The organism is Mucilaginibacter terrae (assembly GCF_031951985.1).
Lineage (GTDB): Bacteria > Bacteroidota > Bacteroidia > Sphingobacteriales > Sphingobacteriaceae > Mucilaginibacter > Mucilaginibacter terrae_A.
Map to the genome: position 1 here is coordinate 806,786 of NZ_JAVLVU010000001.1, position 57,671 is coordinate 864,456.

The 57,671-nt window shown below is 41.0% G+C and carries 45 protein-coding genes, 1 tRNA gene and 1 pseudogene (2 of these 47 running past the window's edge); 21 read left to right on the forward strand and 26 right to left on the reverse strand.

Annotated elements, in window-relative coordinates:
• The 7 genes from QE417_RS03385 to katG all read right to left on the reverse strand — a co-directional run.
• On the reverse strand, positions 1-222 hold the 5' portion of the coding sequence (locus tag QE417_RS03385; protein ID WP_311947515.1) for a glycoside hydrolase family 28 protein. The gene continues 1,287 nt to the left of window position 1, outside the view; the window shows 222 of its 1,509 coding nt (coding positions 1-222); it begins with the start codon at positions 220-222; its stop codon lies off the left edge, out of view.
• Between the two features lie 130 nt (positions 223-352).
• Positions 353-2,059, reverse strand: coding sequence for a RagB/SusD family nutrient uptake outer membrane protein (locus tag QE417_RS03390; RefSeq protein ID WP_311947516.1), 1,707 nt, complete (start codon positions 2,057-2,059; stop codon positions 353-355).
• A gap of 27 nt (positions 2,060-2,086) precedes the next feature.
• Positions 2,087-5,392, reverse strand: coding sequence for a TonB-dependent receptor (locus QE417_RS03395; protein WP_311947517.1), 3,306 nt, complete (start codon positions 5,390-5,392; stop codon positions 2,087-2,089).
• A gap of 238 nt (positions 5,393-5,630) precedes the next feature.
• Positions 5,631-6,650, reverse strand: coding sequence for a FecR family protein (locus QE417_RS03400; protein ID WP_311947518.1), 1,020 nt, complete (start codon positions 6,648-6,650; stop codon positions 5,631-5,633).
• Positions 6,651-6,721: 71 nt separating this feature from the next.
• Entirely contained in the window at positions 6,722-7,309 is a 588-nt protein-coding gene (locus tag QE417_RS03405; RefSeq protein WP_311947519.1) for an RNA polymerase sigma-70 factor, read from the reverse strand.
• Between the two features lie 200 nt (positions 7,310-7,509).
• Positions 7,510-7,582 (reverse strand) — tRNA-Gly (locus tag QE417_RS03410).
• Positions 7,583-7,846: 264 nt separating this feature from the next.
• Positions 7,847-10,120: a catalase/peroxidase HPI gene (gene katG, locus QE417_RS03415; RefSeq protein WP_311947520.1), complete on the reverse strand. Its 2,274-nt coding sequence runs from the start codon at positions 10,118-10,120 to the stop codon at positions 7,847-7,849.
• A 232-nt stretch (positions 10,121-10,352) separates the two neighbouring features.
• On the opposite strand from katG, the gene QE417_RS03420 reads away from it, so the two are divergent.
• Together QE417_RS03420 and QE417_RS03425 are read left to right on the forward strand one after the other, a co-directional pair.
• Positions 10,353-12,332: a sensor histidine kinase gene (locus QE417_RS03420; protein WP_311947521.1), complete on the forward strand. Its 1,980-nt coding sequence runs from the start codon at positions 10,353-10,355 to the stop codon at positions 12,330-12,332.
• A gap of 113 nt (positions 12,333-12,445) precedes the next feature.
• A complete protein-coding gene (locus QE417_RS03425; protein WP_311947522.1) occupies positions 12,446-13,018 on the forward strand; it encodes a hypothetical protein in 573 nt (190 codons plus the stop codon).
• A gap of 190 nt (positions 13,019-13,208) precedes the next feature.
• On the opposite strand, the gene QE417_RS03430 is transcribed toward QE417_RS03425, so the two are convergent.
• Positions 13,209-13,571 (reverse strand): DUF2200 domain-containing protein, encoded by a 363-nt coding sequence (locus tag QE417_RS03430; RefSeq protein ID WP_311947523.1) that lies wholly within the window; start codon positions 13,569-13,571, stop codon positions 13,209-13,211.
• Positions 13,572-13,736: 165 nt separating this feature from the next.
• Here QE417_RS03430 and QE417_RS03435 point away from each other — a divergent pair, with 165 nt between their 5' ends.
• On the forward strand, positions 13,737-14,411 hold the full coding sequence (locus tag QE417_RS03435) for a hypothetical protein (protein WP_311947524.1): 675 nt from the start codon (positions 13,737-13,739) through the stop codon (positions 14,409-14,411).
• 60 nt (positions 14,412-14,471) lie between these two features.
• On the opposite strand, the gene msrB is transcribed toward QE417_RS03435, so the two are convergent.
• Positions 14,472-14,993, reverse strand: coding sequence for a peptide-methionine (R)-S-oxide reductase MsrB (gene msrB / locus QE417_RS03440; RefSeq protein WP_311947525.1), 522 nt, complete (start codon positions 14,991-14,993; stop codon positions 14,472-14,474).
• A 196-nt stretch (positions 14,994-15,189) separates the two neighbouring features.
• Between msrB and QE417_RS03445 the strand changes: the two genes are divergently transcribed.
• The gene (locus QE417_RS03445; RefSeq protein WP_311947526.1) at positions 15,190-15,699 is read left to right on the forward strand and encodes a DinB family protein; all 510 of its coding nucleotides are present in this window, start codon (positions 15,190-15,192) and stop codon (positions 15,697-15,699) included.
• 70 nt (positions 15,700-15,769) lie between these two features.
• Here the strand turns inward: QE417_RS03445 and QE417_RS03450 are convergent, their stop codons facing one another.
• Positions 15,770-16,339: a hypothetical protein gene (locus QE417_RS03450; protein ID WP_311947528.1), complete on the reverse strand. Its 570-nt coding sequence runs from the start codon at positions 16,337-16,339 to the stop codon at positions 15,770-15,772.
• 45 nt (positions 16,340-16,384) lie between these two features.
• Entirely contained in the window at positions 16,385-19,729 is a 3,345-nt protein-coding gene (locus QE417_RS03455; protein ID WP_311947529.1) for a TonB-dependent receptor, read from the reverse strand.
• A gap of 368 nt (positions 19,730-20,097) precedes the next feature.
• On the opposite strand from QE417_RS03455, the gene lpdA reads away from it, so the two are divergent.
• The 8 genes from lpdA to smc all read left to right on the forward strand — a co-directional run bounded on the left by lpdA (position 20,098) and on the right by smc (position 29,820).
• A complete protein-coding gene (gene lpdA, locus QE417_RS03460) occupies positions 20,098-21,489 on the forward strand; it encodes a dihydrolipoyl dehydrogenase (RefSeq protein ID WP_311947530.1) in 1,392 nt (463 codons plus the stop codon).
• A gap of 100 nt (positions 21,490-21,589) precedes the next feature.
• Positions 21,590-22,480, forward strand: coding sequence for an MBL fold metallo-hydrolase (locus QE417_RS03465; RefSeq protein WP_311947531.1), 891 nt, complete (start codon positions 21,590-21,592; stop codon positions 22,478-22,480).
• A gap of 172 nt (positions 22,481-22,652) precedes the next feature.
• Positions 22,653-23,513 (forward strand): sigma-70 family RNA polymerase sigma factor, encoded by an 861-nt coding sequence (locus QE417_RS03470; protein WP_090466905.1) that lies wholly within the window; start codon positions 22,653-22,655, stop codon positions 23,511-23,513.
• Between the two features lie 63 nt (positions 23,514-23,576).
• Complete coding sequence (gene nfi, locus QE417_RS03475) at positions 23,577-24,278, forward strand: deoxyribonuclease V (protein ID WP_311947537.1); 702 nt, start codon at positions 23,577-23,579, stop codon at positions 24,276-24,278.
• Positions 24,279-24,362: 84 nt separating this feature from the next.
• Entirely contained in the window at positions 24,363-24,668 is a 306-nt protein-coding gene (locus tag QE417_RS03480) for a hypothetical protein (protein ID WP_311947538.1), read from the forward strand.
• A 1-nt stretch (position 24,669) separates the two neighbouring features.
• The gene (locus QE417_RS03485) at positions 24,670-25,320 is read left to right on the forward strand and encodes an ATP-binding cassette domain-containing protein (protein ID WP_311947539.1); all 651 of its coding nucleotides are present in this window, start codon (positions 24,670-24,672) and stop codon (positions 25,318-25,320) included.
• A gap of 17 nt (positions 25,321-25,337) precedes the next feature.
• Positions 25,338-26,123: a PhzF family phenazine biosynthesis protein gene (locus QE417_RS03490; RefSeq protein WP_311947540.1), complete on the forward strand. Its 786-nt coding sequence runs from the start codon at positions 25,338-25,340 to the stop codon at positions 26,121-26,123.
• A 154-nt stretch (positions 26,124-26,277) separates the two neighbouring features.
• Entirely contained in the window at positions 26,278-29,820 is a 3,543-nt protein-coding gene (smc, locus tag QE417_RS03495; RefSeq protein ID WP_311947543.1) for a chromosome segregation protein SMC, read from the forward strand.
• Between the two features lie 2 nt (positions 29,821-29,822).
• On the opposite strand, the gene QE417_RS03500 is transcribed toward smc, so the two are convergent.
• From QE417_RS03500 to QE417_RS03515, 4 genes are all read right to left on the reverse strand, one after another.
• On the reverse strand, positions 29,823-31,352 hold the full coding sequence (locus QE417_RS03500; protein ID WP_311947544.1) for a S41 family peptidase: 1,530 nt from the start codon (positions 31,350-31,352) through the stop codon (positions 29,823-29,825).
• 61 nt (positions 31,353-31,413) lie between these two features.
• Positions 31,414-32,019: an HAD family hydrolase gene (locus QE417_RS03505; protein WP_311947545.1), complete on the reverse strand. Its 606-nt coding sequence runs from the start codon at positions 32,017-32,019 to the stop codon at positions 31,414-31,416.
• Positions 32,012-32,314 carry a hypothetical protein gene (locus tag QE417_RS03510; RefSeq protein WP_311947547.1) on the reverse strand — a complete coding sequence of 101 codons (303 nt, stop codon included), beginning with the start codon at positions 32,312-32,314 and terminating at the stop codon, positions 32,012-32,014. Before QE417_RS03510 ends, QE417_RS03505 begins: the two co-directional genes overlap by 8 nt.
• A 17-nt stretch (positions 32,315-32,331) precedes the next feature.
• The gene (locus QE417_RS03515) at positions 32,332-32,982 is read right to left on the reverse strand and encodes an ABC transporter ATP-binding protein (protein ID WP_311947548.1); all 651 of its coding nucleotides are present in this window, start codon (positions 32,980-32,982) and stop codon (positions 32,332-32,334) included.
• A 201-nt stretch (positions 32,983-33,183) separates the two neighbouring features.
• On the opposite strand from QE417_RS03515, the gene QE417_RS03520 reads away from it, so the two are divergent.
• The 4 genes and pseudogenes from QE417_RS03520 (at position 33,184) to QE417_RS03535 (ending at position 37,035) form a co-directional block, all read left to right on the forward strand.
• The gene (locus QE417_RS03520; protein WP_311947549.1) at positions 33,184-34,227 is read left to right on the forward strand and encodes an acyltransferase family protein; all 1,044 of its coding nucleotides are present in this window, start codon (positions 33,184-33,186) and stop codon (positions 34,225-34,227) included.
• A gap of 176 nt (positions 34,228-34,403) precedes the next feature.
• Positions 34,404-35,597: pseudogene (sucC, locus tag QE417_RS03525) on the forward strand (ADP-forming succinate--CoA ligase subunit beta); the annotation flags it as partial.
• A gap of 248 nt (positions 35,598-35,845) precedes the next feature.
• Complete coding sequence (locus QE417_RS03530; protein WP_311947550.1) at positions 35,846-36,379, forward strand: YceI family protein; 534 nt, start codon at positions 35,846-35,848, stop codon at positions 36,377-36,379.
• 128 nt (positions 36,380-36,507) lie between these two features.
• Positions 36,508-37,035 (forward strand): DUF892 family protein, encoded by a 528-nt coding sequence (locus QE417_RS03535; RefSeq protein WP_311947551.1) that lies wholly within the window; start codon positions 36,508-36,510, stop codon positions 37,033-37,035.
• A 115-nt stretch (positions 37,036-37,150) separates the two neighbouring features.
• Here QE417_RS03535 and QE417_RS03540 read toward each other — a convergent pair whose 3' ends face one another.
• Both QE417_RS03540 and QE417_RS03545 read right to left on the reverse strand, forming a co-directional pair.
• Complete coding sequence (locus QE417_RS03540) at positions 37,151-37,504, reverse strand: YtxH domain-containing protein (RefSeq protein WP_311947552.1); 354 nt, start codon at positions 37,502-37,504, stop codon at positions 37,151-37,153.
• A 101-nt stretch (positions 37,505-37,605) separates the two neighbouring features.
• The gene (locus QE417_RS03545; RefSeq protein ID WP_311947553.1) at positions 37,606-39,477 is read right to left on the reverse strand and encodes a PAS domain S-box protein; all 1,872 of its coding nucleotides are present in this window, start codon (positions 39,475-39,477) and stop codon (positions 37,606-37,608) included.
• Positions 39,478-39,797: 320 nt separating this feature from the next.
• Here QE417_RS03545 and QE417_RS03550 point away from each other — a divergent pair, with 320 nt between their 5' ends.
• The 5 genes from QE417_RS03550 (at position 39,798) to QE417_RS03570 (ending at position 44,145) form a co-directional block, all read left to right on the forward strand.
• Entirely contained in the window at positions 39,798-42,026 is a 2,229-nt protein-coding gene (locus QE417_RS03550; protein ID WP_311947554.1) for an ATP-binding protein, read from the forward strand.
• A 1-nt stretch (position 42,027) separates the two neighbouring features.
• Positions 42,028-42,444 (forward strand): response regulator, encoded by a 417-nt coding sequence (locus QE417_RS03555; RefSeq protein ID WP_311947556.1) that lies wholly within the window; start codon positions 42,028-42,030, stop codon positions 42,442-42,444.
• A gap of 41 nt (positions 42,445-42,485) precedes the next feature.
• The gene (locus QE417_RS03560; RefSeq protein WP_311947557.1) at positions 42,486-42,914 is read left to right on the forward strand and encodes a hypothetical protein; all 429 of its coding nucleotides are present in this window, start codon (positions 42,486-42,488) and stop codon (positions 42,912-42,914) included.
• Positions 42,915-42,923: 9 nt separating this feature from the next.
• Positions 42,924-43,307: a helix-turn-helix domain-containing protein gene (locus tag QE417_RS03565; protein WP_311947558.1), complete on the forward strand. Its 384-nt coding sequence runs from the start codon at positions 42,924-42,926 to the stop codon at positions 43,305-43,307.
• A gap of 76 nt (positions 43,308-43,383) precedes the next feature.
• On the forward strand, positions 43,384-44,145 hold the full coding sequence (locus QE417_RS03570; protein WP_311947559.1) for an SDR family NAD(P)-dependent oxidoreductase: 762 nt from the start codon (positions 43,384-43,386) through the stop codon (positions 44,143-44,145).
• 598 nt (positions 44,146-44,743) lie between these two features.
• Here QE417_RS03570 and QE417_RS03575 read toward each other — a convergent pair.
• The 9 genes from QE417_RS03575 to QE417_RS03615 form a co-directional block, all read right to left on the reverse strand.
• Positions 44,744-46,117, reverse strand: a complete 1,374-nt coding sequence (locus QE417_RS03575) for a lipopolysaccharide biosynthesis protein (RefSeq protein ID WP_311947560.1) — start codon at positions 46,115-46,117, stop codon at positions 44,744-44,746.
• Between the two features lie 34 nt (positions 46,118-46,151).
• Positions 46,152-46,940 carry a glycosyltransferase family 2 protein gene (locus QE417_RS03580; RefSeq protein WP_311947561.1) on the reverse strand — a complete coding sequence of 263 codons (789 nt, stop codon included), beginning with the start codon at positions 46,938-46,940 and terminating at the stop codon, positions 46,152-46,154.
• A gap of 6 nt (positions 46,941-46,946) precedes the next feature.
• Positions 46,947-47,831 (reverse strand): glycosyltransferase family 8 protein, encoded by an 885-nt coding sequence (locus tag QE417_RS03585; RefSeq protein ID WP_311947562.1) that lies wholly within the window; start codon positions 47,829-47,831, stop codon positions 46,947-46,949.
• A gap of 139 nt (positions 47,832-47,970) precedes the next feature.
• Entirely contained in the window at positions 47,971-48,423 is a 453-nt protein-coding gene (locus tag QE417_RS03590; RefSeq protein ID WP_311947563.1) for a 3-oxoacyl-ACP synthase, read from the reverse strand.
• A 66-nt stretch (positions 48,424-48,489) separates the two neighbouring features.
• On the reverse strand, positions 48,490-50,028 hold the full coding sequence (locus tag QE417_RS03595; protein ID WP_311947564.1) for an alpha-N-arabinofuranosidase: 1,539 nt from the start codon (positions 50,026-50,028) through the stop codon (positions 48,490-48,492).
• Between the two features lie 215 nt (positions 50,029-50,243).
• Positions 50,244-52,613: an ABC transporter permease gene (locus tag QE417_RS03600; protein WP_311947565.1), complete on the reverse strand. Its 2,370-nt coding sequence runs from the start codon at positions 52,611-52,613 to the stop codon at positions 50,244-50,246.
• A gap of 126 nt (positions 52,614-52,739) precedes the next feature.
• Complete coding sequence (locus QE417_RS03605) at positions 52,740-55,163, reverse strand: ABC transporter permease (protein ID WP_311947566.1); 2,424 nt, start codon at positions 55,161-55,163, stop codon at positions 52,740-52,742.
• Positions 55,164-55,266: 103 nt separating this feature from the next.
• On the reverse strand, positions 55,267-57,621 hold the full coding sequence (locus tag QE417_RS03610) for an ABC transporter permease (protein WP_311947567.1): 2,355 nt from the start codon (positions 57,619-57,621) through the stop codon (positions 55,267-55,269).
• A gap of 25 nt (positions 57,622-57,646) precedes the next feature.
• Positions 57,647-57,671, reverse strand: the final stretch of a protein-coding gene (locus QE417_RS03615; RefSeq protein ID WP_311947568.1) for a hypothetical protein. Its footprint extends 542 nt past the window's final position; 25 of the gene's 567 nt are visible here — the last part of the coding sequence; its start codon lies off the right edge, out of view — the gene reads right to left on this strand; the stop codon is at positions 57,647-57,649.

The window sequence follows — 57,671 nt, forward strand, 5'->3', positions numbered from 1 at the left end:
AACGTTACTTTTTAGTACTACAGGACCGGTTACAAAATTTCCGGCTGGCACTACTACCCTACCGCCACCGTTAGCAGCCGCAGCATCAATTGCTTTTTGTATAAATACAGCATTGTTGCTATGCGTTATTGCTGCGCCGTAGGCTGTTATTTGATAGTTTTTTTGAGCCTGCACAGCAAAAATTGTGCATCCAAGCAAAAAAGTTAGTGCGAATTTCTTCATTTAAATAGGTATAGCAATGGTTAATTACAGGGTTTTTAAACCTTTTGCAAGTTTTAAAAAAAGCGTGCCGACGTTGCGGCGGCACGCTCAAAAAATTAATAAAATATAAAGAACGATTGATTTTGCAGGCCTAATAACCCGGGTTTTGTGGAAACGCAGCACCACGGTTAAGGTCAATTTGAGTTTGAGGTATGGGCCTTAACAAATGAATAGCCTGCAATGCACCTGCCGCACGTGCTTCATCGTTGTGTGCCAGGGTGCGGCTTATCAATTTACCGGTACGCTTCAATTCAAACCATCTGAATTCTTCTCCGGCCAGTTCACGGGCGCGCTCATCTAAAATATCATCGAGTGTTAGGCTGGTTACCTGCATTTCGGTGGCGTAAGCTACACCTGTAAGCGGGTTATTGCCTGCTTTGGCGGCACGGGCACGTAACTGGTTATAATACTGTAAGGCTTTGGCCTGGTTGCCGGCCTGTAAAAACGCTTCGGCGGCAAGCAAATAGGTTTCGCCTAAACGGAATACATAGGTATCGCGCGTACCCCCATTGTCGGCAAAGGCCGCATTGGGGTCTCTGAATTTTTTAAATAAAGGGAACGAGCGGGTATTACCGGTAAACGGCGACGTACGGTATTCATCAGGGTTAATAACGTAGTACTTACGATTGGCTTTTTGTGCCGGCGTAAAAGCTACATCAGGATAATAAATTATGGTATCGCCCGCGGCAAAGGTTTTGCCGTTTAAGGTTCCGGCGGTTTGGGCTGTAACCCCTGTCCAAACGGTGCTCAGGTAACGGCTATCGCGTTGCTTATCAAACAAACTAAAAAAGTAAGGATCGGGAACAGATACATGCGAAGCATTGGGTTTATTATACAATATTGCGCGGCCAACAGTAGCCACATTTTGCACATCCCATAAAAAGAACTGCTGTTGCACATTACCTACCACAGCCGTAGTTTGCGCTTTACCCATTAAGTAAACCTGGTTGGTAGCTACATTAGTGCTGTATTGAACCGAAAATATAACCTCGTTATTTACCTGGAAGTTCGCTACAGTTGGATCGAACATGGTTGAGAATTGCGGACGCAAACCATAAGTACCTGAAGTTATCAGCGTTTCGGCCAAAGTTGCCGCCTGGTTAAAATCCCCATTGCCCAAGCCATAGCTTTTATAGCCACGGGTTAAGTAAACTTTAGATAGCAGATGCTGTGCAAAACCACGGGTAATGCGGCCAAAATCGGTAGTGGTGGCAGGTAATCCGGTTACAGACTCGGTGAGGTCTTTAATGATCTGGGTATATACCTCACTTTCGGCAGCGCGGTTAAATGAAGTACTCACCTCAACCGTACGGTTTAAAACCAATGGCACGTTGCCAAACGTTTCTACCAATAGGTAATAGCAATACGCCCTTAACGCTTTTGCTTCGCCAATACGGGCATTAAGCGTAGTAGCATCAATATTTTGAACCTGTGTAGCCCAATACAAGGTATTGTTAGCGCCGCCAATGGTGTAGTATAACTGCTTCCAGTAATTATCCAGGTCCACCAATGATGAGTTTAACGATACGTTGTAATTATTGAGCGGATTAACATCAGTTGTTGCATAAGAGGTATACACATCGGTACCCAAATTATGCAGTGAACTCATGCTTACAATGTATCGTAAGTTAGGATAGTTGGAACGGGCAAGGTCTTCAAAACCTTGCTTGGTTACGTAATAAAGCTGATCGGTAGCGGTACCAAGGTTTGTTTCGTCGATATATTTTTTGCAGCCTGTAGTGCCTGCAAGGGCAGCTACAAATAACAACTGCAGCATTTTGCTTCTTAAAATTTTCATATCAAAGTATCTTTCGATGTTTAAGAATTAAAGAGTAAAGTTTACACCAAAAATGAACGTGCGGGTACGGAAATCCTGTAAACCAAATGAGTTTAGGTCGGCCGTTTCAGGGTCCCAGCCAATAAACTTGGTCCATATGAACGGGTTGTAGGCTGTGGCGTATACGCGCAGGTTGCTCATGCCTATTTTTGAAGCCAACGATTTTGGAGCGGTAAAGCCCAAGGTCATGTTGCTGATTTTGGTATATGATGAGTTTTGGTAAGTAGCAATCAGCCTCCGGGTAGCATCGGTCTCGATGGCGTTGTTAGCCCAGGTGTTGCTTGGGTTGGTGGTTGTCCAGTAGCTACGATCGAAGGTGCCAAATCTTGCACGACCCTGGTCCTGGTTCATGGCTTGCTCCAAAAATGTACTTACCTGTTTGGTGCCCTGGCGGGTGTAAACGGTTACACCAAGATCAAAATTTTTGTAGTTAAATGTACTGGTTAACCCACCAAACCAATCAGGTATATCGCTGCCTTGTATTACACGGTCATCGGCAGTAATTTTATTATCGCCGTTAACATCGCGCAGTTTATACTGCCCTGGCTTTTGGCCATATACAGCTGCTTGTGCAGCTTCGCTGGTTTGCCATACGCCAATAATTTCGTAGTTGTATAGCACACGTGCTTTTTGGCCGATGAAGCGGGCGTTACCAACATCGTTGGCGCCGTTGCCAAACAGGTCAATAATTTTATTATTGTTTTTAGAGAAATTGATGCTGGTTGTCCAGGTGAAGTTTTGCGATTTGATGTTGGTGGTATTCAAACCAAGTTCGATACCGCTGTTGCGAATGGAACCTACATTCGCTGTGATGGTTGAATAGCCATTAGCGGCAGGTATTTGCTGCGGTAACAGTGTGCCTTTAGCGGTTTTGTTATAATAATCGAAGGTGAAGGCAATACGGTTTTTGAAGATGCTTAACTCCATACCGGCATTATACTCGGTGGTTTTTTCCCAGGTAAGGGCGGCTGGCGCTAAATTTACCACTGCCGATCCGTTAGCAGTTGTTCCGTTAAAATCATAGAAACTGGTTGATACGGCCGACTGCGTTACGTACGGATAAAAGTAAGTTCCATTAACCGCTGCGTTTCCCGATTTACCGTAGCTGAACCTGAATTTCAAAAAGTTGATGGCCGAGATATTTTTGATAAAATCCTCTTCACTGGCTACCCAGCCCAAAGCCGCCGATGGGAAAAAGCCCCATTTATTACCTGCCGAAAATATGGAGTTGCCATCGGCCCTGCCGGTTACGGTTAACAAGTACCTGTTTTTAAGGGTGTAGTTGCCTCTGAAAAAGTAAGAGCTGATGGTTTGTTTGCTATACGCGCTGGATACTGTGGTAGCAGGCGCAACGCCATTAACCGTAGTTACGTTACCCACATTGTACCACAACGAGCGGTAAGGTAAGCCCGAAACCGAAATAAGATTATTATCCTGCTGATAATAGTTGAGCGAGTTACCCAGCGTAAACTCCAGCTTGTTATCGTTATTGATGTTCTTATTGTAGATAAGCAAGTTATCTAAAGTGTAGTTAAATGTGTGGTTAGCCCCGTTAGTAGCTGCGTTAGGACGGGTACCTGCACCTATTTTTGAGTAAGTATCGGTATAAGTGCCTGAACGCTGGAAAGTAATATCGGGCGTAAACGATGAGCGGAACTTCAGGTCTTTGAAGAACGAAACTTCGGCAAACAGGTTGGGTAACAAACGTACATACTGCTTGCGGTTAAGGTCGTTATCAAAATCATAAAGCGGGTTGGTTATTTGCGCCTCGGTTTCGTAAGCAAAAAAGCGGTTGCTGCCATCGGCGTTATAAGCACTGCCGGTTGGGCGTAAACGGTAAGCGCTACGGAATACCTCGCCGCTGCCCAGGTTAAAATCGGCAAAGGTACCGTACATTGATGCTCCAATTTTAACAGCATCGCTCAGGGTTTTCTCCAAACCTGTTTTCAGGGTGTACTTCTTGGTATTTTCTACCTTTAGTGCCCCTTCATAATGCTGATAGCCGGCAGAAAGGAAGTACAGTGTTTTTTCGTCGCCACCAGTAATTGACAGGTTATGATTGGTTTGTAAACCATTGCGTTTAATAAGATCGACCCAATTGGTATAGTTGCCGCTGGCTATGTTTGATAACTCGGTTGGCGAAAATATTTGCGCGTCGGTATAAGTTACGTTGGGTGTAACGTTGGTACCTAATGTACGATAATATTCGCGGGCGTAGTCAACAAACTGGGAGCCATTCATTACTTTAGGAATGTTGTAGGCATTTACAAAACCAACATAGCCATCATAATTTACTTTGGTTTTGCCACGTGTACCGCGTTTGGTAGTAACAATAACTACACCATTGGCACCGCGCGAACCAAATATGGCGGTAGAGGATGCATCTTTTAACACGTCCATACGCTCAATATCCGCCGGGTTTATATCGCTAATATTTGCCACCGGAATACCGTCAACCACATATAATGGTTGGGTGTTACCATAAATGGAGTTCACACCACGTATTTCAATATTCATATCGGCGCCGGGTTTGCCCGAGCTGCGCTTAACATCAACACCAGGCATGCGACCCTGTAAGGCTTCCTGGGCACTTGGTGCGCGCGATTTTACAATATCTTCAGAATTTAAAGAGGCAATGCTCCCCGTTAAGTCGCTCTTCTTTTTGGTGCCATAGCCTACTACCACAACTTCATTAAGCGATTTTGAATCGGCCGTTAGCTTAATGGTAAGGGGTAACTGGCCGGTGGCAGGCAACTCAAGGTTGTTGTAGCCCACATATTTAAAAACCAATATATCGTTGGTGCTGCCCACAGCAATTTTAAAATTACCGTTAACATCGGTTATGGTGCCTTTGCTACTGCCTTTAACAGTTACGCTAACACCTACAAGCGGCTGGTTGGTTTCATCCACTACCATACCGGTAATATCAACCGCCTGAACCTGGTTTGAGGCCGGTGTTTGAGGTAAAGTTGGCTGAACATCAATAAGAATGATCTTGCTTTTAAATACCTGGTAATTGATGTGGTATTGGGTAAGCAGGTTGTTTAATACCTGCTTAAGCTCCTGGTTATTAAATTGTACTGATATTTTGTCGCTCGTACGTATAACGTCCTGGTTATAAATAAACTGTACGCGGTGGGTTTTGGCCAATATCTCTAACACATCGGCCAAAGTTTTTTCGCGCACGCTTAAGCTTATCTTCTTATTCAATATCTCTTGTGCCAAGGTTGGTTTTGAATAAGTGATACCAGTCATCAATATAATAAAGAGCAACTGACTGAATGTGATTCTCATGATCTTACGCCAGAAATGCGAATGATGTAAACAAAAATTCATAAATTTGAAATGATTGTATTTTGACAAAAAAATATAATACTACGCCCGTTCACCAATTTTATTGATGTTCACCAAACGGGCTGAAACTTTAGGGGTACAAGGTGCTGCAACACTCTTGTACCTTTTTTGTAAACGGTGGGATTTTACTTTTAAGTAGGTATGTCTTTTCTCATAAATTGTTTAATTAGGTTAATTATCAATTGGTTGTTTTAAGTATGATGAGATCGTCTTCGGCAATCTCGTAATTAATATTCATGGAGGTTTTAAGTACCTCGAGCACTTCGGGCAGGTTAAGGCCTGTAAGGTCAGCCGTCATGGAGGAATTTTTCAGCTTTTCGCCTTCGATTTTTATTTGAACCCCAAATTTTTGGTTAAGTACCAAAGCAATTCCGGTAAGTTTCTCGTTTTTAAATGACAGGTCTATATGCTTCCAAAGATTCATAGTACCCATATCGGCATTTCGGTTTGCAAAAAATGAATTATCGGCTTCGCTATAAACAACTTGTTGCTTAGGATGCAGCACAACCTCACTGGCAAGCAGTTTAGCTCCCGCTAAGTGCGCTTCGCTGCCTGTTTTACTAACAGATACTTTACCGGTTAACACCGTAACCGTTGCTTTTTGCATATTATAATTATCCAACACGCTGAAACTGGTACCCCAAACCTTGGTAATGATGTGCTTACTCTCGATAATGAAAGGACACTGGGGATTTTTAGCAACTTCAAAAAAAGCTTCGCCCTGCATTTTTACATTACGCGATGCTTTGGCAAAAGCTTTAGGATAACTTAACCTTGATCCGGGTTTCAACCAAACGCTGCTTCCGTCAGGCAGATCTTGTTTAATAATGTTTTTTCCGTTGTTGCTGATGTTAGCCCAATTTTCGGAAACGATGGCTGTGGTGTTATGATTTGCGGTTTGCCTGTTCCAAACAAATAGCAATACAAAACCGGTTAATGCTGCAGCCACCCCTACTTTTAACCAAAGCGGAATTATACGTTTGCGGGTTTTGGACTCATTGGTAATTGTTATACGTGATGATATTTTTTTGTACATGCGCAGCTGAATTTGTTCACGCTCTGCAGCCGACAAGGTGTTCAACATATCGGGCTTGTTTTGATAGCTGGCGTACCATTGATTTAAAATAGCCGCTTCTTCAGGTGTACAGGTACCCTTACGGTATTTCTCCATCAATTCGGCAAGTTGCTCGTTTGTCATACAAAAAAGGATGGTTATAATTTGGTTTATAAAAGTATAGTCGTGCAAGTAAGGGTGTTACCCTTGCCCAGTCAGATACTTTTTTTTAAAAAAATTAAAACGGCCAGCGGAAGGTAGTCGGCCATGCCAAAACGCAGGGCTTGAAGTGCTTTGGTTAAATGACCTTCAACTGTTTTTTCGGAGATGTTGAGTATAGCGGCTATCTCTTTATTAGTTTTATGCTCGGCACGGCTCAACTGGTATACAGAGCGGCATTTATCGGGCAGCTGGCCTATCAAAGTTTCGAGATAGCGTTTTAAATCGTTAAGAATTACATTATCTTCGGTAGAAGTATCAGCAAGAGGTGAGGCCAGCTGCACACTTATAAAGGCGTCTTGTGTAAGGCGTTTGCGATAATAATCAATAACGCTGTATTTAACGGCCGTGTGCAGGTAATTAGAAAGCCCGGTGCTGATACTGAGCAATTCGCGTTTTTCCCAAAGTTTTACAAATATGTCTTGAACAACTTCTTCGCAAAGTTCAAAATCGGCCAAACGCTTGTGTGCCGAGTTAAATAACTTATCCCAGTATCGCCGGTAAATTTCCTCAAACGCAGCATTGCTTCCCTGACGTAGCATTACGGCAAGTTCATTATCGTTTATTGCAGCGCAAACGTTCATCTTCTCCCCTAAATATTATATATCAGCAACAACGGGTACTTTGGTCAATTGGTTAATTGGAGGTGAAAGGCAGTACAAATAAAATGATTTTTTTGTTGACAGCTTAACAAGCTTCGAAAAAAGTTTATTAAATAAACTAATATGGCATATATTAAAAATAAAAATCCCTCACCAAAATATGATGAGGGATTTTTGAAGAGAGCGAAAGACGAGATTCGAACTCGCGACCCCGACCTTGGCAAGGTCGTGCTCTACCAACTGAGCTACTTTCGCATTTAGATAATAAAAGCCTCTCATATATTTGAGAAGCTTGTGGCTACAAAGATACAACTTTAGCGTATATGTAAAGAGCCTTTTACTGGTTTAGTAAGTTTTTAGCTATAAAATATTGATTTTAAGGCGGAAAAATTTAACAAACCTATAATAATCTAAAGGGTAAGAACCTGTATAAGCAAGTCACACACACATAAAAGCCGCCCCAATTATGACGAATTGAGGCGGCTTGCATTTATAGGTTACGAAATAATTCAGTTATAATTACTTCAGGTCAAACCTGTCGAGATTCATGATTTTGGTCCAGACCGCAACAAAATCATTTATAAATTTCTTTTGGGCATCTGCACCTGCATAAACCTCAGCTATGGCGCGGAGTTCGGAATTTGAACCATATACCAAATCGGCGCGGGTTGCGGTCCATTTTACCTCGCCGGTTTTGCGGTCGGCACCTTCATACAGCTCTTTATCAGGCGATGTGGCCTTCCACTCTGTACTCATATTAAGCAGGTTCACAAAAAAGTCGTTGCTTAATTGCCCAGGGCGCGTAGTTAACACACCTGCTTTCGAGCCATCAAAGTTGATATTAATTACTTTTAAACCACCCATTAATACAGTAAGTTCGGGTGCAGTTAGGGTTAATAACTGGGCTTTGTCAACCAGCAATTCTTCGGTTGATGCCCTTAGTTGGCTTTTGCGGTAGTTACGGAAACCATCAGCTAATGGCTCAAGGTAACCAAACGATTCTACATCGGTTTGCTCCTGTGAGGCATCCATACGGCCGGGGGTGAAAGGCACAACAAACTGGTGACCGGCATCGACTATGGCTTTTTCAATGGCAGTGTTGCCTGCCAGTACAATCAAATCGGCCAATGATATTTTTTTACCGCCTTGCTGGCTACCGTTAAAATCATTCTGAATGCCTTCTAATACATTCAGCACATTTTGCAATTGGGTTGGATTGTTAACTCTCCAGTAACGCTGCGGAGCCAGGCGTATGCGGGCACCATTTGCGCCACCGCGTTTATCAGAGCCGCGGAAAGTTGAAGCCGAAGCCCATGCTGTTGAAACCAGTTCAGATACACTCAGGCCTGATGCTAAAATTTTGCTTTTCAAATCGGCCACATCGGCATCATTAACCAACTCATGGTTAACTGCCGGAATAATGTCCTGCCACAACAATTCTTCCTGCGGGGTTTCTGTTCCAAGGTATAATGCCCGTGGCCCCATATCGCGGTGGGTTAATTTAAACCAAGCGCGGGCAAATGCATCTGCAAAAGCATCAAAATCCTCCAAAAAATGGCGTGATATTTTTTCATATGCCGGATCGAACCTTAAAGCAAGGTCGGTAGTTAACATAGTTGGACGATGTTTTTTGGCACCATCATAAGCATCAGGTATGATTTCCTGATCGGTTTTAGCTACCCACTGGTGAGCACCGCCCGGGCTTTTGGTCAACTCCCATTCAAAGCCAAACAGGTTTTCAAAAAAGTTATTGCTCCACTGTGTTGGTGTTTTGGTCCAGGTTACCTCCAAGCCGCTGGTAATGGTATCGGCACCTTTGCCTGAGCCAAAACTATTTTTCCAGCCAAAGCCTTGTAATTCTAATCCTGCGGCTTCGGGCTCTTTATCTACATGATCTGAAGTTGACGCACCGTGAGTTTTACCAAAACTATGTCCCCCGGCTATCAGCGCAACAGTTTCTTCATCATTCATGGCCATGCGGCCAAAAGTATCTCTTATATCTTTAGCAGCTAAAACAGGGTCAGGGTTACCGTCCGGGCCTTCGGGGTTTACATAAATTAATCCCATTTGCACTGCAGCAAGCGGTTTTTCCAGGTTGCGTTCATGAACCTGGCCATCGGCATCATCATCAGATACCAGTACACCACGTCCGTCAACCCCTTCTGAACCGTGTGCATAACGAACATCTCCACCTAACCATGTATGCTCTGAACCCCAGTAAACCGACTCATCGGCTTCCCAAACATCGGCACGGCCACCGGCAAAGCCAAAGGTTTTAAAACCCATCGACTCGAGTGCCACATTACCTGTAAGTATCATTAAATCGGCCCATGATATTTTGCGGCCATATTTTTGTTTGATAGGCCAAAGCAATCGGCGGGCTTTATCAAGGCTCACATTATCGGGCCAACTGTTTAAGGGTGCAAAACGCTGCATTCCTGCTCCAGCCCCACCACGGCCATCTGTTACGCGGTAAGTACCGGCGCTGTGCCATGCCATACGTACAAATAAACCACCGTAATGGCCAAAATCGGCAGGCCACCAGTCTTGCGAATCGGTCATGAGAGCATGCAAATCCTGTTTTACCGCTTGTAAATCCAAACTTTTAAATTCTTCAGCATAATTAAAATCCTTATCCATTGGATTGGTTAAATCAGAATGCTGGCGAAGTATATTTAATTTTAACTGCTTAGGCCACCAGTCGCGGTTACGGGTACCGCCCCCGGCCGTGCTATTATTTAATGTACCGTTGTGAAATGGACATTTGCTAATGTCGTTCGAATCTTTCTCCATGATAGTTTATAATTTGTTAAATGGTAACTTGCTAATACATGATAAAGGTATGATTACAGAAAGTAAACTAAAAATCGATTGTTTGAATAGCTGATAGACAAAACTTATAAGCAATATATCACAAAAAAAATTTAATACTAAAACCACAAAGCTTGTTATGTGTTAGTACTAATTAAGTATTTGCACAAAATCATATACAAGAAATTTTTATCGCTTTAAACATCTACGCTCCATGATCAACAATTTTAACCGATATCTCAAATTGGGATACGGTTTTTCTTTGTTAATACTTATTGCAGTAAGCTCGGTATCATACGTAACATTAACTCAGCTGATACATAGTAATGAGTTGGTTTCGCATAGTGGCGAGGTTATGCAAAAGCTCGGAAAACTGCTCTCAGTTGTTAAAGATGCCGAAACCGGACAGCGTGGTTATCTGCTTACAGGTAAAACCCAATTTTTAGAACCTTATAACGGTGCATACCAAAAAGCAGCCGATTTTACTGCCGAACTTAAAAACCTTACTGCCGATAATAAAGCACAACAAGCCAATATTGAGACCATACATACAATACTAAAGAAACGGCTCAACATTTTACAAGAAATCACGGTCAAAAAACTAAAAGATGAAATTATTTCAGCATCAGATCTTGATGCAGGCAAGGCCGCTATGGATGCCCTTAGAGAAGCAGTTGCCAAGGCTGAGGCTGATGAAAACATATTATTAAAAGAGCGCACAAGTAAGGTTAATTTTTATTCGGATTTAACGCCTTGGTTTATTGTTGGCGCAGGTATATTGGCATTTGTTGTGGTGGTTTACTCTTACAAGAAAGTCACTAACGATATTAGTATAAAAGATGCACTCCGTAGTGAAATAGAAAAAAGCGAGCGGGAAACCACTGCTTTAAATGAAGAGCTGACCGCTGCTAACGAAGAACTAACTGCGATGAATGAAGAACTTGCAGCTGCAAGAGAAGAGTTAGTTACCGCTAATGAACAACTAGAGCAACGGGTTGAAGAACGCACAAAAGAACTGCAAAACAGCCACGAAGAAACTCAGGCCCTCAATGAAGAACTCTCGGCCATGAACGAGGAACTTTCGGCTACAAACGAAGATTTAAATAATAGTGAGCATCGTCTTCAGCAAATGGTTGATGAAATTAGCAAGGCTTATGAACATAGCGCCAAACTGGTAGCCATTGTTGAATCATCAGATGATGCTATTATTGGAAAAGACCTGAATGGTATTGTTACCAGCTGGAACCGGGGTGCCGAAAATATATTTGGTTATGCCGAAGACGAGATTGTAGGTAAACCTATATTAACACTCATTCCACAAGACCGCCAGCATGAAGAACCTACCATACTTTCACGCTTAAGAAATGGCGAAAAAATTGACCATTATGAAACCATACGCCAAACCAAAGACGGAAAGCTGATTGACGTATCATTAACCATATCGCCTATAAAAGATAAAGAAGGCCGTGTTACCGGCGTTTCTAAAATAGCACGCAACATTACCGAGCAAAAACAAAACGAGCAACGCAAAAACGACTTTATTGGCATGGCAAGCCATGAGTTAAAAACTCCGCTTACCTCGCTTAATGCTTTAATACAGGTACTACAACACAGAGAAGCAAAATCGCCCGACACATTTGCTTTTACCGCCTTAAATAAGGCTGCTCAACAATCGCGTAAAATGACGGCATTAATTAATGGCTTCTTAAATGTATCGAGGTTAGAGTCGGGCAAGTTAAATATTGATAAGCACCAATTTGATTTGCAGGAATTGATTAGCGAAAGTATTAACGATATGCGCCTAACCGTTACCAGTCATCAATTTATATTTGAACATGGCAATCCTATAAAGATCATTGCCGACCGCGATAAAATTGGTTCAGTAATTTCAAACCTCCTATCCAACGCTGTCAAATATTCGCCACGAGGTGAAAGTGTTGTTGTTGAAACACAGATAAATGATGATGAGGTATGGGTAAGTGTAAAAGATGAAGGTATGGGTATTAAACCCCAGGATAAGGAAAAGCTATTTGAACGTTATTACAGGGTAAATTCCGACCATACTAAATACATATCGGGTTTTGGCGTAGGCTTGTATTTAAGTGCCGAAATTATAAAACAACACCAGGGCCGTATTTGGGTTGATAGCGAAAAAGGAATTGGTTCTACATTTTGGTTTACATTACCTTTATAAACAGTATAACACCCTATTAAAGGGATATTTTATAGAGATGCCTATCTCAATTTAGGCTTTATACCACATGGTCTTAATGTTGTTCCTGAAAAACATTAATAAAAAACATCTACATGAAAAAACTTATCATGTGCCTGCTGGCCTTAAGCTTTACAGCCGCTGTTGCACAAGACGCCCCGATTATTCAGAAAGATTTTCAAACTATTATTGGCTATACCCGCAAACTCGAAATTGATAAAATACTGGATATGACCTATCCGCCGATGTTTAAACTGATGCCAAAAGAACAAATGAGTGCTATGGCAAAAGGAGTATTAACCGGTATGGGCATTAAAACTATTTATGAGGAAGTGCCAGTTGGTTTAAAGCTTAGTCCTTTAAAAAAGTTAAGCAATGCCACCATTTGTTTAGGTAAGTATAACCAAAGCATGATACTGGAATCAACCCAACCTTCATTGGTTGATATGATAGCCAAGGCCAAAATGAAAGATAATACCATTGAAAAACTGGCTCCTGGTAAAGTTCGCATTAAAGGCACTAACTACCTGTTGGCCATTAAGGATGCCAACACCAACGGCACCTGGAAATATTTAAGATATGATGACGAGGATGTTGAGACCAACGCTAAAATTCTACCTAAAGAAATATCCACTAATGTAGCATTGATGAAAGCAGCATTAAAGTAATATTTAAAAACCAAACGCCACTTAGCAAACCTATTATTGGTTAATTAAGTGGCGTTTTTATTAAATCATATTAGTACGTCACGCTATCTGTCCTTTTATTTTTATCACCATTAAGGTTAATAAGCAAAGCAGTAGCCAAGCCTCTACCCTGATTCTCGTCACAGGTTTTGAATTTGCTTAAATACTTGATTCACTTATCTCTCAATATCTTTTCCATCTTTCTACCTTTAGCCAGTTCATCAACCAGTTTATCTAAATACCTTACCTGTTTCGTTAAGGGGTTTTCAATATCCTCAATGCGGTAACCGCAGATAGTGCCGGTAATGAGGTGGGCATTGGGATTAAGCGTGGCCTTCTCAAAAAACGTTTTAAAAGTTACCTTCTCATTAATTAGCTGCTGCAATTTAGCATCATCAAAACCGGTTAGCCAAGTTATTACCTGGTGCAATTCTTCTTTGGTTCTGCCTTTCTTTTCAACCTTGGTAACGTACATGGGGTAAACCGAGGCAAAAGTCATATTAGCTATGCGCTCATTGTGGGTATCGGTGGTCATAATATAAGCTTATAACCACTAAATAAAGCAATTTTCACTATTGGATAGATGCTCATTTCTTATATTTTAAATAAAATGATAAATTGTAGTTAGAGTTAATTTCAAATTACTAATTTAGAATTGTCGACCTGACAGTATAAACCAATTATCTTACTCTAAAAATTTATGAATAACTACCAGCGTTTTGCAGTTATATCTGTTGGCTGCTTATTGATGTTTGATATATCTAAAGCTCAAATTCAATCAATACCAACACCAACACAGCTAATGTCGATTGAGGTTGACGGTGTACGAACCCGGAAGTATGGTAATGTTGATGTTGACGGCTCACCTTTTTTAACCGATGGCTGGGCTAATGGTATTGCTACAACTGATAAGGGCGAGAATTTTGAGGGCAGTTTGAGGTATGACATCGTGACCGACCAACTTGTTTTTGCCGGAAAAGATAGTGTTATGATGCTGTTTAACGCTCCAATTGTACGGTTTACTTTAAGTGATGATACTTATCAAAACGGGTTTCCTGCTGTAGAAGACTGGAAAGACAAAACCTATTATAAAACCCTTGGAGCGGGTAAAAGCAAAATATTAAAGCACTTTTATAAAAAGAAGATTGAAGTGCGTGATATTGGAGGAATTTCCAACTATAAATATGAGGATAACGTGGCTTGCTACTTATTTAAAGACGCTAAAATGGTTAAACTAAAGCCTAATAAAAGCGCTATTATAGCAGCATTAGCCGATAAAAAATCAGAAGTTGAAGCTTTTGTAAAAAACAATAAGATTGACTTTAAGCAAGATACCGATGTGGCTAAACTCATGAATTATTACAATAGTCTTTAATTCAACCCCGTTAAAAATAAATGACCTTTTGTATTTACAAAAGGTCATTTATTTTTTTTATTACTTCACACCTGCCAACGGTTCAAACTCCAACGATACCGAATTCATACAAAAACGTTTATAAGTTGGTGCCGGGCCATCGTCAAATATATGGCCTAAGTGTGAGCCGCAACGCGCACAAATTACCTCGGTACGTTCCATACCAAAAGATTTATCGCTTTTGTATATAACGGCGTCCTTACGCACGGGTTCAAAAAAACTGGGCCAGCCGCATTCGCTGGAAAACTTGGCATCGCTTAAAAACAGCTTATTGCCACAAACCGCACAATAATAAGTGCCTTTGGCATTGGCATTCCAGTATTTGCCGGTAAAGGCACGCTCGGTGGCTTGTTCGCGGGCTACGGCATATAACTCGGGCGATAAAACCTTCTTCCACTCCGCATTGCTTACGTTCAGTTTACGGGTGTCAGAATTAGAGTAATACGGATTTTTGCTATGACCGTTTTGCGATTTAATTTGCTGCGCAATTGCGCCGGTAAAAAACATCACTAAAGCAGCCGATAATATGATGATCCTCTTCATTTAAATGGGGGGTTACAATAAGTACATAAACGTATAAGTTACGAAAAATTATAGTTAGCAGATGTTAATCAATTCTAAATGACACGGTGCTGATTTTTTAAAAATTCGATATAAAATTTCAATTCGGTTTTACTGCTGACATACTGTTGTCACTCCCCTGCGGTTTCTTTGTATCAAATCAAAAACAACAATCATCATGGAAACTGCACAATTAACCGAAAGCACCCAACCCGTATTAAGCCCCGACCAGCTTTTTGCCCACTGGCAAGGCCACCGCAACCTAACCCGTAAAACAATTGAGGCTTTTCCGGAGGCTGAATTGTTTAATCACTCAATTGGCGGCATGCGCACCTTTGCCGAACTGGTAATGGAGATCATAGACCTTACCGGCCCGGGTATTGAAGGTATAGTTACCGGCAAATGGAAAACCATGGATGAGCTTTCGCACACCACATGCAATTATCCTAAAACCAAAGAAGGTATACTGGCTGTTTGGGATGAAACCACCCAACTGTTAAATGAATTAGCCCCACAGGTTACTACAACCCGCTTAAATCAAACCGAAGCGGCCTTTGGCATGTACGAAGATAAATTGTACTCTACCCTGTTATACTTTATTGATAACGAAATTCACCACCGTGCACAAGGTTTTGTTTACCTGCGCTCATTAGGTATAGCACCGCCGCCGTTTTGGGAAAGATTCTAAATATCAACATCCTTTTAAATCAAAAAGCCCCGGTTATTTCATAACCGGGGCTTTAGTAGTATAATAAAACTTATATAGTTTTAAAGAACGACAGCTGATTATAAACCGATGTTTTTGTACCATCGGCCGAATATGCTGTTGCCCTAACTGAATAGGTTTTGTTAGCACTTAAACCTAACAAAGCTAATTTAACCTGGATGCTACCACCATATACCTGGGTATTTTCGTAGGTGGTTGGTTGCAATGTATAAGTTATGCTATGATTAATTAACGGGGTAGGTTTTCTATCCGGTAAAGAGGTATCATCAGCACCTTTCCAGTTGTTAAAATTAACCGTTTTTACTACTACAGAAGTAGCTGATATTGAAGTTCCTTCAATAAACTCTAAGGTAAAACGGCCTGGCGCGGTATTAGTAGTAGTTGCACCAAAATATAATTGCAATACAGTTGCAATAGTTTGAGGCACTACACCCGATGCGCTGGTAACCAATGTAAAAGGACCTGTTTGGGTATAACCTAAGCTACTTAATTGTATAGCGGGTAATTTAGCTTCGGTAGCTGCAACATCAGCTTCCTTTTTGCATGAAAACATAACCAATGTTAACAGTGCAGTTAAAGCAACGCTAATATATTTTTTCATTTGTATAATTTTTATGTATTTAACAATTACTTGTATACTTCAATATTAGAATGAGTATCTGGCACCTAACAACATGCTCCAGGTAGTACCGGTGGTATATAACTTCTGGAATGGAGTGTTTACTAACTGACCGTTGATTTGACGTACGGTATAAGTAGGTACACCGTTTGCATCGATGCTTGAGTACTGAAGCGGGCTTGTAGTTGTGAATTGCTTTTGAACACCCCAAACACTGTTAAGTAAGTTAGGTAAGTTAATTACAGTGGCACTAATTTGTAAAGTGTGTTTTTGACCACCAGACATGATGTAAAACTCTTGTTTCAAGTCGGCATCAACACGGGTGTACCATGGTAAGAAAGCTGCGTTTCTTTCGGCATATTTGCCTCTGCGGCTGCTTAAGTATGATGAGTTGTTGATAAACTGATCAAGAGCAGCAGCTTGTTGCTGTGGAGTATAAGTGTAAGTTACACCGTTAACTGTTGTAGTGTATTGTGAAAAGTTTAACTCGCTTGCTCTTTTTGGTACATACATTAAATCAGATGATGCATTACCGTCGCCGTTTAAATCACCGTTAACAATAAAGCTTGATGCTGTACCTTGTGCCTGACCCTGGAAGAATAAACCAATAGAAGTAGCACCATGCTTAAAGTAGTTAAACTTGTAAGATGCTGAAGCAACTATACGGTGAGGAACAAAATTTTGAGAGTTAGCTAACTCAACATCGTTAGTAGTACCTACGTTAGCAGTAGTTGCCCAAACGCTGGCAGCAGTTGAACCTGCAGTTGAGAAAGCTTCTTTAGATACAGTGTAAGTATAAGCTACCGAAGCGTTAAAGCCATTGGTAAATGTTTTGTTTAACAAAGCGGTAAATGCAGCCGAATAACCTTTGTTAGTGTTCTCTAAAGCAACTACTGATAATGCAGGAGAGTTTGGATAGATGTTACGGTCTTGTGCGGTAACAGCATTGTTAGCACCAGTACCTATGTAACGAGGACGGGTATAATCACCTTCAACAATTACACCGTTAGGGGTTTTTAAGTTAAGGTTACGCATACGTGTAGCGTTAATATCCTTAGTATAAATAGCCTCTATTGTACCAGTAAAGCCGTTACCTAAGTTTTTATCAGCTGCTAAGTTAGCTCTGAAAACCTGAGGAAATTTAAAGTTACGGTCAATTACAACACTTGACGATTGGTAAGTAGTACCTGCTGATTGCGGGAACAAGTTAGCATATACGCTTGGATCAGAAACTAATTTTATGTTTTGCAATTGTGCCGCAGTAGCTACGCCACCAAAGTTATACATACCACTGTTACTTGGATTGTTAGTTAGGAACACATAAGGTATACGACCTGTGAAAATACCTAAACCACCACGTAATACCAATGAATTGTTTTCAAGCATGCTGGCACGGAAACCAACTCTTGGTGAGAATAACCATGATGATTTTGGCCATAAACCTGAGTTATAGGTTTTCATGCCACCGGTGGTTGAGTTTGGATCAGGGAACTGCAATGCAGATAACTGAGGGTTCTCAATTGGGTTTTCAAGATATATTGGCTTGTCGGCACGTAAACCGTAAGTCAACTTAAAGTTGCTGTTTACGTTAAACTCGTCTTGTGCGTATAAGCTAATAGTTCCTACTTTCAGGTTAGCCGAAAATACTTTATCCTGACCTGGGACTAATGAGTAATTGTAAGTGAATTGTACCGGAGGTTTGTCGTCAAGAAAATCTTGTAACGAATTGTAAATGTACGAACCTGCAGCACCCGGCATAAATGCATTACCTACACGTTGGTACTCATAGCTAATACCACCTGTTAAAGTGTGCTTACCTGCATAGTAGGTAAAGTTATCATACAATGTAGTGGTATTGTCAATCACATCATTGTATTTAGTATAAGGGTCAGAACCTGCTGTAATGTAATTTACACCTGCACCGTTGAAAATATCAATAGTTGGGAATATCTCACCTTTAGAAGTACGTGGACTACCATTCTTTTTAAATGTGAATAACAACTGGTTAGACATTTTTGAATTAATAGTACTGTTTAACTCTACAGTACCTGTATGTACTTTATTAATGAAACCGTAGTTAGAGTTTTCAAACGCAATAGATTGATTACTGTAACGTGCGTTAGGTAAACCACCTGTATTACGGGTTGACGGCGAACCGTTAGCACCAGTTACTGTAAATGCAGCATTGTTTGGTGTACTTGTACCGTTTACCTGGTTATCGCTGGTAGCGTTTAGGTAACTGTATTTAACGGTAAGTTTATTCTTATCGTTAATGTTGTAATCAAACTTAATTAATGCTTTAGTATTTTTAGGCTTAAAAGCAGCAAAGTTATCATAACCACCGGTTTCATAACCAAATCTTGTTCTTAATGAGTTAGATACTGCTTGCAGATCGGCAACAGGTGTGCTCGCAATAATACCTAAACCTGATGCACCTGCACCGGTTGGAGAGAAGTTGATCCCTGGCTGTGATTGCTCTTCTTTTTCGAAGTTGGCAAAGAAGAACAATTTGTTTTTAATAATTGGACCACCTACAGTTACACCATACGTTTTTTGAGTTGATTTAGCATTATTTGCGCTAAAATCAACATCACCTATGTTAGTACCATTGAATGATTGGTTTCTGTAAAAACCATAAACCGATCCATGGAAAGTATTAGTACCGCTTTTAGTAGTGGCGTAAACACCTGCACCGGTAAAGCCTGATTGACGAACGTCAAACGGAGCAATATTTACCGACACCTCATCATAAGCCTCAATTGAAATAGGCTGAGCATTACCACCACCTGGTAACAAAGCATCTGATGTACCAAAGGTATTGTTCAGGTTGGCACCATCCACAGTTACACTGTTTAAACGGTTTTCACGACCTGCAAAGCTGGTACCGGTTGACTGTGGTGTTAAACGGGTAAAATCGGTTATGCTACGTGAAAATGTAGGTAAAGTAGCTAACTGAGTACGGTTAATGTTGGTACTTGCACCTTGTTTTGCAGTAGCAATACGTTTGGTACCGGTTACAGTAACTGCACCTAATTCAACGCCACCCTGAGTTAAACTTGAGTTTAACACGTAAGGCTGGCCTAATTGTAAAGTAATATCGGTATAGGTTGCTTTGTTGAAACCAATATAGGTAATATCAACAGTGTAAGGACCACCAACACGCATACCTGGCAAGTTGAATAAACCATTGGCATTGGTAGAGGTAGCATAAGTAGTACCTGAAGGTAAGTGCGTTGCCTTGATAGTAACCCCGGCAAGCGCTTCTCCTTTGGTATCCTTAATGGTACCCGTCATGTTACTCGATGTTACCTGTGCAAAGGTAGCAACGGCAGTAAACAGGAAAAATAACGCGAGAAGTAAAATTTTCTTCATGCTTTTTGTTTTTGTTTAATGAAACGTTTAAATAGTTTTTAAAATTCAGCACAAAGATAATTACTCACTTCCATTCCTATGTTAAGTCAATGTTAATAAATATTGGATTTTTTTAACATTCGGTCATTATTTTGTTGATTTATTAAAGATTTTGTTGTCAATTATCGTGTTTGTTTAAAATTCCTTCAAATAACTATCGGTTTGTTACCATATTTTATTCTGTTATTAATAAATTTTCCAAATTAATGTTAAGTTAGTGTAAACCACTCACTTATTTTCAGAATAAATGCGCAGTATGATACCGTTTTATACTGTCATCCTTTTTATTTAGATTTGGCCTCAGAACTGAAAAAGAAAAACATAACATAATGAACTACGACTTAATTGTTATCGGATCTGGTCCGGGTGGTTATGTAGCTGCAATCCGCGCTTCACAACTGGGTTTAAAAACCGCCATCATCGAAAAAGAATCGTTGGGTGGTATTTGTCTTAACTGGGGTTGTATTCCAACTAAGGCGTTATTAAAAAGCGCCCAGGTATTTGAATATATTAATCATGCTGCCGATTACGGTATAACTGTTGACGTTAAAGGCGAGCCCGACTTTGGTGCCGTTGTAAAACGTAGCCGCGGTGTAGCCGATGGCATGAGCAAAGGTGTTCAGTTCCTGATGAAGAAGAACAAAATTGATGTAATTATGGGCTTTGGTAAGCTAAAAGGCAAAGGTACTGTTGAAGTTACCGCTGCCGATGGTAAAAAAGCCGAACACACTGCCAAACATATTATATTAGCTACCGGTGGCCGCTCACGCGAATTACCTAACTTAAAGCAAGACGGTAAAAAAATTATTGGTTACCGCCAGGCTATGGTATTGCCTCAAAAACCTAAATCAATGGTAGTTGTGGGTTCGGGCGCTATTGGTATCGAGTTTGCTTACTTCTATAATGCTATGGGTACTAAAGTAACTGTAGTTGAGTTTTTAGATAATATTGTTCCGTTAGAAGACGAAGAAGTATCAAAAGCTTTAAACCGTACCTTAAAGAAACAAGGTATCAATATCATGACCAGTTCAACTGTTGAATCGGTTGATACCAGCGGCGAGCTTTGCAAAGTAAGCGTTAAAACTGCTAAAGGTGTTGAAACCTTAGAAGCAGAGATCGTGCTTTCGGCTGTAGGTGTTACTACTAATCTTGAAGGCATTGGCCTTGAAGAAGTTGGTGTAAAAACCGACAAAGGCAAAGTGTTGGTTGACGATTACTACAAAACCAACATCGAAGGCGTTTACGCAATCGGCGATATTGTTAAAGGACAAGCATTAGCTCACGTAGCATCGGCCGAAGGCATTATTTGCGTTGAGAAAATTGCCGGTCAGCATGTTGAGCCGTTAAACTACAACAACATTCCGGGATGTACTTACTGCTCACCTGAAATTGCATCAGTAGGTTATACCGAAAAAGCAGCTAAAGAAGCAGGTTACGAAGTTAAAATTGGCCGTTTCCCATTCTCTGCATCAGGCAAAGCCAGTGCGGCAGGTGCTAAAGATGGCTTTGTTAAAGTTATTTTTGATGCCAAATATGGTGAATTCTTGGGCGCACACATGATTGGTGCTAACGTTACTGAAATGATTGCCGAGGTGGTAACTGCCCGCAAACTGGAAACCACCGGTCATGAGATCATCAAATCGGTTCACCCTCACCCAACCATGAGCGAAGCCGTTATGGAAGCTGCTGCTGAAGCGTACGGAGAAGTAATTCACTTATAAGTACGCTAAAAGTGATAGTTCTAAAAATATCAAATCTTAAATAAAAAAATAAATAGCCCTTCTGCTGTAAAAGTGAGGAGGGCTTTTATATTTGTAAACAATGTCTATCAACCTGTCAAATCCTGCTACTCTTCAAGAGAATTCAGGGGCTGAACTTTTCACAATTAATACCGGCCTTTTTAAGCTTGATGGCGGCGCTATGTTTGGCGTGGTGCCCAAAACTATATGGAGCAAAACCAATCCGGCCGACGAGAATAATCTGTGCACCTTAGCCATGCGCTGTTTGCTGGTTAAAGATAATGACAGATTAATATTGATAGACACCGGTATAGGCACTAAGCTAAGTGATAAAGTAAAACCATTTTACCACTTACACGGTGATGATACACTTGAAAAATCATTAGCCTCATATGGTTTTACACCTGATGATATTACCGATGTGCTCCTCACCCATCTGCACCTGGACCATGTAGGCGGCGCTGTAATTAAATACGGAGAACAACTACTCCCGGCATTTAAAAATGCTACGTATTGGACTAATGAGGAGCATTGGCAATGGGCTACCGAAAACCCAAACGATCGCGAAAAGGCGTCATTTCTGAAAGAAAACCTTGAACCGCTGCAACAAAGCGGTCGGTTAAAGTTTGTTAAGATAAAAGACGGCATTCAATTCAGTCCTAATATTAAGCTACATTTTGTCTCGGGCCATACCCATGCTATGATGCTACCGCTAATTAATTACAAAGGCCGCCAGATATTTTTTATAGCTGATTTAGTACCCACTACCGGCCACTTACCCATTGCCTATGTGGCTTCATATGACATACATCCTTTACAGGCCATGGCAGAAAAAAAGACATTTTTGCAGCAAGCTTTAGACAATAAATATGTGCTTTTTTTTGAACATGATGCCATAAACGAGTGCTGCACCTTACAACAAACCGAAAAAGGTATACGTATTAAAGATCTCATTAAATTGACACACATTTGATTTCAAAATTATAGTTTAGTACAACTTGTGAGATATAACAATAAATATTGAATGAACTGTAAACATTGTAATAGTAATAATATTGTAATTATCAAATTACAGTAGTAAATTTCAGTAACAATTAGTACCTTTGCACGTTCAATTCTAAAACAAGAATCGAGGTAATACATTAATGAGACAACTCAAAATAACCCAATCCATTACCAATCGTGAATCGCAGTCGTTAGACAAGTATTTACACGAAATTGGTAAGGTTGACCTGATAACTGCCGAAGAAGAAGTAATATTAGCCCAAAAAATACGCGAAGGCGACCAGGCAGCTTTAGAGCGCCTAACCAAAACCAACTTGCGTTTTGTGGTATCGGTAGCTAAGCAATACCAAAATCAAGGTCTTACGCTGGGCGATTTAATTAACGAAGGTAACTTAGGTTTGATTAAAGCAGCTAAGCGTTTTGACGAAACTAAAGGTTTCAAATTCATTTCTTACGCCGTTTGGTGGATTCGTCAATCAATTTTACAGGCCATTGCCGAGCAATCACGTATTGTACGTTTGCCTTTGAACCAGGTAGGTTCGTTAAGCAAGATCAGTAAGGCTTTCTCTAAATTAGAGCAGGAATACGAGCGCGAGCCGTCACCTGAAGAGTTAGCTGACATTTTGGAAACCACTGTTGATAAAATTTCTGACACGCTAAGTAACTCGGGTCGTCACGTATCTATGGATGCACCATTCGTTCAGGGCGAAGAAAACACGCTGTTAGACGTACTGGAAAATCAGGAGCCTAATACCGATTCTATACTGATCAACGAGTCGCTTTCAGAAGAGATAAAACGTTCACTTTCTACTTTAACCGAGCGCGAGCGCGAAATTATCGTTTTATTCTTCGGCTTGGGTACCAATCACCCACTGTCGTTAGAAGAAATCGGCGAGAAGTTTAACCTTACCCGCGAACGTGTACGTCAAATTAAAGACAAAGCATTACAACGTTTACGCCATACATCGCGTAGCAAAATTTTAAAATCATATTTAGGTTAAGCCCTAATCAAATAATACAGAGCCTCCGATGAACAATTGGAGGCTTTTTTGTTTATAATCATTATGCTTCCCGCCGATTATGAACACCTCACCCCTGCCCAGGCCATTGCCGTTCATGAGCAAATGCGCAACAACGTAATGATCGAAACACTTGATAAACCAATAAACATTATTGGCGGAGCCGATATTTCGTTCAACAAATATGAGGAAACCGTTTACGCCGGCATCGTTCTATTTACCTATCCTGAATTGAAAGTTATAGGCCAGGCATCGGCAATTGGCCGCACTTCATTCCCTTATATTCCCGGCTTACTGGCTTTCAGAGAAGTGCCTGCCTTGCTGGATGCCTGGAATAAACTCGAAACTAAACCTGATGTGATGGTGCTTGACGGGCAAGGCATAGCACACGAGCACCGCATGGGCCTTGCTACGCATTTTGGTTTATTAACCGATGCACCTTCCATCGGCAGCGCTAAAAACCGTCTGAGCGGCAGATACACTGAACCTACCAACGAGCCGTTTGCCCAAAGCCTTTTGTACGACCGAGATGAGGTTATAGGCATAGCTCTACGGAGCAAAAAGAATTGCAAACCTATATTCGTATCACCCGGACACAAGGTAAGCATGGCTCAAAGTATTGATATTATTAAAACCTGCATACGCGGCTACCGTATACCCGAACCCACCCGGCAAGCCCATAACTTTGTAAACCAGGTACGAATCTCCCATGGAGATAAAGGCAATGAACAATTGAGTATGTTTTAAAGGTTAATATATTATTCCTCCATCTGTATACTAAAGTCCTCCTGCATCTGTTTATGTTATTTAACCTTTATCGCTCACTAACTGATGTTAAACCTCCCCCAGTTGCTTTTGCAATTTAATCGACCTTTTTGGTTGTATCATTTAGCATTTACTGCTTTAAGTTTATACATCATCATAGGAGGTGGCTTAGCGGCTCTGATACTTGCTATTCCTCTTAAACTTGTAGGATATGCCGGTGCAGTGTCTTACCAAACTTATTTCGCTCCACAAGTTTATTTTTATTATCGCAATACGGGCACCGCTGTACGCAAATTATACTTAATAAGTTTTGCGCTTGATATTTTGATCTTTTTTGTACTCGTTGTTATATATGTAAAGTTTATTGCCTGATATGCTTAAAGTAGATAGTGTGCTTTTAGAATTTGATAACCGTAAAATTTTGCAGGATATATATATTGACTGCCAGGCCGGACAAGTAACAGGCTTGCTTGGTCGTAACGGTTGCGGTAAATCGAGCCTCTTACGTATAATTTTCGGCACATTAAAACCTGCATACAAGTACATCAGCATTGATGATATTTATATTACCAACGGTTACAAAAGTGGCAAAATTGCATACTTACCCCAGCACAACTATTTGCCAAAGCATACCAGCATAAATGATTTAGCGCGTATGCTGGTTGATGAACAGGCATGGGAGGAATTTACAACTTACGAGATTTTTAATAAGCATGGTAATAATAAAGCCGATCAGCTATCGGGCGGTGAACTCCGCAAACTGGAAACGCTGTTGATACTTTACAGCAAAGCCGATTATATTTTGCTGGATGAGCCATTTACACACGTATCGCCCGTACAGGCCGAAGAAATAAAAGAGATTATACGCAAGCGTTCTGCATATAAAGGTTTTATTATAACCGATCATCAGTACTACAATATATTGGAAGTAAGCAATAAAATTGTATTATTGAGTAATGGCACCACCAAATTAATTACCAACCATGATGATTTGGTAACTTATGGCTATTTGAGTTCCCTTTAATTAACATTGCATTTGTTATGAAAATATCTATTTACCAGGCCGATGCCTTTACCAGTGAGCTATTTGGCGGCAACCCTGCAGCAGTTTGTCCGCTAAAGGAGTGGCTACCCGAAGCCACCATGCAAAAAATAGCAGCCGAAAATAACCTGGCCGAAACTGCTTTTTTTGTACCTACCGACAAAGGCTTTCACCTGCGCTGGTTTACCCCCGAATTGGAAATTGACCTTTGCGGACACACTACTTTAGCAACTGCCCACATTATATATACCGAATTAGGGTACACCGAAAGCATTATACAATTTGAAACCCAAACCGCAGGTATACTCACCGTAAGTAAAAACGGTGACCGCTACACGCTCGATTTCCCATCGCGCCCGCCCTACCCGGCCGAAATGCCTAATGGCCTGCTGGAAGGCTTGAACAATCATATGCCCGCCGAGGTATTACGCTCGCGCGATTACTTTTTAGTTTACGAAAACGAGCAGGACATTACTGACCTGCAACCCAACCATTTTGCCATTGCCAAGGTAGATGCCGTTGGCATTATAGTAACGGCGCCAGGTAAGGATGTTGACTTTGTGTCGCGCTTTTTTGCTCCTGCGGCAGGTATACCCGAAGACCCGGTAACCGGATCGGCACACTGTAACCTCATACCCTACTGGGCCGAACGTTTGGGCAAAACCGAGCTGCATGCCTACCAGCTATCTGCCCGTAAAGGCGAGCTTTGGTGCGAGTTAAAAGGCGACCGGGTGTTGATGAGCGGCAATGCAGTTACTTATTTGAGGGGGGAGATTTATATCTAACTATCGCACACAATATTAGTCGATAAATTCAATTACCTCCAATCGGTGTAACTTTCAATACAGAATCAGCGTAATCCCCAAAACAATCATGTAATCTTCAATAATTTTCGTTAATTTGATATTTATTACGATTGAAAAGTACGCTGGCTGGTAAATGCAGTTAACTAAGTTAGAGGTCAAAGGATTTAAGAGCTTTGGCGATAAAATAAGCATTAATTTTAACGAGGGGGTTACGGCTATTGTTGGGCCAAATGGTTGCGGCAAATCAAACGTGGTCGATTCGATACGTTGGGTTTTGGGCGAGCAGAGTACCCGTGCCCTGCGGTCGGAAAAGATGGAGAACATCATCTTTAATGGTACCAAAAGCCGTAAACCGGCCAACCTGGCCGAGGTGTCGTTAACCTTTGATAATACTAAAAACGTACTGCCCACCGAGTTTTCGCAGGTAACGCTTACCCGTAAGCTGTACCGTACCGGCGAGAGTGAATACCGGTTGAACGATGTACAATGTCGTTTAAAAGATATTACCGACCTTTTTTTAGATACCGGTATAGGCTCCGACTCCTACTCTATCATCGAACTCAAGATGATAGACGAGATCATTACTAACAAGGAAGGTTCACGTCGGAATTTGTTTGAAGAAGCATCTGGTATTTCTAAATATAAACTCCGTAAAAAACAAACTTTCAATAAGTTAAAAGATACTGAGGCTGATTTGGAGCGTGTGCAGGACCTGCTTTTCGAGATAGAGAAGAACCTGAAAACGCTGGAAAACCAGGCCAAGAAAACCGAGCGTTATTATCGTTTAAAGGAGCAATACAAAACGTTGAGCATTATGCTGGCGTCGTTCCGTATCGTTTCGTTCAGCGAGTCGTTGCAGCGTATCGATGAGCAGGATCAAAAGCATCGCGAGGAACGTTCGGGTATTACCACCAAAATTGATACGCTGGAGGCTATGCTTCAGCAGCAAAAGCTGGATAATCTTACTAAAGAGAAAAACCTCTCCATACAGCAAAAAGCCACCAATGAATATGTGGGTAAAATACGTGCTTATGAGAGTGAAAAAAAGATAAAGAACGAGCAGCTCAAGTTTCAGCGCGATAAGGAAGCCCGTTTGAAGGAAGAGCTGGAACGCGATAAGAACCAGCTTAACCACGTACTGTATAATATTAAACGCCTGAGCGAAGAAAAACTGCAGGAAGATGAAAACCTGGAGACCGTGCGCAACAAGGTAGCCGATTTAAAACAAGCTGTTGACGAACTGCGCCAGGAACAAACCGCTGCACGTGCCGAATTAAATGAGCTGACCAGCATTAACAACCGGCTGCAAAACCAGATATACCAAACCGAAAAAGACCTCGACATATTGCGCATACAGCAGCAGGCCTTAGAGCAGGAAAGCCAGCGCAATATGGAAGATACGGCCAGCCGCGAGGTGGAGTTATCGCACTTTAACCATCTGGTGGCCGAACTACAGAACCGCACCGAAACTGCCGAAGCAGAACAACGAGCTGCTATAGAGTTTGAGGCCCAATTACAAGATCAGATCAAAGATACTGAAGCGGGTATTAACGATACCAAAGACCGTGTATCTCGCCAGGGCAGACAGCTGGATGCCAAACAAAACGAGTACAACCTTACCAAGAGTATGGTTGACAATCTGGAAGGTTTCCCTGAGTCTATCCGTTTTTTGAAAAAAAACACTGACTGGGCTAAAAATATCAACCTGTTCAGTGATATTCTTTTTTGTCGCGAAGAGTTTCGTATAGCCATTGAAAACTACCTCGAACCACTCATGAATTACTTTGTGGTTGAGGATTATGATAATGCCATTAAGGCCATTAACTTATTGCGCAATGCATCGCGCGGCAGGGCCCAGTTTTTTATACTCAATCACTACGCTGCATTAGCTACAGCCGAAACCGTGGACTATAATGCGGGTTGGGTACCAGCCCTTAGTGTAATTGAGGTTGAGTCGCGTTATCGACCGTTGTGTAACTACCTGTTACGCAATGTATATCTGGTTGATGATACATCTGATGCCGCGTTGAATAGCTCAGTTGTTCCGAAGGATGTGGTGCTGCTGGGTAAAAGCGGTAAGTTCAGTAAATCGGTATTGAGCATGGCCGGTGGTTCGGTAGGGTTATTTGAGGGTAAGCGTATTGGCCGGGCCAAAAACCTGGAAAACTTAGCCAAAGAGATCAAACAAAGCGAACAGGAAATAGCTACTCTTAAAGCCCATCAGGAAACGCTGCAAAGCAAACTGACCGCTTTAAAAGCATCTGGTAAGGCGGCCGAAATTCAGCAGAAGCAACTGGAGCTTAACCGCCTGAATACCGAACTGGTAACCGTAACCACGCGCCGCGAGCAATACCAGACCTTTATTACCAACAGCCGTAACCGTAAAGACGATATTGCAATCAAAATTGCCACCATACAAGAGGATGAGCAAAAGCTCATACCGCAAGTGGCCGAGCTTAAAACCCAAAAAGAGATACAGAGCGATTTGCTGCTGGATAAGCAACAAGCCTTTAATGAGCTGAACGAGTACACCACCGTTCAAAGTAATGCTTATAACCAGGAGAACATCCGCTTTCACCAGCAGCAAAATAAAGTTTCGGGGCTGGTAAAAGATCTGGAATACCGCGAAACACAACAGGATAGCTTAGAAACCCGCATTAACAACAATAACGCAGAAATGGATAAGGTGCAGGCTGCTTTGTTAGAAACCCTGCAACACACCGACTTTTCGGATGATGAACTGCTGGAAATGTACAGCCAACGTGAAGAATTGGAAAAAGCTACCAAAGCTGCCGAGCAGGAGTACTATGAGATGCGCGGCCAGATTAACGAAACTGAGAATGCTGTAACGCAATTACGCCGCCAAAAAGACCAGGCTGATGTTATTGAAAACGAACTGAAAGATAAACGCAACAACCTTAAATTGGAGCTTAACGCCCTAAAGGAGCGCCTTTCGGTAGAGTTTAATCTCGACATAAACGATCTTTTAGAAACCGAAGTCCCGGACGGGGAAAATGAAGAAGACCTGCGTGAAAGAACCGAAAAATTAAAGAAACAGCTCGATGAATTTGGTGCCATTAACCCTATGGCTTTGGACGCCTTTAAGGAAATGAACGAGCGTTACGAGTTTATTCAAACGCAAAAGAAAGACTTGATAGAGGCCAAGGCTTCACTCCTGTCTACCATTCAGGAAATTGACGATACAGCCAAAGAAAAATTTATGGCTTCGTTTACCATGGTGCGCGAAAACTTTATCAAAGTATTCCGCTCGTTGTTTAACGAGGAAGACTCGTGCGACCTGGTACTCACCGACCCTGACCATCCGCTTGAATCGGACATTGATATTATTGCCAAGCCTAAGGGCAAGCGCCCGCTATCCATAAACCAACTATCGGGTGGCGAAAAAACACTGACGGCTACAGCCATTCTATTCTCGCTTTACCTGTTAAAGCCTGCGCCCTTCTGTATTTTTGATGAGGTTGATGCGCCTTTGGATGATACGAACATTGATAAGTTTAACAACATTATCCGCAAGTTCTCTTCCGACTCGCAGTTCATCATCGTATCACATAATAAAAGAACCATAGCCAGCACCGATGTAGTTTACGGTGTGACTATGGTTGAACAGGGAATATCTCGCGTAGTGCCGGTGGATTTACGTCAACTGGCCGATTAATACTATTTATTTAAACGCTTAAGGTTACCACTGTGTACCGCACCGCTAAACTGTTGCTTAAGATCAATGAGTTGATTGGCTTGGCGCAGCATTTGGTTTTCCTGAGTTTTCTCGGAGAAAGTACTGGCTAAACCGGTAACAGTATAGGTGCCTTTATCAATAAAATTGAGGGCACGTACTAACATGGCTTCGTTTGGGTCGCCAAAGTCTTTGGTTACATCGTCGTCAACCACTGCACCGGGGTAATTAGCACTGGCCGGTACCATGCCTTGATAAAAATCGGCTTTACCTGCGCCGTTGCGGCTTTCAAACTCAGATATATATAAGTCATACTGTGATGCATTACCCACCGGAATACCAAAAAAACCTACTGGTTTGCCGTATGTGGTTTTACCAATTAACTGAACTCCTTGAGGTAAAGTTGGTTGCAGATTATTAATGAGCAACTCGCTGGCCGAGGCTGTATTACCAGTAACCAGAAAAAATACGCGGTTTAAATTAAGACTACCTTTTTTAGAAAATTTATAAGTATTGGTCGCTGTACTAAAATCACCTTTATCAATGCGATATTTTCTTGCCAATAACGGATATACATCACGTTGCAATTTATCATTAAAATACTCAGTAAACATAGTCGTTCCGTTCTTTGAAGCGGGCACCATGTAATTGGCCAAATATTGTGAAGTTTCAACCGCACCGCCACCATTATAACGTAGATCTACCACCAACTCGGTAATATTATCGGTAGCAAATTTGGCAAAGGCTTCATCAATTTTTGCCTGGGCATTGCTAAGAGTTGTAAATCGACTGAATGCAAAATAACCTACTTTTTTACCAGTTGAGGAAGTAATGGTACTGTACTTAATTACCGGGTTTATAGTGTAAGTGGTTTTACTTACCGTTGTAGTGAAAGTAGTACCATCCGGACGTAAAAGGGTAAGCTTAATGCTGTTTTCTCCTAACGCATTTGATATGCGAATATAAGCGGGATCGTTATTACCACCTGTGGTTAAAGCAACCGAGGCATCATTAATAGCAGTTACCTTGTATCCGCGCGCTATATTTTGCGTAGCGGCCGACGAACCCGGGTATACATATCGTATGCGCAGATCACTTGAGGTTATATAAGTTAAAGCAAAGCCAAAATCGCCTCCGGTGCCACCAATGGAGGTGGCAGCCTGGCCTTCATCAATGTACGAATATTTAGCCGTACCCGGGTAGCTGGCATCATACTCATAAGGCTGATTGGTAGATGGATTGATCTTTAATTGTGAGAAAGCATCAATTTCGGCCTGAAAGGCATTGATGAATGAGCTGCCTGTATATTGAGTAGGATTAAACACAGCGGCAGATGGCAAGGCATCATACCATAGGTACAATTCTTGCGCATACAAATAGATCGAATCCTTTACAAGCCTTAAAGCCTCGGCTTTTTCTTCTGGTGTTGGCTCCTGATCGTTGGTCTTACTTCCTTTTTTACATGATGCAAAGGCAATACAAAGTAAAAGCAAAAAATATAAAGTTCTTTTCATTCAGTTAATAAATTTTCTCTAACCTCTAATATAAGAACTTAATTAGAGATAATAAAAAAATTTAATTTGCAACTGATAAATAATCTACCCCGCACGCCTGTGCGCACAACTCATCTGTTTGGGTTGCCCCTATCATTAATATCTCGATACGCTGCAGTTCGTGTTTTTTAATCAGCATATCGATAATATCAGGCTCTGGTTTGGCTGCTACTTCTTCGCCAAAGTAGCAGGTGAGGTATTTTTCGAGGCCTTGCCAGTCGGTATGTTTTATTTTGTTGAGTTGCTGCTGCGGGTTGCCGTTGGTAACAATGAATATCTGCTTGCGGTCTACTACTATATCCTGCAATAAAGTCAGCATTTGGGGGTATAGCAGCAACTTTAGCGGTACTTGTGCATTAATTTTCAGATGCTCAAAATTGGTGCGGTACTTTTCATCTAATTTAAAACGATCCTGCACCACGTCGAATACAGCTTTAGGGCCTTGCTCCTCGTGGGTTTGTACCATGAGTTTTACCAGTACCTGTGCGTCCAGCAGTTCGGTATATTCCATAAAACCGGCAAACAAATAGTACACCTGGTACAAATAATCCTTTTCAGGATAGAGCACATTATCCAGTTCGAAAATAAACGCATTTATACGCGGGTCAATATTGGCGTACTTAATCATGGGGAGCATTTAGGGTGATACCATATTCATCAAACAACAGCGTGGCCGGGGCAAGCGCGTTCATCTCTTCGGCATGCAACAGGTAAACGGTGTCGATACCATGATCGAGGCACAAGGCCAGCATTTGGTGCGGATAGGTTTCGCTTGAGGGCGGTGGCAATTTGATCATGGTACCAGCCTTGAGCATTACTTGGGGCAAGTCTTCAAAATCGCCAAGCAATACGTTGGGCAGCGCTAATTGATTTTTAAGCTGATAAGCCCTTGCCGAGCTGGCAGCAGTTATAAGGGTATACACTATTGTTGTAATATATTTTAAACTATCAGGCCATCCTTCATAGTTACCTTACGGTCGCTAAGGGCAGCAAGGTCTTCATTGTGGGTTACAATAATAAAGGTTTGGTTAAACTCGTTACGCAGGTTAATGAACAGTTCATGTAAATCGCGTGCATTGGCCGAATCGAGGTTGCCCGAAGGCTCATCGGCCAAAATCAATGCAGGCTCGTTTATAAGTGCTCGGGCTACAGCCACGCGCTGCTGCTCACCGCCCGAAAGTTGGTTGGGCTTATGGTAAACGCGGCTACTCAGGCCGAGCATATCTAATAAGGTTGCAGCACGTTTTTCGGCCTGGGCTTTGGGCTTACCGGCTATAAACGCCGGGATACACACGTTTTCGAGCGCATTAAACTCGGCCAACAGGTGGTGAAACTGAAAGATGAACCCAATTTGCGTATTACGGAAATGGCTCAACTGCTTGCTGTTGAACTTACTGATCTCGGTATCATTCAAAAACAACTGACCCGAATCGGCTTTATCAAGCGTACCTATAATATTAAGTAACGAGCTTTTGCCAGCACCCGATGCACCTACAATGGTTACAATTTCGCCTTTATTTACTTCGAGGTTCACCCCTTTTAAAATAGAGAGTTCACCGTAATTCTTTTTAATATCAAGCGCTTTAAGCATACGCAAATGTAGTTGAATTAGTTGATTAGTTATTGGCTGGTTTGTATAGCTATATATTTATAAAACATAATGATTAATTAAGTTTTGGGCCACATATTTATTTAAGTGATACTTGTAGTTTTACTTTGTATAGTTAATTAAAAATCCATAAACCAAATTGTATATTTTTGTACAATTGAGTAAACCTTTAAGCAAACACTAATGAGTATAAATCGAATTTATTGGATCGATTACGCAAAATTTATCGGAATATTTTTAGTTGTATTTGGACATACAAGTATTGAAGATTGTGTCGTCGATTCGATATATTCTTTTCATATGCCTTTGTTTTTTTTTATATCGGGCTATCTGTTTTCATTTGAAAAATACGCTAACTATAAAACCTTTGCAATTCACCGCTTTAAACAATTAATAATACCGTATCTGGCATTTAATGTTATCACTTATATTTTTTGGTTGCTTATTGGCCGAAAATATGGAGCTGATGCATTAATTGAAATTAGTTTATTCAAGCCACTAATAGGAATTATTTACGGTAACGGAAATGACCATTTTTTAATTCACAATGTTGTATTGTGGTTTTTACCTTGTCTATTTGTTGTTGAAAGCTTATTTTTATTATTATTTAAAAACAAAAACCTACATCAAGCAAGCATCATCCTATTAGGTTTAATTGTAAGTGGCTATATATACACCAATTATGTTAAAATTAATTTGCCTTGGGGAATAGAAACTGCAATTGTTGCATTAGTGTTTTATGGTTTCTCGAATGTTTTTAAAGAAGGATTAAGAAAGATTTTAAGCCTGCCGAAATTTCTCTTGATATCATTATCTGTGCTCTCTCTTGTTGCATTCTTTTTTACATCTACTCAAAACGGCCGAATTAATATGCTGGGTTCTGATTACAACAACTATTTTTTATTTTATTTACTTGCATTTAATGGTATTTTTCTTGTAATAACAATTTCTGATCTTATATCATCCGTTTTTAAAAGGCTTCTTGTTGTAGAATTTATTGCCTCCAATACATTGTTTATTTTAGGCTTTCATAATTTATCTTTTACAATTATTAAAGCATTTACAGTGTTTGTTCTAAAAAAACCGTTAGTTATATTTGACCATAATACAGCATTAGGCTTTTTACTCAGCATCGTTACAATTATCTTATTAATACCATGCATAATTATTGTTAATAAATACCTGCCTTTTATTACAGGAAAACAGCCAGGAAGAATGAAAATATAATGATATTAAAACTTTCAATAGTATTATAAATTTCTCTTACACTATATTACCAGTTGCTTTAACGTAATAATTAAGATTACAGGAATGCATGTTCTGTAATGACTATTTTCATAAAAACGCCATTCAAATTTTATAACTCCAACTGAAATTGTAGATTTACCGCAAATTCTTCACAAGACATGAATATTCACGAATATCAGGGCAAAGCGATACTAAAAAGCTTTGGCGTAAGGGTACAGGAAGGCATAGTTGCCGATACTGTGGAACAGGCTGTTGAGGCCGCCCAAAAAATGAAAGAAGATTTCGGTTCGGACTGGGTGGTAATTAAAGCCCAGATTCATGCCGGCGGCCGTGGTAAAGGCGGTGGTGTTAAACTGGCTAAAAACCTTGATGAGGTTAAAGAAAGAGCTGAAGCCATTTTAGGTATGCAGTTGGTTACTCCTCAAACCGGTCCCGAAGGTAAATTAGTACGTAAAATATTAGTTGCCCAGGATGTTTATTACCCTGGCGAAAGCGAAACTAAAGAGTTTTACATCAGCGTATTGTTAGACCGTGCAAAAGGCCGTAACATTATCATGTACTCAACGGAAGGCGGTATGGATATTGAAGAAGTAGCACACTCTACTCCTCATTTGATCCACAAAGAAGAGATTGACCCTAAAGTTGGTTTGCAAGGTTTCCAGGCTCGTAAAATTGCCTTTAACCTGGGCGTATCTGGCGATGCTTTTAAAGATATGGTGAAATTTATCACTGCACTTTACAAAGCTTACGATGCTACCGATTCTTCGCAATTTGAGATCAACCCTGTACTTAAAACTTCTGACAATAAAATTTTAGCAGTAGATGCTAAAGTTAACATTGATGATAACGCCCTGTACCGTCATAAAGATTATGCCGACCTGCGCGATACCAACGAGGAAGACCCTACCGAGGTTGAAGCAAGTCACTCAAACCTTAACTATGTTAAATTAGATGGTAACGTAGGTTGTATGGTTAACGGTGCCGGTTTAGCTATGGCTACTATGGACATTATTAAAATTGCCGGTGGCGAGCCTGCTAACTTTTTGGACGTAGGTGGTACCGCTAATGCACAAACAGTTAAAGCTGGTTTTAACATCATCCTGAGCGATCCTAAGGTTAAAGCCATCCTGATCAACATATTTGGTGGTATTGTACGTTGCGACCGTGTTGCACAAGGTGTAATTGATGCTTACCAGGAAATTGGTAACATTCCCGTGCCTATCATTGTTCGTTTACAAGGTACTAACGCTAAAGAAGCTAAAGAACTGATCGATAATTCAGGCTTAAAAGTTTTCTCGGCTATTTTGTTAAAAGAAGCTGCCGAAAAAGTTAAAGAAGTTTTAGCATAAAACTCACCCCAACCCTCTCCAAAGAGAGGGAGCTTATAAAAAAAAAGCTGCATCTTTATCAGGTGCAGCTTTTTTTGTGGATTGCCACTCTCAATACTTGACTTTTGCCATCAACATTTCTTGATAAATATCAATGTGAGGTAACAACCGCTACACTACATTTGTAGTATAAAAATAAATCAAAAACATTTAGGTGTTTAAACACTCAAATGTTTATAATTGTAAAACACATTAACAATCATAAAATTATGGCAACTACAAAATGGGTAATTGACCCAATGCACTCAGAAGTTCAGTTTAAAATTAAACACCTTGTAATATCAACTGTAACCGGCTCGTTCCGTAAGTTTGATGGTGAAGTAATTACCGAAAGCGACGATTTTCAGGATTCGGAAATTGATTTTTCGTTAGATGTTGACAGCATCGATACCACCCAGGAAGCGCGCGACCAGCACTTAAAATCGGCTGAGTTTTTTGATGCGGAGCAGTTTCCTAAAATCAGCTTTAAATCAACCTCGTTGAAAAAAGTAAGTGGCGAAGAATATAAATTAAACGGCGATTTGACCATTAAAGGAGTAACTAAACCGGTAACTCTTGATGTTGAGTTTGGCGGTTCGGCTGCTGATTTTTACGGTCAAACTAAAGCAGGTTTCGCAATTACCGGCAAAATAAACCGTAAAGAGTTTGGCTTAACCTGGGATGGTGTTACCGAAGCAGGTTCAATTGTGGTAGGCGAAGATGTAAAACTGATCATCAACGCTCAGTTTACCAAACAAGCTTAAAATTATAAGTAAATTAGTGAATAAATTAAGAAAGCTGCCTTAATAAAGGCGGCTTTTTTTGATTTAAACCTTAGCCGTTTGAGTTCGATGAATAAATAATAAACAAAACCTTACTCAGCCATGTTAGCATGATAAATTCATCAGCAACAATGGAACCTACCCACCCCTATCCGGCTAAACCCGAGGTAATGAAGCAGCACTTTATTCATCACCTAAACCGTGTTTATTTTGGTAAAAAATATCTTCAAAAACATTTACCGGCGCTCACCCAAATAGCATCATTTAAAAAACTGCGTTTTGCTATTGAAGAAGTACTCGAGAGCGTAAATAACCAGGTAAACAGAATAGAAGAAATTTATAAAATAATTAATGCACACCCCGATAAAGAAACCTGCGTGCCTATAATATCTGTTTTTAAAGATGCATTTGAAACGCAGGACTACGGCGAAGAAAGTTGCCTGTTAAACGACATAGACATTATTTTGTACCTGCAATTACTGGAGCACATCAACATCACCTCTTATCGCATGCTTAAAATTTTGGCTGCTTCTTTAGCATATGCCGATGCAGAGCAACTTCTGATGGAGAGTTTTGATGAATCGCGCGATGATGATAAGTTATTTGTGATGATTGCCGATGAATATCTGAAGAAGTAAGTTGAGCTTGTGCTGAAACTGCTTTCTTAACTTATAATATCCTTGTAATCTGGTTCAAAAAAAGAAGCGGCTATTTCTTATCGAAATAGCCGCTTCTTTTTTTGTTAATATAAAATTATGCGTTTTGAATAGAACTGTTAAGGTTATCAGCCTCTCCTTTAAATTTTGACTTAGCTTCATCATAAGCATCATCTGTATACTCTTCAGCTTGGTCTTTATAATCAGATGCAGCACCTACTACGCTGCTCCATTTAGATTTAGCTTTATCGGCAATGTTAGTGCCATATTCTTTAATATCTTCGGCAGTGCTCTGTGCTTTGTTTTTGGTTTTATCTACCAAATCATTCACGTAATCGGCAATGTCCTCTCTTAATTCCGAACCACTTTCGGGAGCTAATAATAGGCCGATTGCTGCACCAGCGGCAGCACCTACTAAAAGTGCTGCAATAATTTTAGTTTGATCTTTCATTTTACTTCTTTTTAGCAGATGTTATTTGAAGAAATAACGCTATTTAATGCATTCTGTTTAAATAAATTTGAAAAAAATAATTATAGTATCATTAATGTAATTTATGCATTTAACAAAGGCAACGAAAAGTAAAATGCTGCGCCCCTGTCCTTTTCACTAACTACCCATACCCTGCCGTTATGGCGCTTAATAATTTCGGCTGCAACATATAAGCCTATTCCAAAACCCGAAAAAGTTTGCTCATTACGGCCTTCAACCCGGTAAAAGCGATTAAATATTTTGTCTTGTTCTTCGGGTTTAATGCCAATACCATAATCCTGCACATTAATTACCACCTCGGTATCTCCAACACTTACATGAACATCCACCCTATCGCTATCTGGCGAGTATTTAATGGCATTAGTTAAAAAGTTGGTAAGCACTTGTGCAATACGGTCACGGTCGGCATAAATAGCCAGCGGTGGAATTGCAGAACATACAATATCATGGTGCGATGCAGTGTGCTGCACTTCATCTACAGTTTCCTTAATTAAGTCAGACAGTAAAAACTCTTCGCTATTGAGGCTCAAACGGCCGCTTTCCATTTTAGACACATCGAGCAAATCGGTAATTAACCGGGTTAATTTATTGATTTGCTTATCAACCGTGCCTAATGATTTAAGCAGAAACTCATCATAATCACCCCGTTTATTATAAATAGTAAGCAGTAGCTGTATATATGCTTTAATGGAGGTTATGGGAGTTTTTAATTCATGGCTGGCCATGCCAATAAAATCATTTTTAACTTGCTCGTGCTCCTTCATCGCGGTAATATCCATGCCTGAACCAATATAGCCTGCAAAATAATCATGCTCACCCTCAAAACGGGGCACGCCTTTCATACCAATCCAACGGTAAGCACCATCGCTCACACGCAGCATACGGTACTCTATATAAAACTCTTCCTGCTTGTTAAACGCACGGTTATAAGTATCTAAAACACATTCTTTATCCTCCGGATGCAGCAAATTACTTTGCAGATAGCCGGGATCTGAAAGTAGCTGCATTACATTAGCAAACTGCATCCAGCTATTGTTTAAGAAGGTAGTACGTTTATCGGCACCGGTCATCCATATCAGTACCGGAGCCGAATCTGCAATGCTACGAAAGCGCTCTTCGCTGTCCAAAAGCATTTGTTCGGTTTTCTTACGTTCGGTTATGTCCATGCACGAACCTACATAGCCTGCAAACTCGCCGTTGGCATAATAACGCGGTTTGCCCGTTACTGCTACCCATTGCATTTTGCCATCGGCACGCAATACCCTAAAATCCGATTCAAAAGGCTTTTTAAAATTAGTTGCGCGCAGGTAGTCGCCTATAACCCGCTCACGATCTTCAGCCACCACAGAGTCGATCCACCCCCTGCCCATATTATCCTCGTAAGCGTGGCCGGTCCAGTCAACCCAGGTTTGGTTTACAAATGTAATGTTGCCGCGCTGGTCTACCGTCCACAAGGCGGTTGCGGCAGCATCGGTAATATCTTTAAATAATTGTTGCTGCTCTGCCAACTGGCGGCGGGCCAAAACCCTTTCGGTAACATCGTACCCCATAACCATAACCCCATCAATTTCGGCCTGATGATGGCAGTATGGCGAAAACACAAAATCGAAATAATATTCTTTTACCTGATCATCGCCTTGGATGATCTTAACCTCATGATCATAACTGCGCGAAACCTGGCAGGTATCATATACATGTTCAACCTGTTTGTAAAACCCTTCGCCAAGTTCAGGCCAGGCCTGGCGCATAGGCTTGTTCAATACATCGCGGTTATTACATAGGTTTTTTAAAAACGGATTAACTAACTCACAAACCCCATCGCGCCAGCGCAACATGGCTATTAGGCTTTGCGCCTGCATAAACAAGCTCTTAAGCTGGCTATCGGTTTGATAAAAATTACCAGAAAAATCAGCTTCTTGGGTTGGTGTTAGCATATAGCAGATGTTAAATCTAATCTCACGATTTAATTATCTAATAGCAAAATTTATTTTCTAATCAAACATGCCATTATACAACGTTAACAAACATTTTCTTAAACTATATTCAAACATAATGGTTGTGCGCTTCATATTTTAGCTAAGTATATCAATGTAATTTATACTTTTACCTTTAAAGTAATTACATATTATCCTTAGCCGAAGTATAAATTACTACATTATTTACAATTTATAAGATAAAACCCCATATTGTATTATAGCATTAGCATATGTATTTATGCTAATATAAACATAAATCAGGTGGTTTGTACTTACTCATGAATGATTATAAAGTTGATATAACTAACTGCGACAAGGAACCAATACACATACCCGGTAAAGTGCAGTCGCACGGCTTTTTAGTGGCTGTTGATAATAAGTACCTCGTTAATTACGTGAGCGAAAACATATCAGCTTTTTTACCAATACAGGCACCAAATATTTTAGGTAAGAATTTAAGCGTATTTGAGGAAACATTATTCCCGGCTGAGGCTACCGGCTTTATTACACAAATGCTGCAACTGGGCCGCCACGCCAAAAGCTTCGAAACTATTAACCCCTATCGTGTTGATGTTGGTGAAATAAGCTACAATCTCATCCTCTCGCAATCAGGCGATAGCTATTTGCTGGAATTTGAACCCACTACTACCGCTACCGAGGTTGATATACAAAAAACCATAGGCCGTTCGGTATCGGGCATGCTGGCCGGAAATCATTTACAACAATTGCTTAACAATGCCTCCGAGCAAATAAAAACACTTATAGGTTATGACCGGGTTATGATTTATAAGTTTTTGGATGACGGGCATGGCGAGGTAGTTGCCGAGGTAAAAGAAGACCACCTGGAACCTTTTATAGGTTTGCATTATCCGGCAAGTGATATACCCAAACAAGCGCGTGAGCTTTATAAACTAAATCTTACCCGCATAATTACCGATGTTAATACCGAGGCCTCTCCTATTTTAACTCTACCTGTTGATGGAGATGCCAAAACGCTCGACCTAACGCACTCTGCTTTGCGTGCTGTATCGCCCATACACATCCAGTACCTTAAAAACATGGGTGTGGCTTCAAGCTTTAGCATATCCTTACTTTATAAGAACGAGCTTTGGGGCTTAATTGCCTGCCACAACTATACTCCGCGTTTTATCAATTTTAAAGCGCGGGAAGCATCAAAACTGATTGGACAAATCATATCATCGGCTCTTGAATTTAAGCAAGATGAAGAATTAAATACGCGTAATGATGAGTTTAAACACACTTACGATGTTCTTTCGCGCTTTTTACGTAAAGGCAACGATGTTGCCGCTACACTTACCGAGTTTGAAGATAATATCCTGAACATTTGCGATGCAAGTGGTGCTGTGCTGGTTTTTGAAAACCAGTTCACTCTACTTGGCAAAACGCCTGATGAGGAACAACTCACCGGCATTGTTGACTGGCTTAAGCAAAACATGCAAGTCCGCGTGTACCATACGCACCAGTTTCCGGAAGTGTATCATCCGGCGAAAGAATATAGCGACGTAGCCAGCGGTTTATTGGCCTGTACGCTTTCAAAAGAACTTGGCGAACTGATAATTTGGTTTAAGCCCGAGCAAATTACCACAATTAATTGGGCGGGTAACCCCGACAAGCCGGTTGCAACAGATACCAATGGTTTGATGAGCCTATCGCCCCGAAAGTCATTTGAGATATGGTCGCAAACGGTAAAAAATACTTCGGCCCGGTGGATGCGTGATGAAATTGCGCTGGTACTCAAACTGCGCGAAGATGTGGTTTATGCCATTAACCGCCAGACTAACGAGATACGCATATTAAACGAAAAGCTTAAACAGGCTTATGAAGAGCTGGATACTTTTAGTTTTACCGTATCACATGATCTGCGTACACCGCTTTCAACTATAAAAAACTACTCTGAACTATTGCTCGAAACCAACAAGAGTTTGGATGATGATGCACGCCGTATTTTGAAAAAAGTGATAGGCGGTGCCGATAAGTTAAATTACCTGATCAAGGAAGTGCTGAATTACTCCAGGGTAGGCCGCGCAGAAATTGAGTATACCGAAATTGAAATGGATACTCTTTTCAAAGAAATTCATAACGACCTTATTGTAGCTCTCCAAATTCCTGATTTGCAATTTACTGTAGGTGATACACCTGCCATTTATGGCGACCGCGTTATGATTACCCAGGTATTCACCAATTTGCTTAACAATGCATTTAAATACTCTTCGCGCTCAAATCCTCCTAAGGTAAATATTGATGGTAAAGAATTTAACGGAGAGGTGGTATATTCAATTAGCGATAACGGAGTTGGAATTGATTTAAATTACTACAATCGTATATTTGATTTATTTAAACGCATGGATAACGTGCGTACCTATGAAGGTACAGGTGTTGGTTTGGCTATTGTTAAAAGAATAATGGAGAAACATAATGGCCGTATTTGGGTAGAAAGTGAATTGGGAGTTGGCACGATATTTTATATAGGTTTTAAAAAGAATTGAGATGGGAGCGCCTGATATTATATATATTGAAGATAACATTGATTACATTGATGTTGTTGAGCGTGCTTTAAGCCAAATTGATAGCAAGACAATTTTACGTGTTTTTGAAAACGGCACACTTGCACTCACTGAATTAGGTACACTTGTGGAGAATAAAGTAAAACCACGCTTAATATTAATAGACTTAAACTTACCCGGACTTTCGGGGTTGGATTTATTGCGAAAAATAAAGGAAACACCAGTTCTCCGTTATGTACCTACGGTGATATTTTCTACATCTGATAATCCTAAAGATGTACGCATATCTTTAGCATCGGGTGCAAATGCCTACGTTGCAAAACCTTTGGGTTATAATGATTTAATTAAGTGCTTAAACAGCATGCATGAGTTTTGGCTTAAAACAACCCTTGTGGCCTGATATTCGCAAAACAAACTTTTTACTTTTAAGGTTTAGTGTTTATGAAAATCAAGCTTTTACTTACCGGATTCCTATTTTTAACTGCCTGCAAATCGCAAAAATCACCTTTAGATACCGGTTGCCCAACAGTAATGTGTACCGAAGAATTTAAGATGATTCCGGTTAAGCTCATTAGTAGTTCGGGAAAAAGTACCGACTTCAAATCTTACAAAATTATGGAGACGGCCAGCGGTAAAGAAATTAAACTGAATAATGATTTACCCAACACAGCCGATAATGCTAAGACACTTATTGTAGCCGATGACAGCCAATTACGTAACTTTACCGAAAAAGGTACCGACCTGCAATTGCTGATAACCCGCACCGACGATAAAATAGTAAAAGCGAATTATAAAATATCTGGCGGTAAATGTGCCTGCCATGTAGCCAAGTTAAATGGTCCCGACCAGGTTGATATTGATCAGCTGTAACTTACATTTATGCCTATACCTCAAAAGCTACTTACTCGCAAAGATGAGATAACCCGGGATTTTTTGCGGTTGTACGAAGATCATATTAACAAACTAATGAGTGGCGAGCACAACAAAAGGTACTCGGCCAAAACCTTTGCTAATTTGCTGTTTATCGATTCGCGCCATTTAACCAACACCCTAAAACTCACTACCGGCCGCTCTCCATGTGATTTTATGGAAGAGCGCATTATTGACGAAGCAAAAAAACTACTTGCCCAAACCAATTTATCGGTTGCGCAAATAGGTTACAAATTTGCGTACGAAGACCCGACTAATTTTACCAAGTTTTTTAAGATCATGACCGGCATTACGCCATTGCAATACCGCAAAAAACTCCAAACTGCCGCCTGATAAATTCTGAAGTGTTCACCTTTTTTGGGGCAACATTGGCCATAACTTTGTGTTATTAAACAAACAATAACCATCTATGGCACAAACTAAAATAGCCTTAGTAACCGGCGGTAGCCGCGGCTTAGGCAAAGACATGGCTTTAAGCCTTGCAAAAAAAGGATTAAACATCATACTCACTTACAACAGCAAAAAAGACGAAGCCGAAGAAACCGTAGCAGCAATTGAAGCTATTGGTCAAAAAGCAGCGGCCCTGCAACTTAACGTGGGCGACGCTAACAGCTTTGATGCATTTATTGAAGAGACAAAAAACGCGTTACAAAACACTTTCGGCACCGATAAACTTGACTATATTATTAATAACGCGGGTGTAGGCGTACATGCGTCTTTTGCCGAAACCACCGAAGAGCAGTTTGACATGCTGGTTAACATACATTTTAAAGGAGCATTCTTTTTAACGCAAAAGGTGTTGCCTGTTATGAATGATGGCGGCGGCATTGTAAACATTTCAACAGGTTTGGCACGTTTTAGCACGCCGGGTTATGCCGCTTATGCATCAATGAAAGGCGCTATTGAAACTCTTACCAAATACCAGGCTAAAGAACTGGGCGCGCGTGGTATAAGAGCCAATGTAGTAGCACCGGGCGCTATTGAAACCGATTTTGGCGGCGGCGTAGTACGCGATAATGCCGAGGTTAATAAAGGTATTGCTTCGGTTACTGCATTGGGCCGGGTGGGCCAGGCAGATGATATAGGCAGCGTAGTAGCATTCTTGTGTACTGATGATGCCAAATGGGTCAATGCTCAACGCATAGAGGCCTCGGGCGGTATGTTCTTATAATAAACAAAAAGAGAGCTTGTTTGCGGGAGGGCACTGAAAAAGTCCTATTAGTATTTGAGATTGAAAAAAGGCAAAAAAAAGTCGATTTGACGCCCTGAGAATTGTCTATACGAGTTGGATATCTGACTTGTCTTCCTACAAGCCAAAGAAAAAGGGTTGTGCATGAAATATGACACAACCCTTTTCTTTGGCCCGAATTTCGGGGACTTTTTCAGTGCCCTCGTTTGCGGTGGCCTCACTTTGTTATACAGAAGTATATAACATTACCTCTATATTTGATATTATTATTTCTAAATCAAATGCTTACATGGTAGCAATAACATACTTTGGCCTGATAGTAATTGTATTAGGTTTAGCCATGTTTATCATAGGCATAGGCACATTTACTTCTCGAGGGGAAATGAATTTTATCTTAAAAGAGTTTGGCGAGTTTTCATTCAGTTGGTGGTTTCAAACTATTATCATTGGGATTATAATAACTTTACTACCATACCTAATTAAACGTGTAGTAAAGCATGGCGGATAAAGAAACTAAATGCAGGTCCATTCAACTCTTCCATTGTAAAGCCCAAAAACGCTGAATAAAATCACAACTATACTACTCGGCTTTAGCCTCTTTCTTTTTAAACAACATGCTCCAGGTATCTTTTACAATCCAGGTTGTTTCTAACCAGCCAATTTTATACACATCCCACATCTGGAATTTTTCATATCGTTGCAGCCATTTGTAGCTGATGAACATGCCGGTTAAAATAGGTAGTAACGTACCAAATGCAACGCCATAAACATTACCAAACAGCCATATACCTACAATATCGCCTATAATATTGGCAGCAAGCATAAACACCAGCTTAACTGCATTTACCTGTGGTTGGTTGGTTGCATCTAAAGCCAAAGCCATAAAACGCTCTATAGGGTAAAGCAAGGCAAACGACATGAAGATGCGCAATATGTTGGCGGCTTCGGTAGTCAAATATTCCTTATCTACTATCCAAATACCCACCTCGGCAAATAGCAATGAACCAGCAACCACAGGTATCATCAATATGGTAAGCAAACCCGAATATTTTTTAATGAGATAAATAACGTGGTACTTATTATTTTGATTATGAGCGGCCGATAAGGGCGGCATAATGGTTGCTGCAAAGCTTCGCAACGGAATCTCTATCAATTCCGTTAAGCGTAAACCAAGATTGTAAACCGCAATGGCAGCATCGCCTTTAGCCCCCAGCATAATCTTAATAATATAATTATCGGAGTTACGGAACATGCTGCTACCCAGCGAGGTACCCACGCTGTATTTTCCAAATGCGAACAGCGCTTTAACGGTTTGGGTACTCTTTTTCCAAAATGTATTAATGCGCGACCAACCCAGCACAATAGTCATTAAACTCGTAACTCCACCTGCTGTAAAGCCCGTGTAAATTACATTCATTAAATTAATGTTTTTGGTAATGATGAGGGTTAATACCAAGGTAATAGATAATGAAGTACTCACCGAACGAATGATGAGCAACCTGTCGAAACGGGCTTCGGCCTGGGCAACACAGCTGGCAATAAATGAGGGCAATGTAATAACAAACACCAGCCCAAACCAGGTGATTACCAGGTCAGTACCCAAATCGGGCACATGGTACGGAATTGCCAGATATATGAGGTTAACCGCTATAAATACCAACGTTACCAACGACGATAAAAACCAGGCCGATCCGGCTACCTCGGCCGAGCGGTCTTTAGATGTACCTGCGTAAGAAGTAATAAAAGCCGTGGTAATTAAACCCGCCCTGAAAGTATCAACCAAACCAATGGTTCCCTGGAAAAAGAACCACACTCCCATTTTATCTTTAGGCAGATAATTGAACAATATGGCAACTTGTACCATATTTAAAACCGACATAATTGCATTGCCTACAAGGTTTACAATATGCGGGTTTTTGAGTTTTTCTAAAATCTGCTTAATCTTATCTAACATCTACGAGAGTTTTGGCCATTAAAACGCGATTGGCTTACTGTTTTAGTTTGTTATACTTAAGCGTGCTGTTAACAACCTTGCCCTTAAGGTAAAGGCTGCGCGCCATTTTAATAATAATTGAATTGCTGAGTTTCCACTTGCTGCGCACCATGGTATTAGGCTCAAGAGCGCCATGCTCATGTAAAAACAGGTCGGGCCCTTGAAACATGAGTGCTTTGCCGCCTTTGGTTAAAAAGTTCATGCACATGGCGTATTCAGTTGGGTCGCCTCGCTGGCCTTCAACATAACGGCCAAATTTCTCTAAAAAAATGCTGCGGCGCAGGTGCGGATGATCTGAATACAAGCGGAATTTTAAATGATTTAAATACCACAATTCGGGCTTGAACAGCATTTTCGAATAGCCAAATTTATAATCTTTCAGGTACGGAAACGGTGCCCACGGGAAGGTATAGAACCTGATGAGGTCCCACTCTTCGGTATCCATCAGCTTTACGGCATTCATAAAGTTGGGTGCAAAATCGGGTGTGGGCTCAAAATCCTCCTGTACGTACAGCGTATATTGGGTTTTTACCGCATCCTGCCCCTTATTTATATTGTTGCCCAAACCTTTGTTAACAGGCGTGGTAATAAGCCTGAACTTGTAATGAGTTTGCAACAGCTTAATATAGTCGAGGTGTTCGGGGCGGCTACCATCATCGCTTATTACCACCTCCTCAAATTCGAGATCTTCTTCGGCGCAGCGTTTAAGCAAATGCTCTAACGATTTACTGCGGTTATAATGCGTAATTAAAAGGGTTACCCGGTCAAATTTATGTGCAGCCATGTATATTTAACCGGTTATTTTTCTGATGAAACGTTTAACCATACGTACACGGCGGGTAAGTGCTCCTACGAATTTAAAATTCTTCCACTCCGTTTTATTAAGGTAATCAAAGAATATATCGCGGTACTTTTGGCTGTAGGTGTAGTTAGTGTAAATTGGTTTGTTGCCAATGTAGTGCAGTAATTTAGCACCCGGTTTTTCATTATCAACCAAATGGTTCCATTCAGGGTCTAACGCTAACCAGCGGTTGGCTAAAACGGCATTCAAACAATATTGATCGCCATAAACAATATGTTTTTGGTATTTCACTGCAGCATCAAGTGCTTTGGTGCATACGTCAAACTCATTCCATTTTTCAAGGTTGATGAGCAGTAAACCAGCATTCAGGTACTTATCTTCAGATTGATAGCCCAGCTCCTGCCAGTTACGCACGCCTCCGCCCCATGAACAGCCCAGGGTTTTAATGCCCGGGTCTTGCACGGCGGCTATAATGTTATCGCCAAAATCAATATCCCAAAGTTCGGCAATGTTGCCCAGCACTACCATGTCCGAATCAAGGTATAATACACGCTCGGTACCCTCGGGAATGAACGTGTGCACAAACAGGCGGAAAAATGTGGTTACTGGTAAAGCGGCATTGTTAAAATATGGAATGGTTATCTTTCCCACTACATCTTTAACCAACAGGAATTTCATTGTTATCTCATCGGTGCCGATTGACCGGATGAGTTTTTGACGGTTAGCGGCGCTTATGCCATCGTCAATAATGTAAATATCTTTTTGTGAACCGGCCGAGTTTATCTCTAACGATTTAATAGAGGCTGCCAGCAACGGAACAAAGTTGTTATCGCAGGCATAAACTACGCTCAAGCGCCTATCGGTACTTATCATATATGGGCTTCGGGTATAGTGTTGCTAAAAATACAGTTATTAAATACAATTTTTTTATTTGTCTTATACGTAATCTTTAACCCGATGGTTATTTAAAAATCAAATTTCAATTACGTGGTATACCTCCTGCACTAAGCCTTTACAATACTTCCTCAATGTTATAAGTTTTCCCGTTTAAAACAAAGCTATCGGCCGTTTTGCAGCCTTTTAATTTTACTCCAATTGGTGATGCAGGCGATACCGCAAAGTATGACTTGCCATTAAGCGTAAGTGTGCCTGCACTTATTGATAAATAAAACAGGCCGTTATCGCTAATTACCAAGCTGCCCGGAACTGCTATATCTGATTGTACGTTGGTGCCTAATTGGTTCAATGCAACCATTAGCTTATTGGCTTCATTTAGTTGCGCCAAATTGCGGTTGGTTTCCTGCTGGGCCATTTCGCGGCCGGTTTCATATTTATCGCCAGCGCTGCTTTTAGTATCATCGTTGGTGGCTTGCTGGGCCTCGTTAATAGCCTGTTGTGCGGCATCCATGCGCTGCTGCACGTAGTTTACGCAAAGTTGGTGTAATTGCTTTTTAATATCGCTCATATATAAAACAAAGCCCTGTTTGAAAAAATATATTCAAACAGGGCTTAAGGCAAATGTAATAGTATTTTAGTTGAGCTCCAACGCTACAATTGATTTGGCCGGTAAATTAACCACCAGCTTGTCGCCGTCTTTTTTAGCATCACTAAATGCTTTAAGCGCAATAGCTCCGGGCTTGGTGAAAGTATTCACGTCGGCCACGCCGGACGAGGTTAACACCTGCCCTTTTACTGCTTTCCACACCATATCTTTCAATTCGATGCTTACGCTGATACTGTTTTTGGCATCCAGATTTACCAAGGTGATGTGAATTTTACCGGTTTTATCTTTTGAAGCCGATACGTTTACCGCCGGTATTTTTTCGCCATCAAATTCATAATCGGGTGTGTTAAGCTTTAAAGATAAATACTGCGCATCCTGGTGCACTTTATACATATCAAAAACGTGGTAAGTAGGCGTTAGTATCATCTTTTCCTTATCGGTTAAAATGAGTGCCTGCAGTACGTTTACACATTGTGCCAGTTCGGCCATTTTTACACGGTCGCAGTGGTTGTTGAAGATATTGAGCGTGGTACCCGCCACCAGTGCATCGCGTAAGCTGTTTTGCTGGTACAAGAAACCCGGATTCGTTCCCGGCTCCACATCGGTCCATACGCCCCACTCGTCAACCACCAGGGCAACACGTTTTTTAGGGTCGTACTTATCCATAATGGCCGAGTGCTTATTTACCAAATCCTCCATTTTAAGGGAGTTTTTAAGCGTTGCAAAGTATTCCTTTTCGCCAAAACCGGTTGCCGGTCCTTTTTTGCTCCAATTATTGGTTGGCAGTGTGTAGTAGTGTAATGATACGCCCCACATGTTGCGTGCGCCAATATTTTTCATTAACACTTCGGTCCAGTTATAATCACCCGCGTTTGCGCCACTGGCAATTTTCTTAAGCTTGGCATTTGGGTAATCACGCGCATACGTTGAGTAACGGCGATACTCTCCCGCATAATATTCGGGCGTCATGTTACCACCACAACCCCAGCTTTCGTTACCTACGCCAAAAAACTCTACATTATAGGCTTTAGGGTGACCATTGATTGCGCGTTCGCGGGTTAGCGGACTTGCGCCATCAAAATTCAGGTATTCCACCCATTTCGACATTTCTTCGACGGTACCGCTGCCCACGTTGGCCGATACATAAGGTGCAGTACCCAGTAGATCGCACAATTGCAAAAACTCGTGGGTACCAAAGCTATTGTCTTCTACTACGCCGCCCCAGTTGGTGTTTACCATTTTAGGCCGCTTATCGCGCGGACCAATACCATCGCGCCAATGATATTCATCGGCAAAACAGCCGCCAGGCCAGCGCAGGTTAGGAATTTTGATTTTTTTCAGCGCATTTACTACATCCAGGCGTATACGGTCTTGCTTTTGAACCGGCAGAGATTTATCCACCCAAAAACCGCCGTAAATACCACGCCCCAGGTGCTCGGCAAACTGCCCGTAAATGTGGCGACTAATGGTGTCTTTCGAATCGTTACTGAAAGTAACGCTCGCTGTTTTTTGGGCGTAACTATTAAAAGTTAAGCCGGCTAAGAGGATTAATAAAGATCTTTTCAAGGTATTATCGGTTTACAATTGTCAGGTTTACAATTATAAATTTATTTACCGTGCCTTGCAAGAAAAAACTGCATAATATTATCTTAATCCTTGCACATATTACCTTCGGAGTAAAGGCAAAAGGTTAAGGGTGAAAGGAAAACATTTGTCCTTATGCCTTTCATATCTAATCGCAAAGCACCTTTCGCCTTTATCCTTTTAGCTTTACCCTAAAACTATTCGCTTCGCAAACTCTTAACCGGGTTAGCAATAGCTGCCTTGATTGACTGAAAACTTACTGTTAGTAGCGCAATAATTATGGCACCTAAACCAGCCAGTGCAAAAATCCACCACTCTACCTCAATGCGGTAGGCATAATCGCGAAGCCAATGGTTCATGGCATACCAGGCTATTGGTGTTGCAATTATGATAGACGCTAACACCAGTTTAAGAAAATCCTTAGACAATAATGTTGTTATGCTTAATACGGATGCTCCCAAAACTTTACGTACACCAATTTCTTTGGTGCGGCTTGCGGCCATGTAAGCAGCCAAACCAAACAAACCTAAGCATGATATAATGATGGTTAGTATTGCAAAAGCCCCGGCAAGATTAGCGGTGCGCACCTGTTCCCTGAATTTATACTGGTAATCTTTGTCAACAAATAACGGGTTGAATGGAAACGAAGGATTGTATTTTTTGAATACAGATTCTATTATTTTAAGCGAGGTGTTTAAAGGCTGATTTTTATTAAGCCGGATGTTAATCACATTACTCCATTTTTGAGCCGGGCCCATTATCACCATCGGTTCAATTGGCTCATAGGGCGATCCCCATATAAAATCCTTGATCACTCCTACCACATGCCATTTAATAAAGTCTTTATCAATAATTTGCCCTATTGGGTTTTTGGCATTTATAATTTTAGCAGCCGATTCGTTAAGTAAGCAAGCGGTAGAATCGGTGGGAAACAGCTCCGGGTTAATATCACGTCCCTGCACTAATTTAACATCAAGTACTTTGGCAAAGTTGCCCTTTGTTGCCATTTGATCAAATACTATTTTGGCACCTGCAGGCTTACCTGCCCAGTTTAATCCCCACGAATTTGCACTCGATGATACAAAACTACCGCTGGTAACACTCACTACCCTGGCAGCCCCGCTGGCTAAAAGTTCACGTTTTATGAGTTCCTGATTTTTTTCTATATCGCCGGTAAAGTAGCTGTATAGCAGATTGTTTTTTTCATAACCACTATCACGATCTTGTGCATATTGTATTTGGCGGCGTATAACTATGGTGCTGATAATCATTACAACCGCAAAAGTAAATTGAGTTATTACCAGTAATTTACGCGGTGTTACCACTGCACTCACTGCCACAAATGTTCCTTTTAAAACTTGTACAGGCTTAAATGATGATAAATAGAATGCAGGATAGCACCCGGCCAGTATACCAGTAAATAAAATAAAACCCGATAACACCATCCAAAATGCCGGATCTGCATATGATATGTTTAGCTCTAAACTTACCAGCATATTAAAATATGGCAAAGCAAACCCGGTAAGTACAAGTGCAAATACGCCGGCAATAAATGATATAATTATTGATTCGAGTAAGAATTGCCCTACAAGCGATTGCTTAAGCGCACCCATAGCTTTGCGTATGCCCACCTCTTTTGCCCGTTTTTCGCTACGGGCGGTGCTAAGGTTCATGAAATTAATACAGGCAATTAGCAAGATAAAGCCTGCCACTATTGCAAATAGCTTTACTACATCTGCCCGCCCACCAGTGGGTATACCGTTTTTAAAAGTATTATGAAGATAATAGTCACCAAATGGATGTAAAAACACTTGATTATCCTCGCCACCATTGGTATGGCGAATGGTAATATTTTTGATCTTCTTATTAACCTTGTTTAGGTCAGCATTTGGTTTTAATTCAATAAACGTGCGGTAGCTATTATTGCCCCAGTTTTGCTCATCGGCACTAAACTGCACCCTGAAAAGTGACCATGGAGTTATGTAATCGCAGTTAAAACGGGTATTTGAAGGAAAGTTTTTAAGTACCCCACTTACTGTAAGATCATACTTATTATCGTACTTAATAATTTTGCCCATAGCTTTAGCACTGCTGCCAAACATTTTTTTAGCAAAACCCTCGGTAATAATAATTTTATACGGGCTATTTAAAGCGCTAACCACATCTCCTGCCAACAAAGGAAAACTAAACATTTTCAGGAAATCGGCATCTGCATCAAAGCCATTAGCCTCTAACTTTTTTTCACTATAGCTTATAAGATGCGTGTCAGTGTAATCAACTCTAACACTATATTTTACTTCTGGAAATTCCTGTTTAAGGGCAGGCCCCAACGCGGCTGGTGTTGTAGACCAGCAACTTAACTCACCATCAAAAACAGATTTATTGTAAGCTATGTACAAATTATCAATTCGCTCATGAAAGCGATCAAAACCTAATTCATGCTTTATCCATAACCCAATAAGCATGGCTGCTGTCATGCCAATAGCTAAACCTGTTATGTTAATAAATGAAAAACCTTTACTGTTAAGTAAGCTTCTCCAGGCAATTTTGATGTAGTTTTTTAACATAGTAGTGAGTGGTGAATTGCGAGTGGTGAGCGGTTGGGTAATTTGTAAATGTTATTTATGGATTAAGCGTCGCTGTATATTGTTCACTACTATCCATTCACAACTCACAAATTACTACTCACTTTCCTATTCGCTTCGTAAACTTTTAACCGGGTTAGCTAACGCTGCCTTTACCGATTGAAAACTGATAGTGATAAAAGCCAGCAGTATAGCCATTAAAGTTGCCAGTACAAACACCCACCATTGTATAGTAATACGGTAGGCAAAGCCTTGCAGCCAGTTATCCATAAGCCACCAAGAAACCGGCACGGCAATAACGGCGGCCAGCAATACGAGCTTAATAAAATCTCGCGATAGCAGGAGCACAATACCTGATACATTGGCACCCAATACCTTGCGTATGCCAATTTCTTTGGTGCGTTGAATAACGATCATGATTGATATGGCCAGCAAGCCAATACATGATATAACGATAGCCAAGATAGCCCCGCTCACAAAAATGTTCGACAGGCGGCGTTCGTTCTGATACTGGCGTTCGGTGTTCTCATTTAACCACGAGCCGGTAAACTCGGCGGTAGGAAACTGGCGTTTCCAGCTTTGTTTGATCTGGTCATAGGCATGCAATAAACTGCCGGGTTTTACCTTTACAAATACATAGTTAACCTCGTATTCTTTGCGCATGAGCAGCGATACCGGCTCAATTTTATCATGTAATGATTTAAAGTTGTAATCTTTAACAATACCAATAACTTGCGATTTGTATTCAGGGTACATCGGTATAAATTTACCAATGAGGTTTTTGCCGCCCAGGCTACGGGCCATGGCCTCATTAATAACCACAGCCGTACTATCGCCCGGAAATTGAGAGCTGAAATCGCGGCCATCAACCAGTTTCAGGTCGAGCGTTTTAACATAATCATAATTAACGCGATGAACATTGGTTCGTATTTCTTTACCATCCATATCAAAGCCCAGTACCGAAAAACGGCTTGAACCATCATTCCCCATGCCCATATTCATGAATGAACCCGTTACGGCAACCACCTGGTTGTTATTGCGTAATTCATTGCGCATAATTTGCAAAGTTTTGTCGCCGTTTAAGCCACGGCTTACCGGTATGCTCAACACCTCGGCTTTGTTATAGCCCAGCGGTTTATTGCTTAGGTAATTAATTTGCTGCCAGGTAACTATGGTGCATATAATTAGCAAGGTTGACAGCGTGAATTGTACAACCAGTAAAGTATTACGCAGCTTACCCGGTTTAGCAGTGTTGCCCATGTTCCCTTTCAGTACTGCAACGGTTTTGTAGCGCATCATCATTAATGCCGGATAAAAGCCCGCCAAAGCGGTTATCAATAAAAATACAACCAATATGCCTAACAAATGCATAGGCTCAAACAGCATTGACAAAGTAATGCGGCTTTTAAACATGGCCTTAAACGGACTGATAATTAAAGCGCACAATGCCAAACCAATAAAGGTTGAAGCTAGGCACACCATAACGGTTTCGGTCCAGAATTGGGTGAGCAGCTGCCATTTACCGGCACCTAAGGTTTTACGTACCCCCACCTCTCGTGCACGGGTAAAACCACGGGCTACCGAAAGATTGATGAAGTTGATACATGCGATAATTAAAATAAAACAGGCAATAGCCAGCAAACTGAGCACATAGATTTTACTTACCGGATTACCTTCTACCGAGCTAAATCCGTTGCTAAAGTGTGTGCCGGCAAACGGGGTTACATGTAAGCTTAGCAAACTACCGTTTTCATCGGGTTTGGCACCATCGCGTTTTAACAGGTCAATGTCGCCTTTATAATGTGCTTCAACAAATGGCTTGAGTTGTTTAGGGAATGTATTTGCATTGTATCCATCTTTAAACTGTACAAATGCCAGGTGCGACCAGTTATCCCATTTATTAATGCCGCTTTTGTAATTGGGGAAATGCTCAAAACGGACCAGCACATCAAAGTAGATGCTCGAGTTGCCGGGAATATCTTTTAGCACACCCGAGACCTGGAAAGGCACTTGCTCCTCCCCTAATGTAAACAGGATAGTTTTGTTTAAGGCCGGCTCATTGCCAAAGAGTGCCTTAGCCGTACTTTCGGTAATTACAACATTATTCAATCCGTTAAAAACTGAATTGACATTACCTTGTAGCAATGGAAAGGTGAACATTCTCAGGAAATCGGCATCCACATAATGAACATCTTTTTCAAGTTCTTTGTTACCATATTTAATAAGTGCAGCACCGTTTGCACTGCGGGTTATGTATTTAATATCACCGTATTCTGATTTTAACGCCGGGGCTAATGGCACAGGCATGGCTGTCGATTTTTCGGTGCCGGTTACACGATTGGTAACGCTATAGATCTGCTGTATCTTATCAATATTTGCATGAAATTGATCATACGAAAACTCATAAAACACGGTCATGAATATGAGTGCGCAGCAAGCTACCGCAACCGATAAGCCTAACAGGTTCATGAAATTAAAAACGCGGCCTTTCCAAAGGTTGCGCCAGGCAGTTTTTATGTAGTTTTTTATCATAATACTTTAGTTGAATGTTGTTGGTTGGGTGTTGTCAGACGGTACATTTGTTACGAACATAAATTACACACAACCCGCAACCGACAACACACAACCCATTTTACTATTCGCTTCGTAAACTTTTAACCGGGTTGGCAATGGCGGCCCGTATGGCCTGGAAACTTACCGTGGCCAGTGCAATAAATATGGTAATTAAGCCGGCTGCTATAAATGTTTCAATGCCGATGGTTATGCGGTAATCATAAGAACTTAACCACTCGCTCATGGTATACCAGGCTATTGGTGTAGCAATTAAAAAGGAAATAATAACCAGTGCCAGAAAATCGCGAGAGAGCAGGGCGGTAATACGGGTAACCGATGCGCCGAGTACCTTACGCACGCCTACTTCTTTAATACGGTTTTGAGCCATATAAGTAGCCAAACCAAATAAGCCAAGGCACGATATAAATATGGTTAAGCCGGCAAATAAACTGGCCAGCGTGCCTATACGCTGTTCGCTTTTAAATTTGGTTGAGTAATCTTCGTCAACAAAATTGTAATCAAAAGGATAGTCGGGGTTGTATTTTTTAAATATCTGTTCAATAGTTTTAAGGTTAGCTTCGGTGCTGTGTGCACTGTTTAAACGGTAATGTATAACACTAAACCACCAGCCAGGCCCCTGTATTATCATGGGTTTTTGTTTCTCGTAAGGCGAACCTAAAATAAAGTCTTTAATTTCTCCCACTATGGTCAGCGTTCGTTCATCCCTTTTAACTATTTCGCCTACCGGATTTTTAAAGCCCATTGCTTTGGCTGCACTTTCGTTCACCATTATGGCCGATGAATCGGTTGGATAACTTTTTGGGTCAATGTCTCGGCCAGCAATTATTTTTACACCAACAGTTTTGGCAAAATCACCATCAACGTTAAATACGTCAAAGTCAATCTTGCTTCCCGGAGCCTTGCCACGCCAATCAAAGCCCCAACTATCTGACCATCCTTGCGTAATAGGAGCACTTGTTTTGGTAACCGAAGTAACCGCACCGCTGCTCATCATTTCATTACGAATGATTTGGTAGTGTTTAGATACATCGCCCGTAAAAACGGTGAACACCAGTTTATCGCTTTTATACCCCACTTCGCGGTCGTTGGCGTGTTGTATTTGCTTTCTGATTACAATAGTGCAAATAATGAGAATGATGGCAAAGGTAAATTGAGTTACCACTAAGACCTTACGCGGAGTAACCAGGGCATTAGCCGCTTTGTAAGTGCCTTTTAAAACGCTCACCGGTTTAAACGACGACAGGAAGAACGCCGGATAACTACCAGCCACCAAACCTGTAAACAAAATAAAACCTAATGAAATAAGCCAAAAAGCAACATTGTCATACGGGATATGTAACTCTTTACTGGTCAGCTCATTAAAACTGCTTAAGGATAGCTGTACAATTATAATAGCCAGCACACCTGCTATAAATGAAATAAATACAGATTCGCCTATGAACTGGGCAACGAGTAATTGTTTGGGGGCACCGGCTACTTTACGTATGCCCACCTCTTTGGCGCGTTTTTCGCTGCGGGCAGTGCTCAGGTTCATAAAATTTATGCAGGCAATGAGCAATATAAAAGCCGCAATTACTGCAAATATGCGCACGGTGCTTATTAAGCCTCCTGTGTTTACCCCATTCTCAAACTTTGAGTACAGGTGCCACTTGTTTGCCGGATACAAAAAAACATCAATATCCTTAACGTCAGAGTGCGAACGGGTAATGTTTTTAATTTTTGCATTTATGGCCGCCTCGGTAACATTGGGCTTAACCAGCACATAGGTTTTTACCGAGTTGTTGCCCCACCATTGATCATCTTGTCCGATGGTTTTAAGGTACGACCATGGCATGAGGTATTCAAACTTAAAGCGAGTATTAGCAGGTAAATCTTTAATAAGCGCGGTAACTTTAAAATGGGCATTGCTATCAATCCTGATGATCTTGCCCATCGGGTCTTCGTTACCAAACAGCTTAACAGCAAGTTTTTCAGTTATGGCAATGCCAGATGTGGAAGAAAGTGCTGTTTTTGGATTCCCCTTTACCAGCGGAAAGCTGAACATGTTAAAAAAGCCAGGGTCGGCATGGTAGCCATGTACATTGAGGTGCTTGTTACCTACGGTAAATAAGTAGTTGGCATCATTAATACGGGTAGCATCTTCCACTTCGGGGTAAGCGGCCTTCATGGTAGGGGCCATAATTTTAGGCGTGGTTTGCCAGGCCCATATTTCTTTTTCAACCTTTGAGCGGTTGTAAGTAAGGTATAAACGATCCTGTTTATCAAAAAAACGATCAAAGGTCACTTCATCCTGAATCCAGAATAAAATGATAGCTGCACTGGCCATACCAACGGCCAAACCTGCAATATTAATAAACGTAAAACCTTTGTTTTTCAAAAGGTTACGCCACGCTATCTTAAAATAGTTTTTAATCATGATAAAGGATGTTATTTAGGCTTACTTAATTACCCAGGTATATTTTAACT

Bases quoted from the DNA above. Each gene is read 5' to 3' on its own strand.
- nfi (WP_311947537.1), top strand. From the start codon at position 23,577: ATGCTTCCCGCCGATTATGAACACCTCACCCCTGCCCAGGCCATTGCC.
- QE417_RS03390 (WP_311947516.1), bottom strand. From the start codon at position 2,059: ATGAAAATTTTAAGAAGCAAAATGCTGCAGTTGTTATTTGTAGCTGCC.
- QE417_RS03450 (WP_311947528.1), bottom strand. From the start codon at position 16,339: ATGAAAAAATATATTAGCGTTGCTTTAACTGCACTGTTAACATTGGTT.
- QE417_RS03455 (WP_311947529.1), bottom strand. From the start codon at position 19,729: ATGAAGAAAATTTTACTTCTCGCGTTATTTTTCCTGTTTACTGCCGTT.
- QE417_RS03395 (WP_311947517.1), bottom strand. From the start codon at position 5,392: ATGAGAATCACATTCAGTCAGTTGCTCTTTATTATATTGATGACTGGT.
- QE417_RS03560 (WP_311947557.1), top strand. From the start codon at position 42,486: ATGAAAATCAAGCTTTTACTTACCGGATTCCTATTTTTAACTGCCTGC.
- QE417_RS03420 (WP_311947521.1), top strand. From the start codon at position 10,353: ATGATCAACAATTTTAACCGATATCTCAAATTGGGATACGGTTTTTCT.
- QE417_RS03500 (WP_311947544.1), bottom strand. From the start codon at position 31,352: ATGAAAAGAACTTTATATTTTTTGCTTTTACTTTGTATTGCCTTTGCA.
- QE417_RS03545 (WP_311947553.1), bottom strand. From the start codon at position 39,477: ATGCTAACACCAACCCAAGAAGCTGATTTTTCTGGTAATTTTTATCAA.
- QE417_RS03425 (WP_311947522.1), top strand. From the start codon at position 12,446: ATGAAAAAACTTATCATGTGCCTGCTGGCCTTAAGCTTTACAGCCGCT.
- QE417_RS03585 (WP_311947562.1), bottom strand. From the start codon at position 47,831: ATGATAAGTACCGATAGGCGCTTGAGCGTAGTTTATGCCTGCGATAAC.
- lpdA (WP_311947530.1), top strand. From the start codon at position 20,098: ATGAACTACGACTTAATTGTTATCGGATCTGGTCCGGGTGGTTATGTA.
- QE417_RS03400 (WP_311947518.1), bottom strand. From the start codon at position 6,650: ATGACAAACGAGCAACTTGCCGAATTGATGGAGAAATACCGTAAGGGT.
- QE417_RS03580 (WP_311947561.1), bottom strand. From the start codon at position 46,940: ATGGCTGCACATAAATTTGACCGGGTAACCCTTTTAATTACGCATTAT.
- katG (WP_311947520.1), bottom strand. From the start codon at position 10,120: ATGGAGAAAGATTCGAACGACATTAGCAAATGTCCATTTCACAACGGT.
- QE417_RS03490 (WP_311947540.1), top strand. From the start codon at position 25,338: ATGAAAATATCTATTTACCAGGCCGATGCCTTTACCAGTGAGCTATTT.
- QE417_RS03405 (WP_311947519.1), bottom strand. From the start codon at position 7,309: ATGAACGTTTGCGCTGCAATAAACGATAATGAACTTGCCGTAATGCTA.
- smc (WP_311947543.1), top strand. From the start codon at position 26,278: ATGCAGTTAACTAAGTTAGAGGTCAAAGGATTTAAGAGCTTTGGCGAT.
- QE417_RS03480 (WP_311947538.1), top strand. From the start codon at position 24,363: ATGTTAAACCTCCCCCAGTTGCTTTTGCAATTTAATCGACCTTTTTGG.
- QE417_RS03530 (WP_311947550.1), top strand. From the start codon at position 35,846: ATGGCAACTACAAAATGGGTAATTGACCCAATGCACTCAGAAGTTCAG.
- QE417_RS03505 (WP_311947545.1), bottom strand. From the start codon at position 32,019: ATGATTAAGTACGCCAATATTGACCCGCGTATAAATGCGTTTATTTTC.
- QE417_RS03540 (WP_311947552.1), bottom strand. From the start codon at position 37,504: ATGAAAGATCAAACTAAAATTATTGCAGCACTTTTAGTAGGTGCTGCC.
- QE417_RS03470 (WP_090466905.1), top strand. From the start codon at position 22,653: ATGAGACAACTCAAAATAACCCAATCCATTACCAATCGTGAATCGCAG.
- QE417_RS03575 (WP_311947560.1), bottom strand. From the start codon at position 46,117: ATGTTAGATAAGATTAAGCAGATTTTAGAAAAACTCAAAAACCCGCAT.
- QE417_RS03515 (WP_311947548.1), bottom strand. From the start codon at position 32,982: ATGCTTAAAGCGCTTGATATTAAAAAGAATTACGGTGAACTCTCTATT.
- QE417_RS03520 (WP_311947549.1), top strand. From the start codon at position 33,184: ATGAGTATAAATCGAATTTATTGGATCGATTACGCAAAATTTATCGGA.
- msrB (WP_311947525.1), bottom strand. From the start codon at position 14,993: ATGAAGAGGATCATCATATTATCGGCTGCTTTAGTGATGTTTTTTACC.
- QE417_RS03550 (WP_311947554.1), top strand. From the start codon at position 39,798: ATGAATGATTATAAAGTTGATATAACTAACTGCGACAAGGAACCAATA.
- QE417_RS03605 (WP_311947566.1), bottom strand. From the start codon at position 55,163: ATGATAAAAAACTACATAAAAACTGCCTGGCGCAACCTTTGGAAAGGC.
- QE417_RS03465 (WP_311947531.1), top strand. From the start codon at position 21,590: ATGTCTATCAACCTGTCAAATCCTGCTACTCTTCAAGAGAATTCAGGG.
- QE417_RS03535 (WP_311947551.1), top strand. From the start codon at position 36,508: ATGATAAATTCATCAGCAACAATGGAACCTACCCACCCCTATCCGGCT.
- QE417_RS03555 (WP_311947556.1), top strand. From the start codon at position 42,028: ATGGGAGCGCCTGATATTATATATATTGAAGATAACATTGATTACATT.
- QE417_RS03600 (WP_311947565.1), bottom strand. From the start codon at position 52,613: ATGTTAAAAAACTACATCAAAATTGCCTGGAGAAGCTTACTTAACAGT.
- QE417_RS03435 (WP_311947524.1), top strand. From the start codon at position 13,737: ATGAATAACTACCAGCGTTTTGCAGTTATATCTGTTGGCTGCTTATTG.
- QE417_RS03445 (WP_311947526.1), top strand. From the start codon at position 15,190: ATGGAAACTGCACAATTAACCGAAAGCACCCAACCCGTATTAAGCCCC.
- QE417_RS03430 (WP_311947523.1), bottom strand. From the start codon at position 13,571: ATGACCACCGATACCCACAATGAGCGCATAGCTAATATGACTTTTGCC.
- QE417_RS03610 (WP_311947567.1), bottom strand. From the start codon at position 57,621: ATGATTAAAAACTATTTTAAGATAGCGTGGCGTAACCTTTTGAAAAAC.
- QE417_RS03485 (WP_311947539.1), top strand. From the start codon at position 24,670: ATGCTTAAAGTAGATAGTGTGCTTTTAGAATTTGATAACCGTAAAATT.
- QE417_RS03565 (WP_311947558.1), top strand. From the start codon at position 42,924: ATGCCTATACCTCAAAAGCTACTTACTCGCAAAGATGAGATAACCCGG.
- QE417_RS03590 (WP_311947563.1), bottom strand. From the start codon at position 48,423: ATGAGCGATATTAAAAAGCAATTACACCAACTTTGCGTAAACTACGTG.
- QE417_RS03570 (WP_311947559.1), top strand. From the start codon at position 43,384: ATGGCACAAACTAAAATAGCCTTAGTAACCGGCGGTAGCCGCGGCTTA.